General features: G+C 72.2%; 52 protein-coding genes and 1 pseudogene (1 of these 53 cut by a window edge). 25 read left to right on the top strand and 28 right to left on the bottom strand.

Annotated features, from left to right (window positions below):
• Positions 1-326 precede the first annotated feature (326 nt).
• On the top strand, positions 327-1736 hold the full coding sequence (gene radA, locus ACFV9J_RS23535) for a DNA repair protein RadA (protein WP_385356868.1): 1410 nt from the start codon (positions 327-329) through the stop codon (positions 1734-1736).
• 81 nt (positions 1737-1817) lie between these two features.
• Entirely contained in the window at positions 1818-2942 is a 1125-nt protein-coding gene (disA, locus tag ACFV9J_RS23540; protein WP_271319621.1) for a DNA integrity scanning diadenylate cyclase DisA, read from the top strand.
• A gap of 42 nt (positions 2943-2984) precedes the next feature.
• Here the strand turns inward: disA and ACFV9J_RS23545 are convergent, their stop codons facing one another.
• On the bottom strand, positions 2985-3842 hold the full coding sequence (locus tag ACFV9J_RS23545) for a hypothetical protein (RefSeq protein ID WP_385356869.1): 858 nt from the start codon (positions 3840-3842) through the stop codon (positions 2985-2987).
• Between the two features lie 198 nt (positions 3843-4040).
• Here ACFV9J_RS23545 and ACFV9J_RS23550 point away from each other — a divergent pair, with 198 nt between their 5' ends.
• The 6 genes from ACFV9J_RS23550 to ACFV9J_RS23575 all read left to right on the top strand — a co-directional run bounded on the left by ACFV9J_RS23550 (position 4041) and on the right by ACFV9J_RS23575 (position 9823).
• Entirely contained in the window at positions 4041-4967 is a 927-nt protein-coding gene (locus tag ACFV9J_RS23550; RefSeq protein ID WP_385356870.1) for an A/G-specific adenine glycosylase, read from the top strand.
• Between the two features lie 305 nt (positions 4968-5272).
• On the top strand, positions 5273-5806 hold the full coding sequence (locus ACFV9J_RS23555) for a SigE family RNA polymerase sigma factor (protein ID WP_003975479.1): 534 nt from the start codon (positions 5273-5275) through the stop codon (positions 5804-5806).
• Positions 5794-6471, top strand: coding sequence for a hypothetical protein (locus ACFV9J_RS23560; protein WP_385356871.1), 678 nt, complete (start codon positions 5794-5796; stop codon positions 6469-6471). The genes ACFV9J_RS23555 and ACFV9J_RS23560 overlap by 13 nt, the downstream gene beginning before the upstream one ends.
• A gap of 145 nt (positions 6472-6616) precedes the next feature.
• Positions 6617-7321, top strand: a complete 705-nt coding sequence (gene cseB / locus ACFV9J_RS23565) for a two-component system response regulator CseB (protein ID WP_003975477.1) — start codon at positions 6617-6619, stop codon at positions 7319-7321.
• Positions 7322-7337: 16 nt separating this feature from the next.
• Positions 7338-8867, top strand: coding sequence for a two-component system sensor histidine kinase CseC (gene cseC / locus ACFV9J_RS23570; protein ID WP_385356872.1), 1530 nt, complete (start codon positions 7338-7340; stop codon positions 8865-8867).
• Between the two features lie 122 nt (positions 8868-8989).
• Positions 8990-9823 (top strand): phosphotransferase, encoded by an 834-nt coding sequence (locus ACFV9J_RS23575; RefSeq protein WP_385356873.1) that lies wholly within the window; start codon positions 8990-8992, stop codon positions 9821-9823.
• A 156-nt stretch (positions 9824-9979) separates the two neighbouring features.
• Here the strand turns inward: ACFV9J_RS23575 and ACFV9J_RS23580 are convergent, their stop codons facing one another.
• The 4 genes from ACFV9J_RS23580 to ACFV9J_RS23595 form a co-directional block, all read right to left on the bottom strand.
• Entirely contained in the window at positions 9980-11062 is a 1083-nt protein-coding gene (locus ACFV9J_RS23580; RefSeq protein ID WP_385356874.1) for a tartrate dehydrogenase, read from the bottom strand.
• Between the two features lie 145 nt (positions 11063-11207).
• Positions 11208-12110, bottom strand: a complete 903-nt coding sequence (locus ACFV9J_RS23585; RefSeq protein ID WP_385356875.1) for a LysR family transcriptional regulator — start codon at positions 12108-12110, stop codon at positions 11208-11210.
• 41 nt (positions 12111-12151) lie between these two features.
• A complete protein-coding gene (dctA, locus tag ACFV9J_RS23590; protein WP_385356876.1) occupies positions 12152-13594 on the bottom strand; it encodes a C4-dicarboxylate transporter DctA in 1443 nt (480 codons plus the stop codon).
• A 167-nt stretch (positions 13595-13761) separates the two neighbouring features.
• Entirely contained in the window at positions 13762-14214 is a 453-nt protein-coding gene (locus ACFV9J_RS23595; RefSeq protein ID WP_385356878.1) for an Lrp/AsnC family transcriptional regulator, read from the bottom strand.
• A 141-nt stretch (positions 14215-14355) separates the two neighbouring features.
• On the opposite strand from ACFV9J_RS23595, the gene ACFV9J_RS23600 reads away from it, so the two are divergent.
• Positions 14356-14994 (top strand): LysE family translocator, encoded by a 639-nt coding sequence (locus ACFV9J_RS23600; RefSeq protein ID WP_385356880.1) that lies wholly within the window; start codon positions 14356-14358, stop codon positions 14992-14994.
• Between the two features lie 196 nt (positions 14995-15190).
• On the opposite strand, the gene ACFV9J_RS23605 is transcribed toward ACFV9J_RS23600, so the two are convergent.
• Both ACFV9J_RS23605 and ACFV9J_RS23610 read right to left on the bottom strand, forming a co-directional pair.
• Positions 15191-15967 carry a 1,4-alpha-glucan branching protein gene (locus ACFV9J_RS23605; RefSeq protein WP_385356881.1) on the bottom strand — a complete coding sequence of 259 codons (777 nt, stop codon included), beginning with the start codon at positions 15965-15967 and terminating at the stop codon, positions 15191-15193.
• 144 nt (positions 15968-16111) lie between these two features.
• Positions 16112-16714, bottom strand: a complete 603-nt coding sequence (locus ACFV9J_RS23610) for a TetR/AcrR family transcriptional regulator (protein WP_385356882.1) — start codon at positions 16712-16714, stop codon at positions 16112-16114.
• Positions 16715-16836: 122 nt separating this feature from the next.
• On the opposite strand from ACFV9J_RS23610, the gene ACFV9J_RS23615 reads away from it, so the two are divergent.
• The 5 genes from ACFV9J_RS23615 to ACFV9J_RS23635 all read left to right on the top strand — a co-directional run bounded on the left by ACFV9J_RS23615 (position 16837) and on the right by ACFV9J_RS23635 (position 20504).
• Complete coding sequence (locus ACFV9J_RS23615; RefSeq protein WP_385356883.1) at positions 16837-17850, top strand: ATP-binding cassette domain-containing protein; 1014 nt, start codon at positions 16837-16839, stop codon at positions 17848-17850.
• Positions 17847-18725 carry an ABC transporter permease gene (locus ACFV9J_RS23620; protein ID WP_385356884.1) on the top strand — a complete coding sequence of 293 codons (879 nt, stop codon included), beginning with the start codon at positions 17847-17849 and terminating at the stop codon, positions 18723-18725. Before ACFV9J_RS23615 ends, ACFV9J_RS23620 begins: the two co-directional genes overlap by 4 nt.
• A gap of 21 nt (positions 18726-18746) precedes the next feature.
• Entirely contained in the window at positions 18747-19511 is a 765-nt protein-coding gene (locus ACFV9J_RS23625; protein ID WP_385356885.1) for a siderophore-interacting protein, read from the top strand.
• 90 nt (positions 19512-19601) lie between these two features.
• The gene (locus ACFV9J_RS23630) at positions 19602-20045 is read left to right on the top strand and encodes a GNAT family N-acetyltransferase (protein ID WP_385356886.1); all 444 of its coding nucleotides are present in this window, start codon (positions 19602-19604) and stop codon (positions 20043-20045) included.
• Positions 20046-20051: 6 nt separating this feature from the next.
• Positions 20052-20504, top strand: a complete 453-nt coding sequence (locus ACFV9J_RS23635; RefSeq protein ID WP_385356888.1) for a hypothetical protein — start codon at positions 20052-20054, stop codon at positions 20502-20504.
• 11 nt (positions 20505-20515) lie between these two features.
• Here the strand turns inward: ACFV9J_RS23635 and ACFV9J_RS23640 are convergent, their stop codons facing one another.
• Complete coding sequence (locus ACFV9J_RS23640) at positions 20516-20779, bottom strand: DUF397 domain-containing protein (RefSeq protein WP_385356889.1); 264 nt, start codon at positions 20777-20779, stop codon at positions 20516-20518.
• A complete protein-coding gene (locus ACFV9J_RS23645) occupies positions 20745-21587 on the bottom strand; it encodes a helix-turn-helix domain-containing protein (protein ID WP_385356890.1) in 843 nt (280 codons plus the stop codon). The genes ACFV9J_RS23640 and ACFV9J_RS23645 overlap by 35 nt, the downstream gene beginning before the upstream one ends.
• A gap of 95 nt (positions 21588-21682) precedes the next feature.
• Here ACFV9J_RS23645 and ACFV9J_RS23650 point away from each other — a divergent pair, with 95 nt between their 5' ends.
• Positions 21683-22123, top strand: a complete 441-nt coding sequence (locus tag ACFV9J_RS23650; RefSeq protein WP_385356892.1) for an ATP-binding protein — start codon at positions 21683-21685, stop codon at positions 22121-22123.
• A gap of 36 nt (positions 22124-22159) precedes the next feature.
• On the opposite strand, the gene ACFV9J_RS23655 is transcribed toward ACFV9J_RS23650, so the two are convergent.
• Positions 22160-22492, bottom strand: coding sequence for a glyoxalase superfamily protein (locus ACFV9J_RS23655; RefSeq protein ID WP_385356893.1), 333 nt, complete (start codon positions 22490-22492; stop codon positions 22160-22162).
• Between the two features lie 99 nt (positions 22493-22591).
• Between ACFV9J_RS23655 and ACFV9J_RS23660 the strand changes: the two genes are divergently transcribed.
• Positions 22592-23377: an SAM-dependent methyltransferase gene (locus ACFV9J_RS23660; RefSeq protein ID WP_385356894.1), complete on the top strand. Its 786-nt coding sequence runs from the start codon at positions 22592-22594 to the stop codon at positions 23375-23377.
• Between the two features lie 79 nt (positions 23378-23456).
• Here the strand turns inward: ACFV9J_RS23660 and ACFV9J_RS23665 are convergent, their stop codons facing one another.
• Complete coding sequence (locus ACFV9J_RS23665; protein WP_385356895.1) at positions 23457-25058, bottom strand: MDR family MFS transporter; 1602 nt, start codon at positions 25056-25058, stop codon at positions 23457-23459.
• A gap of 159 nt (positions 25059-25217) precedes the next feature.
• On the opposite strand from ACFV9J_RS23665, the gene ACFV9J_RS23670 reads away from it, so the two are divergent.
• Positions 25218-25805 (top strand): TetR/AcrR family transcriptional regulator, encoded by a 588-nt coding sequence (locus ACFV9J_RS23670; RefSeq protein ID WP_385356897.1) that lies wholly within the window; start codon positions 25218-25220, stop codon positions 25803-25805.
• Between the two features lie 9 nt (positions 25806-25814).
• On the opposite strand, the gene ACFV9J_RS23675 is transcribed toward ACFV9J_RS23670, so the two are convergent.
• Positions 25815-26501, bottom strand: a complete 687-nt coding sequence (locus ACFV9J_RS23675; RefSeq protein ID WP_385356898.1) for a M23 family metallopeptidase — start codon at positions 26499-26501, stop codon at positions 25815-25817.
• A gap of 398 nt (positions 26502-26899) precedes the next feature.
• On the opposite strand from ACFV9J_RS23675, the gene ACFV9J_RS23680 reads away from it, so the two are divergent.
• From ACFV9J_RS23680 to ACFV9J_RS23695, 4 genes are all read left to right on the top strand, one after another.
• Positions 26900-29482 (top strand): NACHT domain-containing protein, encoded by a 2583-nt coding sequence (locus ACFV9J_RS23680; RefSeq protein WP_385356899.1) that lies wholly within the window; start codon positions 26900-26902, stop codon positions 29480-29482.
• Positions 29483-29491: 9 nt separating this feature from the next.
• Positions 29492-32077 carry an NACHT domain-containing protein gene (locus ACFV9J_RS23685; protein WP_385356900.1) on the top strand — a complete coding sequence of 862 codons (2586 nt, stop codon included), beginning with the start codon at positions 29492-29494 and terminating at the stop codon, positions 32075-32077.
• Positions 32078-32224: 147 nt separating this feature from the next.
• On the top strand, positions 32225-32884 hold the full coding sequence (locus ACFV9J_RS23690) for an HAD family acid phosphatase (RefSeq protein WP_385356901.1): 660 nt from the start codon (positions 32225-32227) through the stop codon (positions 32882-32884).
• A gap of 46 nt (positions 32885-32930) precedes the next feature.
• A complete protein-coding gene (locus ACFV9J_RS23695) occupies positions 32931-35990 on the top strand; it encodes an NACHT domain-containing protein (RefSeq protein ID WP_385356903.1) in 3060 nt (1019 codons plus the stop codon).
• A 71-nt stretch (positions 35991-36061) separates the two neighbouring features.
• On the opposite strand, the gene ACFV9J_RS23700 is transcribed toward ACFV9J_RS23695, so the two are convergent.
• Entirely contained in the window at positions 36062-38590 is a 2529-nt protein-coding gene (locus ACFV9J_RS23700) for an ATP-dependent Clp protease ATP-binding subunit (RefSeq protein ID WP_385356904.1), read from the bottom strand.
• A 441-nt stretch (positions 38591-39031) separates the two neighbouring features.
• On the opposite strand from ACFV9J_RS23700, the gene ACFV9J_RS23705 reads away from it, so the two are divergent.
• Positions 39032-39709, top strand: coding sequence for an SCO3374 family protein (locus tag ACFV9J_RS23705; protein WP_385356905.1), 678 nt, complete (start codon positions 39032-39034; stop codon positions 39707-39709).
• On the opposite strand, the gene ACFV9J_RS23710 is transcribed toward ACFV9J_RS23705, so the two are convergent.
• The 10 genes and pseudogenes from ACFV9J_RS23710 to ACFV9J_RS23755 form a co-directional block, all read right to left on the bottom strand.
• The gene (locus ACFV9J_RS23710) at positions 39710-40045 is read right to left on the bottom strand and encodes an Lsr2 family protein (RefSeq protein ID WP_003975458.1); all 336 of its coding nucleotides are present in this window, start codon (positions 40043-40045) and stop codon (positions 39710-39712) included. It abuts the gene before it with no gap.
• Between the two features lie 285 nt (positions 40046-40330).
• Positions 40331-40840 (bottom strand): amino-acid N-acetyltransferase, encoded by a 510-nt coding sequence (locus tag ACFV9J_RS23715; protein WP_385356907.1) that lies wholly within the window; start codon positions 40838-40840, stop codon positions 40331-40333.
• A gap of 9 nt (positions 40841-40849) precedes the next feature.
• On the bottom strand, positions 40850-41248 hold the full coding sequence (locus ACFV9J_RS23720; RefSeq protein WP_385357044.1) for a BlaI/MecI/CopY family transcriptional regulator: 399 nt from the start codon (positions 41246-41248) through the stop codon (positions 40850-40852).
• A gap of 147 nt (positions 41249-41395) precedes the next feature.
• The gene (locus ACFV9J_RS23725) at positions 41396-41575 is read right to left on the bottom strand and encodes a membrane protein (RefSeq protein WP_011028944.1); all 180 of its coding nucleotides are present in this window, start codon (positions 41573-41575) and stop codon (positions 41396-41398) included.
• A 23-nt stretch (positions 41576-41598) separates the two neighbouring features.
• Positions 41599-42237, bottom strand: a complete 639-nt coding sequence (locus ACFV9J_RS23730) for a hypothetical protein (protein WP_385356909.1) — start codon at positions 42235-42237, stop codon at positions 41599-41601.
• 397 nt (positions 42238-42634) lie between these two features.
• Complete coding sequence (locus ACFV9J_RS23735; RefSeq protein ID WP_003975453.1) at positions 42635-43432, bottom strand: type III pantothenate kinase; 798 nt, start codon at positions 43430-43432, stop codon at positions 42635-42637.
• A 5-nt stretch (positions 43433-43437) separates the two neighbouring features.
• A complete protein-coding gene (nadC, locus tag ACFV9J_RS23740; RefSeq protein ID WP_385357045.1) occupies positions 43438-44427 on the bottom strand; it encodes a carboxylating nicotinate-nucleotide diphosphorylase in 990 nt (329 codons plus the stop codon).
• 5 nt (positions 44428-44432) lie between these two features.
• Positions 44433-46175: an L-aspartate oxidase gene (locus ACFV9J_RS23745; RefSeq protein WP_385356910.1), complete on the bottom strand. Its 1743-nt coding sequence runs from the start codon at positions 46173-46175 to the stop codon at positions 44433-44435.
• Positions 46172-47188 carry a pantoate--beta-alanine ligase gene (gene panC, locus ACFV9J_RS23750; RefSeq protein WP_385356911.1) on the bottom strand — a complete coding sequence of 339 codons (1017 nt, stop codon included), beginning with the start codon at positions 47186-47188 and terminating at the stop codon, positions 46172-46174. Before panC ends, ACFV9J_RS23745 begins: the two co-directional genes overlap by 4 nt.
• 506 nt (positions 47189-47694) lie before the next feature.
• Positions 47695-48603, bottom strand: a pseudogene (locus ACFV9J_RS23755) (Rossmann-like and DUF2520 domain-containing protein); the annotation flags it as partial.
• Positions 48604-48803: 200 nt separating this feature from the next.
• Between ACFV9J_RS23755 and ACFV9J_RS23760 the strand changes: the two are divergent.
• The gene (locus ACFV9J_RS23760) at positions 48804-50015 is read left to right on the top strand and encodes a threonine aldolase family protein (RefSeq protein ID WP_385356912.1); all 1212 of its coding nucleotides are present in this window, start codon (positions 48804-48806) and stop codon (positions 50013-50015) included.
• 41 nt (positions 50016-50056) lie between these two features.
• Here ACFV9J_RS23760 and ACFV9J_RS23765 read toward each other — a convergent pair whose 3' ends face one another.
• The gene (locus ACFV9J_RS23765; RefSeq protein WP_385356913.1) at positions 50057-50272 is read right to left on the bottom strand and encodes a hypothetical protein; all 216 of its coding nucleotides are present in this window, start codon (positions 50270-50272) and stop codon (positions 50057-50059) included.
• A 158-nt stretch (positions 50273-50430) separates the two neighbouring features.
• Between ACFV9J_RS23765 and ACFV9J_RS23770 the strand changes: the two genes are divergently transcribed.
• Positions 50431-51537, top strand: coding sequence for a DUF5937 family protein (locus ACFV9J_RS23770; protein WP_385356915.1), 1107 nt, complete (start codon positions 50431-50433; stop codon positions 51535-51537).
• A 21-nt stretch (positions 51538-51558) separates the two neighbouring features.
• Here ACFV9J_RS23770 and ACFV9J_RS23775 read toward each other — a convergent pair whose 3' ends face one another.
• Genes ACFV9J_RS23775 through ACFV9J_RS23785 form a run of 3 tightly spaced genes read right to left on the bottom strand, consistent with a single transcriptional unit; the run spans position 51559 to position 54186 of the window.
• On the bottom strand, positions 51559-52197 hold the full coding sequence (locus tag ACFV9J_RS23775; RefSeq protein WP_385356917.1) for an AAA family ATPase: 639 nt from the start codon (positions 52195-52197) through the stop codon (positions 51559-51561).
• Positions 52198-52249: 52 nt separating this feature from the next.
• On the bottom strand, positions 52250-52924 hold the full coding sequence (locus ACFV9J_RS23780) for a response regulator transcription factor (RefSeq protein WP_003975444.1): 675 nt from the start codon (positions 52922-52924) through the stop codon (positions 52250-52252).
• Positions 52925-52980: 56 nt separating this feature from the next.
• The gene (locus ACFV9J_RS23785) at positions 52981-54186 is read right to left on the bottom strand and encodes a sensor histidine kinase (RefSeq protein WP_385356918.1); all 1206 of its coding nucleotides are present in this window, start codon (positions 54184-54186) and stop codon (positions 52981-52983) included.
• A 118-nt stretch (positions 54187-54304) separates the two neighbouring features.
• Here ACFV9J_RS23785 and ACFV9J_RS23790 point away from each other — a divergent pair, with 118 nt between their 5' ends.
• Positions 54305-55393, top strand: coding sequence for an SAM-dependent methyltransferase (locus ACFV9J_RS23790; RefSeq protein ID WP_385356919.1), 1089 nt, complete (start codon positions 54305-54307; stop codon positions 55391-55393).
• Here the strand turns inward: ACFV9J_RS23790 and ACFV9J_RS23795 are convergent.
• On the bottom strand, positions 55358-55843 hold the 3' end of the coding sequence (locus tag ACFV9J_RS23795) for an NADH-quinone oxidoreductase subunit D (RefSeq protein WP_385356920.1). 666 nt of this gene lie beyond the right edge of the window; only the last 486 of its 1152 coding nucleotides appear in the window; its start codon lies beyond the right edge, outside the window; it ends in the stop codon at positions 55358-55360. The two genes, ACFV9J_RS23790 and ACFV9J_RS23795, sit on opposite strands and share 36 nt — an antisense overlap.

Consider the following 55843-nt stretch of genomic DNA (forward strand, 5'->3'; position numbering starts at 1 on the left):
TCCGTCCTCGGAACGGCGCGGAATCGGTTGGCTACGGGGGTGCGGGGCGTTGACGCGCCAACCGCTGCGGGCGGACACCCCCCGACACGCCCCCTTCGCGCCGTACGCGGCTGACCGCCCGTCCCGCCCCCCTAGCTGCGGGCAGTCGTGCCGCTGGGGCGGCACGGGTGGGCGCAGCGGCACCCCGCTACGCCGGGCCGCGTCCCCCCCTCGCGCCCGCACCCGCCCCGGGTGCACCGGTAACGCCGGGCCGCGTGACCCACAGCCCCGGTGCCGGAGAACGGTCCGTGAGGTCGGCTGTCAGTGGGGGCGGTTACGGTTCGTGCATGGCTGCCCGTACGAAGTCCGCCAAGGAACGGCCGTCCTACCGCTGCACCGAGTGCGGCTGGCAGACGGCCAAGTGGCTCGGCCGCTGTCCCGAATGCCAGGCCTGGGGCACGGTCGAGGAGTACGGCGCGCCCGCCGTGCGTACGACCACGCCGGGGCGCGTGACCACGTCCGCGGTGCCGATCGGGCAGGTCGACGGTCGGCAGGCGACCGCCCGCTCCACCGGCGTACCCGAGCTGGACCGGGTGCTGGGGGGCGGGCTGGTGCCCGGGGCCGTGGTGCTGGTCGCCGGTGAGCCGGGCGTCGGGAAGTCCACGCTGCTGCTGGACGTCGCGGCCAAGTCGGCGAGCGACGAGCACCGGACGCTGTACGTCACCGGTGAGGAGTCGGCCAGCCAGGTGCGGCTGCGGGCCGACCGGATCCATGCCATCGACGACCATCTGTATCTCGCCGCCGAGACGGACCTCGCGGCGGTGCTCGGGCACCTCGACGCCGTCAAGCCGTCGCTGCTGATCCTGGACTCCGTGCAGACCGTCGCCTCGCCCGAGATCGACGGCGCCCCGGGCGGCATGGCGCAGGTGCGGGAGGTGGCGGGGGCGCTGATCCGGGCCTCCAAGGAACGCGGCATGTCCACGCTCCTGGTGGGCCATGTCACCAAGGACGGGGCCATCGCGGGCCCGCGGCTGCTGGAGCACCTCGTGGACGTCGTGCTGCACTTCGAGGGCGACCGGCATGCGCGGCTGAGGCTCGTGCGGGGGGTGAAGAACCGGTACGGGACGACCGATGAGGTCGGGTGCTTCGAATTGCACGATGAAGGGATCACGGGGCTTGCCGATCCCAGTGGGCTGTTTCTCACGCGGCGGGCCGAGCCGGTGCCCGGGACCTGTCTGACCGTCACCCTGGAAGGGCGCCGGCCGCTGGTCGCCGAGGTGCAGGCGCTGACCGTGGACTCGCAGATCCCGTCGCCGCGGCGTACGACCTCGGGGCTCGAGACCTCGCGGGTGTCGATGATGCTGGCCGTGCTGGAGCAGCGCGGGCGCATCAGTGCCCTGGGGAAGAGGGACATCTACAGTGCGACGGTGGGCGGGGTGAAGCTCTCCGAGCCGGCCGCCGATCTCGCCGTCGCGCTGGCGTTGGCGAGCGCGGCCAGTGACACCCCGCTGCCCAAGAACCTCGTCGCGATCGGCGAAGTCGGGCTCGCGGGAGAGGTGAGACGGGTCACGGGGGTGCAGCGCAGGCTCTCCGAAGCGCATCGGCTGGGCTTCACGCACGCCCTGGTCCCGGCCGATCCGGGCCGGGTCCCCGACGGCATGAAGGTGCTGGAAGTCGCGGACATGGGAGACGCCCTGCGGGTGCTTCCGCGCTCGCGTCGGCGAGAGGCCACACGGGAGGAGGACGACCGCCGGTAGACTTTGCCCTGGTCTCGCCCGTCCATACGACCGAGTGTGCGACACGGGAGCGCCAGAAGAACCTGCGACCGGAGGAGTGCAGTGGCAGCCAACGACCGGGCAGCAGCTCCCGGAAAGTCCGGTGGGAGTGCCGGTGCCGATGGCCTGATGCGCGCCTCACTGAGCGCCGTGGCGCCCGGCACCTCCCTGCGCGACGGCCTGGAGCGGGTCCTGCGCGGCAACACCGGCGGTCTGATGGTGCTGGGTTCCGACAAGACCGTCGAGTCGATGTGCACGGGCGGTTTCGTACTGGATGTCGAGTTCACCGCGACCCGGCTGCGCGAGCTGTGCAAGCTCGACGGCGGCATCGTGCTGTCCTCGGACCTGTCGAAGATCCTGCGGGCGGGGGTGCAGCTGCTGCCCGATCCGACCATTCCGACGGAGGAGACCGGCACCCGGCACCGGACGGCCGACCGGGTCAGCAAGCAGGTCGGGTTCCCCGTCGTGTCCGTCTCGCAGTCGATGCGGCTGATCGCCCTGTACGTGGACGGGCAGCGGCGGGTGCTGGAGGATTCGGCCGCGATTCTGTCGCGGGCCAATCAGGCGCTGGCGACCCTGGAGCGGTACAAGCTGCGCCTCGACGAGGTCGCGGGCACGCTGTCGGCCCTGGAGATCGAGGACCTGGTGACGGTGCGGGACGTCTCGGCGGTCGCGCAGCGGCTTGAGATGGTGCGCCGGATCGCCACCGAGATCGCCGAGTACGTGGTGGAGCTGGGGACGGACGGGCGGCTGCTGGCGCTGCAGTTGGACGAGTTGATCGCGGGTGTGGAGCCGGAGCGCGAGCTGGTCGTGCGGGACTACGTGCCCGAGCCGACCGCCAAGCGGTCCCGTACGGTCGACGAGGCGCTCGCCGAGCTGGACAAGCTCAGCCATGCCGAGCTGTTGGAACTGTCCACGGTGGCGCGGGCCCTGGGGTACACCGGGTCGCCCGAGACGCTGGACTCCGCGGTGTCGCCGCGCGGGTTCCGGCTGCTGGCCAAGGTGCCGCGGCTGCCGGGCGCGATCATCGACCGGCTGGTGGAGCACTTCGGTGGTCTGCAGAAGCTGCTCGCGGCGAGTGTGGACGACCTCCAGACGGTGGACGGTGTCGGCGAGGCGCGGGCGCGCAGCGTGCGGGAGGGGCTGTCGCGGCTGGCGGAGTCGTCGATCCTGGAGCGCTACGTCTGACGCCCGCGGCGGGCCCCGGGGGCGCGTCCGCGGGGCCTCTTGTCAGTCGTTCTTCAGGACGAAGGACGTCTGGACCTTTTCGAAGCCGGGCGCCTTTGCCTCCACCAGGTAGGTGCCCGCCTTGGCCGAACCCGCCGGCGGCGTACCGCACTCGGGGGCGCTGGGCTTGCGGTCCCACTTGGTGGTGTAGGTGATGCCGCTGCCTGCGGCGACCCGGTAGCGCAGGCTGCCCGTGCCCTCGACGCAGTCGTCGGAGGCCCAGTAGGCGTCGTCGCCGTCGGCCGGGGTGATGGTGAACACCGCGTTCTTCGGGCCGAGATCGACCTTGCAGTCGCTGCCGGACGTGTTCCGCGCGGTCAGTTCGAACGCGGGGGTCTGTCCGGGCGAGTAGCTGTTGCGGACGCTGCGCAGGCTGAACTTCACCGCGCCGGGCGTGCAGTTGGGCAGGCCCGACCCGGCCGGGAGCGCGTCGCCCGCGCCGACGCCGGTCACCGCGCCGCCCCCGCCGCCTCCGGCGCTTCCCGACCCGGCCGATCCGCCGTCGCCGGACGCGTCGTCGCCGGACGCGTCGTCGCCGGACCCGGCACCGTTGCCGGAGCCGTCGCCGCCGGAACCCGACCCGGAGCCCGAGCCGTTGGAGTCGCCGCTCTCCGACTCGTCGCGTCCGCCCGGCGCCTGGCTGATCGCCGGGCCGGAGCCCGAGGGGCCCGGAGTGATCGACGGTGCCGGGTTCTTGCCGTTGGCCCCGTCCTCGCGGCCCTTGCCGCCGTCCCCGCCGCCGGAGACCACGATCCACGTGATCAATAGCGCCAACAGGGCGAAAAGAGACAGCAGTACGGCCCTCCGTCGCCAGTAGATGGTGGAGGGAAGCGGCCCGACCGGATTGCGCAGAGATCCCACGGCGCAAACTGTACGAGAGATCGGCGCGTTCCCTTGTCCCACCCGCCGTTTGGGCCCGCAACTTTTACGGATCATCATTCCGGAGACCGTTCCGGAGACCCTGCCGGCGGGGCGGGGAGGGGCCTGACGACGTCCGCGACGGTCTCCGGGTGGCGGTGTTCCCGTGCGGCGGTCCTCCCGTGGCAGGATCGGAGCGACATGACTGCGCCCACGAAGCCCTCGCCAGGCGGACCCTCCGACCCCGCCGCGTCCGGTGTGCCGCTGCACGCCCCCGTCATCGACTGGTTCGACGAGCACGCCCGCGATCTTCCGTGGCGGCGCCCCGAGGCCGGCGCCTGGGGCGTGATGGTCAGCGAGTTCATGCTCCAGCAGACGCCGGTCAGCCGCGTCCAGCCCGTCTACGAGCAGTGGCTGGCCCGCTGGCCGCGCCCCGCCGACCTCGCCGCCCAGGCGCCCGGCGAGGCCGTGCGCGCCTGGGGGCGGCTCGGCTACCCGCGCCGCGCCCTGCGCCTGCACGGCGCCGCGGCGGCCATAACGGAACGGCACGGCGGCGACGTACCCGCCGACCACGCCCAGCTGCTGGCACTGCCCGGCATCGGCGAGTACACGGCCGCGGCGGTCGCCTCCTTCGCCTACGGCCAGCGGCACGCCGTGCTGGACACCAACGTCCGCCGGGTCCTCGCCCGCGCGGTCACCGGTGTGCAGTACCCGCCGAACGCCACCACCGCCGCCGAGCGGAAGCTGGCGCGGGCGCTGCTGCCCGAGGAGCAGGCGAGTGCCGCCCGCTGGGCCGCCGCCTCGATGGAGCTGGGCGCGCTGGTCTGCACGGCGAAGAACGAGTCGTGCCACCGCTGCCCGATCGCGGCCCAGTGCGCCTGGCGGCTGGCCGGCAAGCCCGCCCACGACGGTCCGCCGCGGCGCGGCCAGACATACGCGGGCACCGACCGGCAGGTGCGCGGGCGGCTGCTCGCGGTGCTGCGCGACGCGGCCGGACCGGTGCCGCAGGCGGCCCTCGACCAGGTGTGGCAGGAGCCGGTCCAGCGCGCCCGCGCCCTGGACGGCCTGGTGGCCGACGGTCTGGTGGAGCCGCTGGCGGACGGTCTGTACCGGCTGCCGCTGAGCTGACGCACAGCCGCCTGCCTCTGTGACGGCTCCCGCGGCGTCTCCGTGTTCGTGTTCTCTGTGACAGCCTCCGTGGCGGACAAATCGCCTGATGTCGCTATCAAGTGGGCTGCCGATTTACCCGGTTCCTACTTCCGTTACACAACCGACGGACAGCCGAGGGATTGCCGCAGGCTGCATCGCACAGCGCCGTGACAACGCTTCCCTACCTTCGTTTGTGTGCCCCCCGGGCACAGCACGACTACGGACCACAGGCAGTGGGCCGGCGGTGACCACCGTCGGAGTACGGGGATCGGAAGGCGGTTGACATGGGCGAGGTGCTCGAGTTCGAGGAGTACGTCCGCACCCGGCAGGACGCGCTGCTGCGCAGCGCCAGGCGCCTGGTCCCCGACCCCGTCGACGCCCAGGACCTGTTGCAGACCGCGCTGGCGCGGACGTACGGGCGCTGGGAGACCATCGAGGACAAGCGGCTCGCGGACGCCTACCTGCGCCGGGTGATGATCAACACCCGGACCGAGTGGTGGCGGGCGCGGAAGCTGGAGGAGGTGCCGACCGAGCAGCTCCCCGAGTCCCCCATGGACGACGCCACCGAGCAGCACGCGGACCGCGCCCTGCTGATGGACGTCCTCAAGGTGCTCGCCCCGAAGCAGCGCAGCGTCGTCGTGCTGCGACACTGGGAGCAGATGTCAACGGAGGAGACCGCCGCCGCCCTCGGCATGTCGGCGGGAACGGTCAAGAGCACGCTGCACCGGGCGCTCGCCCGGCTCCGCGAGGAGCTGGTCGCCCGCGATCTGGACGCACGGGCGCTGGAGCGTGAGGAGCGGGAGCGTTGCGCGGCCTGACCGACGGTCGGACACCCGGGGGGACCCGGAGAACCACGCAGGCGGCGAGTACGGCGGTGGCCGTGTTCGTCGCCCTCGGCGTTTCCCTGGCCGGCTGCGGGACCGGGGGCACCGGCGCCCGGGACGAGGGGCCGGCCCACGCGGACGCGGTGGGCGGCGCGGGCTCCGCGTCCCCGGCGCCCGCGGCGAAGGCGTCCCCCTCGAAGGCCTCCGACCGCGTCGACGCGGTGCGGCTCGTCAAGGCCGATCCCAAGGTGTCCCCGGAGGTCAAGCGCGAGCTGAAGCCCTGCGTCGCCGACGAGTACCCGATCGACGTGTCGTACGGGAAGGTGACGGACGGCTCGGCGGACGACGTCGTCGTCAACGTGCTGACGTGCGGTGACGCGGTGGGTGTGGGCAGTTACGTGTACCGCGAGGAGGACGGCGCGTACCAGAATGTGTTCAAGGCCGAGGAGCCTCCGGTCTACGCGGAGATCGACCGCGGGGACCTGGTGGTGACCAAGCAGGTGTACGACAAGGGCGACCCGGTGTCGAGTCCGTCCGGCGAGAACGTGATCACGTACCGCTGGGCGTCGGACCGGTTCACCGAGGAGTACCGCACCCACAACGACTACAGCAAGGCCGCGGGCAACGCGCCCACCCCGGCGCCGGAGCCGGACAGCTGAACCGTCGGCCGCCCCGACCGGCGTGAACCGACGGGCGTGAACCGACTGGGCCGCTCGCACCGATGTCCCAGTGAGCGCGGTACGCGTACCGGCGGCCCGTTCGACCGTTCGACCCGACCACACCCTGAGGACTGAGAGCACCGGGATGGCAGATCAGACCCACGTCCTGTTCGTCGAGGACGACGATGTCATCCGCGAGGCCACCCAGCTCGCCCTCGAGCGGGACGGCTTCGCGGTCACCGCGATGCCCGACGGACTCTCCGGCCTGGAGTCCTTCCGGGCCGACCGTCCCGACATCGCCCTCCTCGACGTCATGCTCCCCGGCCTCGACGGCGTCAGCCTGTGCCGCCGGATCCGGGACGAGTCCACAGTGCCGGTGATCATGCTGTCGGCGCGGGCGGACTCCATCGACGTCGTCCTGGGCCTGGAGGCGGGCGCCGACGACTACGTCACCAAGCCGTTCGACGGGGCCGTGCTGGTCGCCCGGATCCGGGCGGTGCTGCGGCGCTTCGGGCATGCCGGGGGCGGCGACCGGACGGAGGGCGCCGGTGCGGCGGAGACCGGGGGCGTGCTCACCTTCGGCGACCTGGAGGTGGACACGGACGGCATGGAGGTGCGCCGGGCCGGGCGGCCGGTGGGGCTCACGCCGACCGAGATGCGGCTGCTGCTGGAGTTCTCCTCCGCGCCGGGCACCGTCCTCTCGCGCGACAAGCTGTTGGAGCGGGTGTGGGACTACGGCTGGGGCGGGGACACCCGGGTCGTCGACGTGCACGTGCAGCGGCTGCGCACCAAGATCGGCCAGGACCGGATCGAGACGGTCCGCGGCTTCGGCTACAAGTTGAAGGCCTGAGCGGGGATACAGGGATATGCGGGGGTTCTTCCGACAACGACGGAGCGTCTCGCCGCCGGGGCACCCGTACGACCGCACGGGGCCGGGCGAGCACGCGGGGTCCGGCGAGCAGGCCGGGCCGGGCGAGCACACGGAACCGGGCGGGCGTACGCGGGTCCTCGGTGCGCGCGGGCTGCGTGCCCGCGGTATCCGCACCGGGCTGCGCTGGAAGCTGAGCGCGGCCATCGCGCTGGTCGGCGCGCTGGTGGCCGTCGCGCTGAGCCTGGTCGTGCACAATGCCGCCCGGGTGTCGATGCTCGACAACGCCCGTGACCTCGCCGACGACCGGGTCCTGATCGCCCAGCGCAACTACGAGCTGTCGGGGCGGCAGAACTTCCCCAACGCCCAGATCGACGACCCCGCCCTGCCGCCGGAGCTGCGCCGCAAGATCGATGCGGGGCGGCGGGCCACCTATGTCTCCGAGCGGCCGGACGGTGTGACGGACATCTGGGCGGCCGTGCCGCTCAAGGACGGGCACGTGATGTCCCTGCACTCCGGTTTCACCGACCGCAGCGCGGACATCCTCAGCGACCTGGACCAGGCCCTGGTCATCGGTTCCATCGCGGTCGTCCTCGGCGGCAGCGCGCTGGGCGTGCTCATCGGCGGCCAGCTCTCGCGCCGGCTGCGCGAGGCCGCCGCCGCCGCGAACCGGGTCGCGAGCGGTGAGGCGGACGTCCGGGTGCGGGACGCCATCGGCGGCGTCGTGCGGGACGAGACGGACGACGTCGCGCGCGCCGTGGACGCGATGGCGGACGCCCTGCAGCAGCGCATCGAGGCCGAGCGCCGGGTCACCGCGGACATCGCGCACGAGCTGCGCACCCCGGTCACCGGTCTGCTCACGGCCGCCGAGCTGCTGCCGCCGGGACGGCCGACCGAGCTGGTCCTGGACCGGGCGAAGGCGATGCGGACCCTCGTCGAGGACGTCCTGGAGGTGGCCCGGCTCGACGGGGCCTCGGAGCGGGCCGAGCTGCAGGACATCATGCTGGGCGACTTCGTGTCCCGGCGGGTCGCCGCCAAGGACCCCGCCGTCGAGGTGCGGGTGATCCACGAGTCGGAGGTCACCACCGACCCGCGCCGCCTGGAGCGCGTGCTGTTCAACCTGCTCGCCAATGCCGCCCGGCACGGCCGTTCCCCCGTCGAGGTCAGCGTCGAGGGCCGGGTGATCCGGGTCCGCGACCACGGGCCCGGCTTCCCCGAGGACCTGCTGGCCGAGGGCCCGAGCCGGTTCCGCACCGGCAGCACGGACCGGGCGGGCCGCGGACACGGCCTCGGCCTGACCATCGCGGCCGGTCAGGCCCGCGTCCTGGGCGCCCGGCTCACCTTCCGCAACGTACGCCCGGCCGGCGCCCCCGCGCACATACCGGCCGAGGGCGCGGTCGCCGTCCTGTGGCTCCCGGAACACGCGCCGACCAACACGGGGAGCTACCCGATGCTGCCGGACCGGTCGAAGGGCGGGGCGTCGACGGCGGCCCGGGACGTGTCCCGGGAGGCGTTCCCGAACCGCTGACGTCGGGGGCGGGAGGGGCCGGACGCGGTTGGCGGCCCGAAAACCAAGGGCCGGTTCGGGTCCCGTCGTGAAATGCTTCCCGCCGGGTCGGGAGTGCCCGCGCCGACACTGAGGAGGGGCCCGTGGAGCCTTCGGAACTCCGCCGCGCGATCGAGGCGGGCCGGGTGACCGCTGCGGAGCTGGGTCTCGAGGTCACCGACGTGGCCGTCGTCCACGACTCGGACCGGGTCGCGCTGCGTCTGCTCCCCTGCGACGTCCTGACGCGGGTCGCGCCCGTGGGTCATCTGGCCGACTCCGAGTTCGAGGTCGAGGTGGCCCGCCGACTCGCCGAGGTCGGCGCTCCGGTGGCCGAGCTCGACCCCAGGGCCGCTTCCCGGGTCTATGTGCGGGACGCCTTCGCCGTCTCGCTCTGGACCTACTACGAGCCGTTGCCCTCGGAGATCGCGCCGACCGCCTACGCGGACGCCTTCCGGCGCCACCATGCCGCCCTGCGCCGGATCGATCTGGCCGCGCCGCACTTCACCGATCGAGTCACCGCGGCGCTGAGAGAGGTGGGTGACCGGGAGCGGTCCCCCGAGCTGCCCGACGCAGACCGGGAATTCCTCGGCGGCACCCTCGACGGACTGGGCACCGCGATCGGCACCGACCGGGCCGGCGACCAGTTGCTGCACGGCGAACCGCATCCGGGCAACCTCCTCAACACGAGGAGGGGGCCGCTCTTCGTGGACCTCGCCACCTGCTGCCGCGGGCCGGTCGAGTTCGACCTCGCCCACGCCCCCGAAGAAGTGGGAGAGCACTACGCGGGGGCCGACCAGGGTCTGATCGACCGGTGCCGTGCCCTGAACTGGGCGCTGTTCTCGGCCTGGCGCTGGCGCCGGAACGACCAGATGCCCGACCGTGACCACTGGAGGGCGGAGGGGCTCCGCCGGGTCCGGACGGCACTCGCCCGCTGCTGACCGAGCCGCACGTGCGCACGTGCCGGGACCGGAGCGGCGAGCGCTCGCGGCCCCGGCACGGGAGGGCGGCCCTTCCTTTCGGGCGACCCCGTCCCGGCCCTCCGGCGCGACGTGAGGGTGACCGGGACGCTTCGGTTCCCCCAAATTCCCCTGGGGTCAGGCGCCGAGGGCGTCGACGAGCGCCTTGGTGACGTCCTCCGTGGAGGCGGTGCCGCCGACGTCACGGGTGAGGACGCCGGAGGCCGTGGTGGCGCGGATCGCACGGTTCAGCCGGGCGGCCTCCCCGGGGAGCCCGAAGTGCTCCAGCATCAGGGCGGCGCTGCCCACCGCGCCGATCGGGTTGGCGAGTCCTTGCCCCGCGATGTCCGGGGCCGATCCGTGGACCGGCTCGAACATGCTGGGGAAGCGGCGCTCGGGGTTGAGGTTGGCGCTCGCGGCCAGGCCGAGGCTGCCGGCCAGGGCGCTGCCGAGGTCGGAGAGGATGTCGGCGTTGAGGTTGGAGGCGACGACGACCGACAGGTCCTCCGGGTGCAGTACGAACTTGGCCGACATCGCGTCGACCAGGACGCTCTCGGTCTCCACGTCCGGGTAGTCGGCGGCGACGCGCTTGAAGACGTCGTCCCACAGGACCATGCCGTACTGCTGCGCGTTGCTCTTGGTGACGGAGGAGACCTTGCGGCGGGTGCGGGTGCGGGCCAGGTCGAAGGCGAAGCGCATGATCCGTTCGCAGCCCACCTCGGTGAACAGCGCGGACTGGACGGCGACCTCGCCTCCCGGTCCCCGGCCGGAGAGGTTGCGGCCGCCCAGGCCCGCGTACTCGCCCTCGCTGTTCTCCCGGACGACGACCCAGTCCAGTTCGGTGTGGTCGGCCTTGCGCAGCGGGCTCTGGACGCCGGGCAGGAAGTGCACCGGCCGGACGTTGGCCCACTGGTCGAAGCTCTGGCAGATCTTCAGCCTGAGGCCCCACAGGCTGATGTGGTCCGGGACGGTCGGCCAGCCGACGGCGCCGAAGTAGAGGGCGTCGAAGTCCTTCAGCTGCTCCAGCCCGTCGTCGTCCATCATCTTCCCGGTCCGCTCGTAGAACTCGCAGCCCCACGGGAACTCCTGCCAGTCGAAGGCGAAAGCCCCGCCGGAGTCGGCGGCGAGCGCGTCCAGTACGGCGCGGCCCACGGCGACGACCTCGGCGCCGACACCGTCGGCGGGGATGGCGGCGATGCGGAACGTGCGGGGTGCGGTCATGAGGAGCCTCCGGTGAGCCGGGGAAGTTGACGTCTGCTGCGACGACTTGAGTCAACCCAGCGGGCGCCCGCCCGTCCAAGACCTGCTTCCGATACGACCCATAGGCGCGGCCGATGGGTTCAGCCGATGGGTTGAGCCGACGGGTTCAGCCGCTGTGAGCGTCCCGTTGCCTGGCGTACGAACGCGTCAGTTCCAGGAAGGAGCGGGCGCCGGGCGTCAGGTGGGCCGGCAGGCTGATCATGGCGACGTGAAGGTGCGCGGTCGGCTCGATGGCCGCCACGGCGGCACCGCAGCGGCGGGCCAAGCGGGTCCAGGAGGCGGGCAGGACAGCCATACCGACACCGGTCAGGACGAGTGGCAGGACGGACGTGCGGTGGTCGACGACCGCGACGATGTCCGTGCCCTCGGTGTGCGCCATGACGTCGTCCACGATCGTGCGCATCAGGCTCCCGCCCCGGGAGGCGATCAGCTTGCGTCCGCCGAGGTCCTCCGGCCGCAGGGTCGCCCCGTCCGCCAGGCCCGCGCCCGGCGCGGCGACCACGACGAACGGCTGCTCCTCCACGGCCAGGACGTCGACCCCGGAGGCGGCGAACGGCCGCTCCGCGCCGAGCAGGCCCAACTCGCAGGCGCCGCTGCGGACGAGGTCCACGACGCCCTCGGGGGTGAAGGCCGCCCGGCTGCTGACGGTGACGGACGGGTGCAGTTCGGTGAAACGGTGGATCAGGCCGGTCAGCGGCTCGATGCCGGGCGAGGGCATCGCCGCCACCTCGACCGTCCCCCCGTGCAGCCCGGACAGCGACGCCGCCCGGTCCCGTACGGCGATCAGGTCGCGCAGCACGCGTCGGCTCGGTTCGAGGAGTTCTCGTCCGGCCTCGCTGAGCGCCACGCCGCGGCCCATCCGGTGGAAGAGGGAGACGCCCAGGTCGGCCTCCAGGTTGGCCATCGCCTGGGACAGTGACGGCTGCGCCACGTGAAGCGCGGCGGCCGCCTTGCTGAATCCGCCGTGCTCCACGATGGCGAGGAAGTACTCCAGCTGCCGGGCGTCCACCGTGCCTCCCAGTGCCACGAACCTCGGGCGACAGGTGGACCCTATCGGTTGGCGGGCACCGCCCCGTCGCCCTCGGCGAGCCTCGCGCCGGGCACGTCGGCACCCGTGACGGCCTGCTCGTCGGCGCCCTGAGCGGGGTCGCTCTGAGCGGGGACGCTCTGAGCGACGGCCTCCGCTTCCCGTATCTCACCGGACAGCACCCGCCGGGCCCGTTCCAGGTCGAGGCCGCTCTCCCAGCGGGCGACGAACAGGGTGGCGACCGCGTTGCCGCAGAAGTTGACCAGGGCACGGCATTCCGACATGAACTTGTCGATGCCGAAGACCAGCATGATGCCGGCGGCCGGCACGTGGCCCACGGTCGACAGGGTCGCGGTCAGCGCGATGAAGCCCCCGCCGGCGACCCCTGCCGCCCCCTTGGACGTCAGCAGCATCACCGCGAGCAGACCCAGCTGCTGTCCGCCGGAGAGGGAGGTGTCGGTGGCCTGGGCGATGTAGAGCGTGGCCAGGGAGAGGTAGATCGCGGCGCCGTCGAGGTTGAAGCTGTAGCCCGTCGGCACGACCAGGCGGACGGTGGACTTCTCGGCGCCCATGAACTCCAGCTTGCGCATCAGTCCCGGCAGCGCCGGCTCGGCCGTGGACGTGCCGAGGACCAGCAGGAGTTCCTCCTTGAAATAGCGCAGGAGCTGGAAGATGTTCAGCCGCACATAGGCCGCGAGCACCGCGCCCAGCACCACCACGACGAAGAGGATGGAGGTCACGTAGAAGAGCAGGATCAGCGAGCCCAGGCTGGTCAGCGTCGACAGCCCGAACTTCCCGATGGCGTACGCCATGGCGCCGAAGGCGCCCAGCGGGGCCACCTTCATCACGAACGACAGGACCTTGAAGACCACCTCGGTCAGGCGGTTCACACCGGCGATGATCGGCTCGCCGACCTGGCCCACGGCCCGGAGCGCGATGCCGAAGATCACCGCGAGGAAGATCACCTGGAGGATGTCGCCCTCGACGAACGCGCCGAAGACACTGTCCGGCACGATGTGGGTCAGGAACTCCCACCAGTGCTGGTGCTCACCCGTCTCCACGTAGGAACCGGCCTCGCCCGAGACCTCGATCCGCGAGGCGTCGGCGTGCACCCCGTCACCGAGCCGGAACAGGTTGATCGCGACGAGGCCCGCGGCCATGGCGACGATCGTGCCCACCTGGAAGTAGGCCAGCGCCTTGACGCCGGTCCGGCCCACCTGCTTCAGGTCGGCGACCCCGGTGACGCCCCCGATGATGGTCAGGAAGACGATCGGGCCGATGAGCATCTTCATCGCGGTGATGAAGGTGGTGCCGATCGGCTCCATCGAGGTGGCGAGATCCGGCCACCGCCACCCGAGCACGATCCCGATCACGATCGCGACCAGCACCTGCACGTAGAGCTGTCGGTACCAGGGCTTCTTGCGCACCACGGCGTCGCCTGCGGCTTCCTTCGGGGCATGCGTCATTGCAACCTCCATCCAGGCACGAGCAGAACCCGTCGGCACCGGGTCCCGAGCGGTCGTCGCGCCATCGCCGAGGTCAGTGAAGCGGGTCACAGTCGAGGAGGTCCACGACCAAAAATCGATGCCCCGCATAGGCAGTGCCTATACGGGGCGCGGCCGGATGCCGGATGTCACAGGGGCAGGGGGCGGATGTCGACGAGGTTCGCCATGACGAGGGTGGAGCTGAGGCGCTGGACGCCGGGGAGGGAGGCGAGGCGTTCGTCGTAGAGGCGCCGGTACGCCTCCAGGTCGCGAGTGACGACGCGCAGGAGGTAGTCGGGGTCACCGAACAGCCGCTGGGCCTGCACGACATGGGGATTTTCGGCGACGGCCTGTTCGAAGGCGGCGACGGTCTGGCGGTCCTCGTAGCGCATGGTGACGAAGACCAGCGCCTCGAAGCCCAGGCCGAGCGCGGGCGCGTTCAGTGACGCGTGGTAGCCGGTGATCGCCCCGGAGCGTTCCAGGGCGCGCAGGCGCCGGTGGCAGGGGGAGACGCTGAGGCGGACCCGCTCGGCGAGTTCGGTCAGGGTCAGCCGACCGTCCTGTTGCAGCTCCGCAAGAATCTGCCGGTCCACGTCGTCCATGGGGAAGATTCTTCCACGAGAGCGACCGTGCTGGGGAACAATCGCAAGCACCTTTCGCGCAATCTTTCCTAATCTGCCCTGGAGGCCCTGGATGCCTTGGACCCGAAGGCCCTGGCAAGTGTGAGGTGTGGAGACGTGGAGATGGCTGGCATCGCGGCGTTCTGGACGGTGTCCTTCCTGTTGGTGCTCGTCCCGGGAGCGGACTGGGCCTACGCGATCACGGCGGGGCTGCGCCATCGGTCGGTCCTGCCCGCGGTCGGCGGGCTGCTGAGCGGATACGTTCTGCTGACCGCCGTCGTCGCCGCGGGCCTGGCCACCGTGATCGCCGGTTCGCCGACGGTGCTGACCGCGCTGACGGCCGCCGGAGCGGCGTACCTGATCTGGCTCGGCGCCACGACCCTGGCCCGCCCGGCGGCGCCCCGGGTCGAGGGTGGCGAAGAGGGCGCCGGCGCCGGCTCATGGGTGGGCCGTGCGGCCAGAGGGGCGGGCATCAGCGGCCTCAATCCCAAGGCACTGCTGCTGTTCCTCGCCCTCCTGCCGCAGTTCACCGCCCGGGACGCCGACTGGCCCTTCGCCGCGCAGATCGTCGCGCTGGGCCTGGTGCACACGGCCAACTGCGCCGTGGTCTACACGGGGGTCGGCACCACCGCACGGCGGATCCTGAGCGCCCGCCCGGCCGTCGCCACGGCGGTGTCCCGCTTCTCGGGCGCGGCGATGATCCTGGTCGGCGCCCTGCTCCTGGCGGAGCGGCTGCTGGCCCAGGGGTCGGCGGCGCAGTAGCCCGACGATCATGGCGGACTGGGGAATCCGGCGGGCGGGTTCATGATGCGTGAGCGTCTTCCTGCACGCGAACGCAACGGAGTGCGGCTTCCCCGGTGGTCTCCGGATTGGCCGTCATGTGGCCGGAGACGAGGTCCTCCGACGGGACGTCGTCGCCGTCCCGGATGCCTCCCCGAAACGGTGACGCCGGGGGCGCTCAGACGCCGGTGTCCGACCCGGGGGCGGTCCTGCCGGAGGGAGCGGGGCGGGTGCCCGGATACAGAGCGGCGAACAGGCCCCGGGCCGGGGTGCTGCCCGGCCCCCGCCATGCGCCGGAGACCTGGCCGATGGCTCCCTGCGGGAGGGGCGTCGGGCCGTCCGGTGAGGCCCGCAGGATCCTGTGCAGTCGGAGAACCACGCCGTGCGGGAAGGCCAGCGCGGTGCCCTCCCCGTCGTCGGTGACAGCGGCGTGGGCGGGTGACGCCGCAGAGGCGCCAGAGGCGGCAGAGGCGGCAGAGGCGGCAGAGGCGGCAGAGGCGGCAGAGGCGGCGGGGATCGAACCGTCACCGGTGCAGGAGCGGGTGACGTCCCGGTCGGGGGTGTCGCTGATGTTCTGGTCCTGCGCCTCGACTCGGCCCTCCACGAGAGCGAGGAACGCGGCGACCAGCACCGGGTCGTGGCAGCCGTCGTAGGCCCAGCGCCGCCCCAGTACCCCGTGCTCCATGGTGCCGACGAGGGCGTGCTCCATCCCGTCGAGCGGGGCGCCGCGGTAGCTGAGCGGCACCAGGTAGGTGGCGGGATGTGGTGCTCCGGCGTCGGTGACCACGAGGAACTCGATCCCTACCGCACCCCGTGGGTCGTCCAGCCGGAAGCCGCCGGCCTTGGCCAACTCCGGCTCCCCCGCGCCGCCGTGGAACCACGGGCGGGTGGGAAGCCAGGAGGTGAGCAGCTCCAGCTTGGACGGTTCGAGCGCGGTGCGGTGAATGACGGCCATGCCGAAGGATCTCACCCGCTCGCGGAACGGTTGGGAGAGCGGTATGGAGCCGTCGGTCCGCCGCGCGGATGTGTCTGCGCCCGAACGTGATGCCCGAGGTGTGAACCGGCCGAGGTCAGGGGCGCGGGAATGCTGGTAGTCGGGCTACTCGGCCCGTTCGTTCACGTCCTGGAGGAGCACGGCGACGGCCTCGTTGAGGTGGTGGCGTAGCTGGTCGCCGGGGACGTCTTGGTAGTGGTCGGAGAGGAACGTGAGCGGGCCGAACACGGCGCCGAGGACGCAGCCGAGGCGGACCCGGACGGCGGGATCGACACCGGGGTCGGCGAGGAGCCCGGCGAGAGGGGCGCCCTCGTCCTTGAGGAGGGGGCCGATGGCCGGGTCGTCGGCGAAGAGCGCACGGTAGGTGTCCTCGTCGCGTTCGAGGGCGTAGAGCAGCCGGCGTTGGCCGAGGGCGATGTCGATGACCCGGGGGAGGGCCCGCTGCCATGCGGCGGGGTCGGTGCCGGCCACGAGCAGGCGGTCGGCCATGCCCCCTTGGGCATCGAGGGCCCGGCCGACGACAACGCGGGCAATGTCGTCTTTGGTGTGGAAGTGGTGGTAAACGGCGGCCTTGGTGATCCCGAGGGCCTCGGCGATGTGGCGCAGCGAGGTACCCCCGTAGCCCTGGCGGGAGAAGAGGTCGATGGCGGCCTCGACGACCCGCTCCCGCGTCGAAGCCGGGGTCGCTGCCGCTTGGGTCGAGGTCACGGTCACAGCATGTCACATCTCATTCGTTGCCTAGCCGATCGGCAAGTGTTAGCTTGTCGATCGGCTAGCAAATGCTTGTCGATCGGATCGTACGTTTCGAATGTAAGCGAGAGGGAGCCGCCGTGGCGAGCACAGATGAGCCGATCGTCGACGTCAGGGGACTGGTCAAGCGATTCGGGTCGACCGTCGCCCTCGACGGGCTGGACCTGGCGGTGCCGGCGGGCAGCGTGTTCGGGCTTCTCGGGCCGAACGGTGCGGGCAAGACGACCGCGGTGCGGGTGCTGGCCACGCTGGTCCGCCCCGACGCCGGCCAGGTGCGCGTCGCCGGCCACGACGCTCTGGCCCAGCCGGAGCGGGTGCGGGAGGTGATCGGCCTGACCGGCCAGTACGCCGCGATCGACGGGTTCCAGAGCGGGCGGGCCAACCTGGTCATGCTCGGCCGGCTCAGCGGCCTCTCCCACCGCCGGGCCAAGACCCGAGCCGCCGACCTGCTCCACCGCTTCGACCTGGCCGACGCGGCCGATCGGGCCGCCGGCGGCTACTCCGGCGGAATGCGACGACGCCTCGACCTGGCCGCCAGCCTGGTCACCACCCCACGGGTGCTGTTCCTCGACGAGCCCACCACCGGTCTCGACCCCGCCAGTCGCCTCGGGCTGTGGGAGACGGTGACCGATGTCGTCGCCCAAGGGACGACGGTGCTGCTCACCACCCAATACCTCGAAGAGGCCGACCATCTGGCCCACAAGATCGCGGTGATCGACCACGGCCGGGTCGTCGCCGAGGGCACGCCGAGCGAGCTCAAAACCGCGGTCGGAGCCACCGAACTGGTGGTCACCATCGCCCCCGACAGCGATCTGTCCGCCGCCGCCGACCTGCTCGACGCGACCGGGTTCGCCACCCGCCCCATCCAGGTCGACACCGACGGCCGCCGGCTCCGGCTGCTGGCCGGCGAGCGGGCACACATCGCCAGCGACCTGATCGGCGCACTGTCAGGGGCGGGCATCCACGTCGACCTGCTCAGCGCACAAGAGCCCAGCCTCGACCAGGTCTTCTTGATCCTCACCGGTCACGCCGCCACCACCGGACCCGCAACCGACACGGCCACTGCGCCGGCTTCCCGAAGGGTGTCGGCATGACCTCCGCCGCGGCCCTCGCCGACCCGTCTCCGGTCCTGGTCGAACCCCGCCGGCGTAGCGGTGCCCGCCGCCTGCTGGTCGACACCGCCGTCATCGCCCGGCGCAACATCTCCAAGACGCTGCGCGAACCCGAGTCCCTGCTCGACGTGACCGTCATGCCCATCATGTTCATCCTGCTCTTCGGCTATGTGATCGGCCCCGGCATCAGCCTCGCCACCGGGAGCACTCACACCACGACCGAGGAGTTCCACTCCTACCTCATCCCCGGCATGCTCGGCTTCACCATGGTCAACGCCGCCGGCGGCAGCGCGGTGGCCATCGCCGCCGACATGGGCGAAGGCATCATCGACCGGTTCCGGTCCCTGCCCATGTCGCGCGCCGGGGTCCTGCTCGGCCGCAGCATCGCCGACCTCGCCACCTCGGTTCTGGCCATCGCCGTGGTCGCCGTCACCGGCGTGATCATCGGGTGGCGTCCCCACCACGGCGTTGGCGACACCATCGCCGCCTTCGCCCTCGTGCTCCTCTTCGCCTACGCCATCGACTGGCTCATGCTCTGCCTCGGCCTGGTCATCCGCAACGTCGAAGGCGCGGATCAGACCCGCCTCCTGCTGCTGTTCCTCCTCGGCATGGTCTCCACCGCCCTCGTCCCGGTGAACCACCTGGCCGGCTGGCTCCAAGCCTTCGCCTACTGGAACCCCGTCAGCGTCATCGCCGCCGCCACCCGCCACCTGTTCGGCAACCCCGACCCCGCCGCCGCCTCCAGCGCCTGGACCATGCAGCACCCCGTCGCGGCCAGCCTCATCTGGTCCGTCGGCATCACCGCCGTCTTCGCCGCCGCCGCCGTCCGCCTCTACCGCACCCGCGCCGGCCACTAGGTATCGAGGATCGGAGTATCCATGGGCACATCCGCCACCACCCCCGGCACCCTCGGCGATCGGCTTGCCGGCCGGTTGTTCGTCCGAGCCGCCGTCACCGAGGTAGAACCGGTCGCAGCCCGGATGCGCCGCATCCGTCTCAGCGACCCCCGCCTCGCTTCCCTGAGCTTCACCCCCGGCCAGCACCTGAGGGTCCTCGTCAGTGACCTGCTCTCCCTCCAGGCGCTGCGAGAAGGGTTCCGGGACGCGCTGCGGACCTACTCGGTGTGGCACCACGACCCGGCCACCCAGAGCATCGACCTGTGCGTCCTCGACCACGGTGACGGGCCCGGCGCCCGCTGGTCCCGTCAGGTCGCCGTCGGCGACGACGTGTACTTCAAAGGTCCCGAGGGCAAGTTCGTGCTCCGCCCGGCCGCCTATCACCTCTTCGTCGGCGAGGAAACGGCACAAGTCGCCTTCGGGGGCATGCTCCGATCCCTCAGCCCCGACACGCCGGCCCACGGCGTCATCGAAGTCGACGACGAGGCCCACCGCCTTCCTCTGCCCCACGCCGAACAGGTCACCTGGCTGTCCCGTCACGGCGCCGGCGCCGAACGCTCCGCCCCACTCATCCAGGCCCTCCGCTCCCTCCAACTCCCGGACGAACCCGGCCACGCCTACATCGCCGGCGAAGCCAAGACCTGCTCCGCTGCCCGTCAGCACCTGGTCCAGGACCGCGGCTGGCCAGCCCGGTCCACCATCTCGGTCAAACCGTTCTGGACGCCAGGAAAACGAGGCCTCGAATAGACCGACGCAGCCACCTGCACAGGTCGGGCGCGGCGATGATCCTGGCGGAGCGGCTGCTCGCTCAGGGCTCAGCCCCGTAGTGTGACGATCATGGCGGACTGGGGAATCCGGCGGGCTTCGGCGGCGGACGTCGAGGCGGTGGCCGAGTTGCGGGCCCTGGTGCTGCGGGCGGATCTGGAGCGGCTCGGGCGGTACGACGCGCAGCGGGTGCGGCAGCGGTTGCGGGACGGGTTCGTCCCGGCACACACCAATGTGATCGAGGTGCACGGAGCGTTCGCCGGGTGCGTGGCGCTGCGCCCGGCTGAGGGCGCCCACTGGCTGGAGCACTTCTATCTCGCGCCGCGAGTGCAGGGCGGCGGCATCGGCGGCGCCGTGCTGCGCGAGTTGCTGGAGCGGTGCGACCGCGAGGGCACCGTGGTCCGGCTGAACGTGCTGCGGGGCAGTCCGGCCCGGCGGCTCTACGAACGGCACGGTTTCGTAGTGGAGAGCGAGGATCCGGTGGACGTGTTCATGATGCGGGCGCCCGTAGTCTGAGGCGTCATGGGCATACGCATCGAGGCAGAGGTCAGTTACCCGGTCAACGACGAGGTGGAGCGGGTACTGGAGTTGACCGAGGCGGTCGGTGAGCCGGTCACGGTCACGTTCGTGTGGGAGGGGGGTCGGCCCCTGCTGCACGGGGTGCTGGTCCCCGCGGCGACGCTCGCGCTCTGGGAGCACTGGGCGCCCACCGCCTACCCGGCGGGCGACCGGGCGGAGGGGCCCGAGTTGGCGCACCCCGAGGAGTTCGGCCCCTTCACGCTCTTCCGCCGTCGCGTCGGCGGACGTACGGCGGTGGCCCGCGACGGCGCGGTGGTGGCGGAGCTGCTCGACCCCGCGGAGGCGCACTGGCTGGAGGAGCAGGCCCGCAATGTCCGCCAGGGCTTCATGGACCCCAAGCAGAAGGCGGCGTTCGAGGATTTCCTCGCCCGGCAGGCCGCGCGGGGTGAGCAGTAGCGGTCGGCCGGCTACCGCAGACCGTCGACGAACGCCTGCCAGGCACCGGCCCCGACGGTAACGACCGGTCCGGACAGGTTCTTGCTGTCCCTGACCGGGACGGCGCCGGTGGGGCATCCATCGGCAACTTCGACGCAGTCGCCTCCATTGGGGCCGCTGTACGAGGAGGTGCGCCAGGCGGCGCCGTCAGTGACCGTGCACTCGACGCATTCGCCGCCGTTGGGGCCGCTGTAGCTGGACTTACGCCACTGTGTCTCGCTTGGTCCGATCTTCATAGCGCTCCTCCATCACGCGGGCGATCAGCGCCGCCGAGTCCTTCACGGAGAGGGCGGCCGCTTGCAAGTGAGCGTAATTGAGGTTGGCCTCTTTGATGGTGTCTGGGTTGGCCGTCAAGTGGCCGGACATCATGTCCTCCGTATAGAAGACGTCCGGGTGGTCATCAAAGCGGAAGATGGTGAACGCCCCTTCCAAACCGGGGTGTTCACCGACAGACAGCGGCAGCACCTGAATGCGCATCCAGCGATGGTGAGTGAACTCCAACAGATGGGCCAGTTGGCGCCTCATCACGTGGTCGCCTCCGATGGGCCTGTGCAGCACGGCCTCGTCCAGGATCACCAGGGCCACAGGCGGCTTCTCCCAGGCGAGGATGCGCTGTCGTTCCATCCGAGCGGCCAGCAAACTGTCGAGCTGCTCCGGCTTGCCCGTGGCCAACACCGCCCGCGCATACTCCTCCGTCTGCAGCAGCCCGTACACCAACTGCGCCTGGTACGTCGAGATGTACGCCGCCTTCGCCTCCATCTCCGCGTACGGCTGGAACCACGTGGGGAGTTGGCTGCGCAGCACCAGGCCGATCAGGCGGGAGAACAGGCCGTCCGTGCCCAGCGCGGCGTCCACCCGCTCGGAGAAGTCCCGTGTCGGGACCTTCTTGGTCGTCTCGATCTGGCCGACCAGGGAGCCGGTGCAGAAGATGATGTCGCCGAGCTGGCCCTGCTTGAGGCCGTGGGCCTCGCGCTGGCGGCGCAGCTCCCAGCCGTAGTAGTCGAGCGGGGACGCGGTCGGGTCGAGGGACTGGATGTTGGCCACTGCGGCACCTCACTTCGGGACTGCGGACGGCAACGCCTAGCGGCGTTCGTTTCTGTGCGTAGTCGATCGTACGCACCGCGTCGCAGGGTTGTGGCGTGAATCACGTAACCGGTCCGCGGGCGGCGGACGTTGAGAGCCAGTACCACGCCGAGTTCGCCCTGGGCGCGCACTCGGCCCGCCATCTGCGCCGCGTGCTGCGGCTGTACCTCGTCCGCTCGAGCCTCTCGGACGTGGCCGACGCCGCCGAGCTGGCGCTCACGGAGCTGGTCGCCAACGTCGTACGGCACGTGCCCGGACGGCGTGGCCGCGTGTGCTTCCTGCTGCGGCCAGGCGGGGTGCGGGTGGAGGTCGCCGACGGGTGCCCGGAGCTGCCGGTCCCGGCGGCGGCCGACGCGCTGGGCGAGGGCGGGCGGGGGTTGGTGATCGTCGCGGCGGTGACCGACCGGTGGGGTGTCACGCCGTACGCGCGGGGGCGGGGCAAGACGGTGTGGTTCGAGTGCATGGGCAAGGGGGCTCCGTCGTCGCCGCGGCTCTGAACGCCGTAGGTGTACGGAGCGCGCCCCGGCCCGGCGTCACGGCGTCGGTGTGCCGATCCGCAGGCGATTGCCGTCGGGGTCGTGCAGCTCGGTCTCGCGCGCCCACGGGGCGTCCTCCACCCGTACGCCGAACTCGGCGGCGACGGCGTCGACGTCGCGCATGCGGAGGTAGACCAGCGTGTCGGGGCGGGCGTCGCCCTCGTGCTCCGACAGGAACAACCGCATCCGGCCCCGGGCGACCTCCACGAACGCCGGGAATCCCGGTTCGAAGCGGTGTTCCCACTGCCGCGCGAAGCCCAGTCGCTCGTACCAGGCGACCGACGCCGCGGCGTCGGCGACGCGGAGAATGGGGATGACTTCCTCGTCCATGACGCCATCCTCGCACCGGGGCCCGAGCGGACAGTCCCGTCCAGCGACCTGGCGAAACCCGGTTGTGCCCGGCAGGGCGATCGGCTTGGGTTCGTGGGCGTGACCGACTTGAGCGATCTCGTACGTCCCGACCGCTATCCGCGCTCCTCCCGCTACGACCCCGCCTGGCTGCTCGACCTCGACATGGGGCCGAACCCGCTGTGGCTGCTGGAGGATCTCGCCCGGGACCTGGAGCTGCGGCCGGGGATGCGGATTCTCGACCTCGGGTCCGGGAAGGGCGCGTCGTCGGTGTTCCTGGCCCGTGAGTACGGCGCCGAGGTCGTCGCGGCCGACTGGTGGATCGCGCCCGAGGAGGCGGCGGCCGTGTTCGCCGGGGCGGGGGTCGGTGACCGGGTGGAGGCCGTACGGGCCGAGGCGCACGCCCTGCCGTTCGAGAAGGCGAGCTTCGACGCCGTCGTCAGCGTCGACGCGTTCGAGTACTTCGGGACGGCGGACGGCTATCTGCCGTATCTCGTCCGGTTCCTGCGGTCCGGTGGGCAGTTGGGCGTGGCGACTCCCGCCATGACGCGGGAGGTGCGTGAGCTGGGGGCGATCCCGCCGCACATCAGGGACGTGGTCGGCTGGGAGGCGTTGGCCTGGCACACCGCCGAGTGGTGGCGCTTCCAGTGGGAGATCACCGAGCTGGTGGACGTCACCTCCGCGCGCCTGCAACCGGACGCCTGGCGGGACTGGCTGCTGTGGACCCGTACCGGAGCCGCGTACCGGGCGGACGCCCGGGGCACGGACGGCGCAGGCGCGGACGGCGACCGGGCCGTCGTCGACATGCTCACCGCCGACCGCGGCGAGTACCTCTCCTTCGCCCTGCTCACCGCGCGCAAGCGGTGACCGATGAAACGACGAGGCCTCCGGGTGGCCGAAGCCGCCCGGAGGCCTGGTGAGGGGGAGGCGAGGTCCCGCCGCGAGGTCAGACCGCCTCGGTCACCGGTGCCTTCGCCGAGGCCGTGGCGTCGTCGCCGTCGGCCGGGCCGTCGGCCGCCTTCGGGCCCGCGCCCTTGAGCGGGACCTCCTTCACGAAGAACGCCGCGAGCAGCGCGAGGACGGCCACCGCGGAGCCGAGCAGGAACGCGGTGTGGGTGCCGGCGGACACCGCGTGCTGGTAGGCGTCGCGGATCGCCGCCGGCAGCGCGTTCAGCGCGTCCGCCGTCAGCGTCGCCGACTGCTCCGTCGCCTTGGCGCCCGAGCCCGCGGCCCGCTCGGCCATGACGTCCTGGACGCGGTTGTTGAACAGCGCGCCCATGATCGCGACGCCGAAGGAGGAGCCGAGGGTGCGGAAGAGGGTGGTGGAGGAGGACGCGACGCCCATGTCCTTCATCTCCACGCTGTTCTGCGCCACCAGCATGGTGATCTGCATCAGGCAGCCCATGCCGAGACCGACGACGGCCATGTACAGGCCGGAGGTGAAGCGGGTGGTGTCGGTGTCCATGGTGGACAGGAGGTACAGGCCGACCGTCATCAGTGCGCCGCCCGCGACCGGGAAGATCTTGTAGCGGCCGGTGTTGGTGGTGACGCGTCCGGCGACCATCGACGTGACGAGCATCGCACCCAGCATGGGCAGGAGCAGCAGCCCGGAGTTGGTGGCGGACGCGCCCTGCACCGCCTGCTGGTACAGCGGCAGGAAGAGGGTGGCGCCGAACATCACGAAGCCGACGATGAAGCCGATGATCGACATGAGGGTGAAGTTGCGGCTGCGGAAGATGTGCAGCGGCATGATCGGCTCGGCGGCCTTCGTCTGCCAGAACACGAACCCGACCAGCGCGGCGACGCCGATGCCGATCAGCTCCATGATCCGCGCCGAGGTCCAGGCGTACTCGGTGCCGCCCCAGGTGGTGACGAGCACGATGGCCGTGATGCCGATGGTCAGCAGTGCGGCGCCCGGATAGTCGATCCGCGCCTTGCTGCGCTTCTTCGGCAGGTGCAGTACGGCGCTGATGGCGATCAGCGCGATCACGCCGAGCGGGATGTTGATGTAGAAGGACCAGCGCCAGCCCCAGTTGTCGGTGATGGTGCCGCCGACCAGCGGTCCGCCGATCATCGAGAGCGCCATGACACCGGCGATCATGCCCTGGTACTTGCCGCGCTCCCTGGGCGGTATCAGGTCGCCGATGATGGCCATGACGCCGACCATCAGACCGCCGGCGCCCAGGCCCTGGACGGCGCGGAAGCCGATGAGCTGGCCCATGTCCTGGGCCATGCCGCTGAGCGCCGAGCCGATCAGGAAGATGACGATCGACGTCATGAAGACGCCCTTGCGCCCGTACATGTCGCCGAGCTTGCCCCACAGCGGGGTGGAGGCCGCGGTGGCCAGGGTGTAGGCGGTGACGACCCAGGAGAGGTGCTCCAGGCCGCCCAGCTCGCCCACGATCGTCGGCATCGCGGTGCCGATGATCATGTTGTCGAGCATCGCGAGCATCATCGCGATCATGAGGGCGAGCAGGACGACCCGCACGCTCCTCGGCTGCTTTCCGGCGCCGGCCCCGCCGGTCGCCTCCTCCGTTTTCTGCGCCATGTCTCCTACTCCCCCAGCTACCGCTGTGCCACTCGCCACTTACTTGCCGCCCGGCAAGCTGTCTACACTGGGGAAGGTAGTCGCGTAACTAGCCGGGCGTCAAGTAAGTTTTTCGGAAAGTGCGCGGGGCAGGAGGTGCGTAGGAGGATGGGCGGCACAATGAACGGCACCAAGCAGCAGCGACGCCGCGGGGACACCCGCCAGCGCATCCAGGACGTGGCACTCGGACTCTTCGCGGAGCAGGGGTACGAGAAGACCTCCCTGCGGGAGATCGCCGAGCGCTTGGACGTGACCAAGGCCGCGCTCTACTACCACTTCAAGACCAAGGAAGAGATCCTCGTCAGCATCTTCGAGGACCTCTCCCGGCCGCTGGAGGACCTGATCGAGTGGGGGCGGGAGCAGCCGCACACCCTGGAGACGAAGCAGGAGATCATCCGGCGCTACAGCGGGGCGCTGGCCGGCGCGGCGCCGTTGTTCCGCTTCATGCAGGAGAACCAGGCGACGGTGCGGGACCTGCGCATCGGCGAGCTGTTCAAGACGCGGATGTTCGGCCTGCGCGACATCCTCATGGATCCCGAGGCGGACATGGTCGACCAGGTCCGCTGCATCACCGCGCTGTTCACGCTGCACGCCGGGATGTTCGTGCTCCGGGACCTCGAAGGCGACCCCGAGGAACAGCGTGCTGCCGTTCTCGAGGTCGCCATCGATCTGGTGACCCAGGCCCACCGGGGAGCGGCGGGCGAGTAGCCCCGTCCGTCAGACGGTCACGCCCTTGGACTTCAGGAAGGCGACCGGGTCCACGGCCGAGCCGTAGTTCGGGGTGGTCCGGATCTCGAAGTGCAGGTGCGGACCGCTGGAGTTGCCGGTGTTGCCGGACTTCGCGATCGACTGGCCGGTCTTCACGATCTGGCCGATCTTCACGTTGATCTTGGACAGGTGCGCGTACTGGGAGTACGTGCCGTTGCCGTGCTTGATGACGATCGCGTTGCCGTAGGCGGGGCCGTCACCGGCGCCGTTGCCGCCGGCCTTGACCACGGTGCCGCCGTGGGCGGCGACGACGTTGGCGCCGATCGGCACGGCGAAGTCCTGGCCGCTGTGCTTGTGCGCCCACATGCCGCCGTTCTGGGCGAAGCTGGCGCTCAGCGAGTACTTCTTGACCGGGTCGACCCAGGAGGCGGCCTTCTTCTTGGTGGCCGTCTTCTTGGCGGTGGTGGACTTCTTGGCGCTCGCGGCGGCCTTCTCGGCCTTCGCCGCCTTGGCCTGCGCCGCGGCCTGGGCCTCTACGGCGCTCGCGGCGGCGGTGGTGCTGGAGGCCGCCGTGGTGCCGGTGGCGGCCGCGACCCCGGCTCCCAGTGCGACCGAGGCTCCGAGGCCTGCGGCCATCACCGCGGCGCGGGTGCGGATGGTCGTACGGGAAGAACGGGACGTGACACGCGGAAACATTCGAACCTCATGGGGACGGGTGCAGAGGAATGCCCACCGGCGGGACGCACAAGGCGCTCACCGGGCGGGCTCAACCTTGGTAACCCGGCGACCCCGAACCGCACAAAGGTGTGACCTACGACCTTATTTAGTACTTCAGAGGGAAACTTCATGACTCGCGCCAGAGCGGCCATTTTGGACAAAACCAGCTCAGAGCCCCGCGAAGCCCTCCCTCGCCCCCTCCGATATGTCCGTTTTCATGGTTCTTGCGACTGCCACTATTCCCCGTAGTACACCGCAATCGGCCTGTGCGGCACGTCACCGGCGATCATGATCGAAAGACCGGTGAATGTGACCGGGGCTACTCCCGTCCCGGTTAACCCGCCCCCCGTACAAGGGCGTTCACCTAGGCTCGGAGCATGGTCGACGTCACAGCACTCGGGGCCCGTGTCGCGTCCAGCGCGGTCGTACCGCTCGTCAAGCGGCTCTTCGTCCGGGACGGGCCGGGAGCGGGGCTGGTGGACCGGCCGGTGCGGATATCGGCGCTGGTGTCCTTCCGGGGCGAGAAGCGGGACGTCACGCCCAAGGACGTCGACAAGATCGCCGCAGAGCTGGTCCGCAGGGCGCTGGCCTCGGCCGGGCCGGGTGAGGAGCCCGTGGACGCCGCGGAGGCGGCGGCCGTCAAGGACGCCCTCGCCCGCACGCTCGCCCGGCTCGGCGAGATCACCGTCGAGGACTACGAGGCCGTCGGGCTCGGCCCCGAGCGCTTCGCCCGCGAGCTGGGCGCCGGCGTGCCCCTGGCCCCGTACGGGCTCGGCGAGGTCGGCACGCTGCTGTACGAGCGGCTGCTGCACACCGCCTCGCTGCACATCCTGAACTTCCTCACCCAGCGCTCCACCTACGTCGCCCGCCAGCAGACCGTCCAGACGCAGCAGCTGGCCCGGCTGGTCCAGGCCGTCGACGTCCTGCTGGAACGGCTGCCGTCCCAGTCGGCCGAGGACGCCGGGTTCGAGGAGCGCTACGCGGACCACGTCGCCGCCCGGCACGGCACGCTCACCATCTACGGGCTGGACGCCGGGACCCGGGAGTGGCCGCTGGACACGGCCTACCTGAGCCTGGAGGCGACCCGGCCGCAGGCGGCACGGGACGGGCGCCGGAGCCCGGAGTACCCGACGCTGGCCGCCGAGCAGGTACTCGCCGGTCACGACCAGGTGTTCCTGCGCGGCGTCGCCGGTTCCGGCAAGACCACCCTGGTGCAGTGGCTGGCGGTCACCGCCGCCGGCCGCGTCTACGACCACGGGATGCCCCACCTGATCGGGCGGGTGCCGTTCGTGCTGCCGATGCGCCGGATCGTGCGGCCGGATGCCGAGCTGCCGCTGCCCGGGGACTTCCTGCGGGCGGTCGGCGCGCCCGTCGCGGGCGAGCAGCCGCCCGGCTGGGCCGAGCGCGTCCTGCGGGCCCGGCGCGGGGTCCTGCTGGTCGACGGCATCGACGAGATCGCGGACGACCGCCGGGCCGCGGTCCGCCGCTGGCTGCGCGAGCTGGTCCGGGCCTTCCCGGGGAACCTGTGGCTGGTCACCTCGCGCCCCTCGGCCGTACCGCAGGACTGGCTGGCCGCCGAGGGCTTCCACGAACTGGACCTCGCCCGGATGGGCCGCACGGAGGTCGACACGTTCGTACGGCGCTGGCACCGCGCGGCCGGGGCCGAGGAATCGGTCGGCGAGTCCCTGCTGGCGTCCGTGCGCAGCACCTCGGAGCTGAACGAGCTGGCCACCAACCCGCTCATGTGCGGCATGCTGTGCGCCCTGCACCGCGACCGGCGCGGTTTCCTCCCGCAGGACCGCAGGTCGCTCTACGAGGCCGCGCTGACCATGCTCCTGGAACGCCGGGACCGGGAACGGGAGCTGCACGGCTCCGACGGGGTGCGCCTCGCCTACGCCACGCAGGTGCAGCTGCTGCAGAAGCTGGCGTGGTGGCTGATCCGCAACAGCCGGCACGAGATGGACCGCGACGAGGCGCTCGGCATCGTGAACCGGGCGCTGCCCGCGCTGAACCTGGACGGCGCGGGTGACGAGGAGGTCTACCGCGCGCTGCTACTGCGCTCCGGGCTGCTGCGCGAGCCCGCCGAGGGCCGGGTCGACTTCCTGCACCGCACCTTCCAGGACTACCTGGGGGCCCGGCTGGCCGTACAGGAGATGGACCTCGACCTGCTGGTCAACCACGCGGGCACGGACCAGTGGGAGGACGTGATCCTGCTCGCCCTCGCCCATGCCCGGCCCAAGGAGGCGGAGCACATGCTGCTCCGGCTCACGGGCCTGGGCACCCCGCGCGGGACACTGCTGGCGGCGGCCGGGCTGCGGTACGCGGCCGAGGTGGAGCCGGGGGTCCGCAGGCGGGTGGAGGCGGGGCTGGCGACCCATGTGCCGCCGCCCACCTTCGAAGCGGCGGAGGAAGTGGCACGGGCCGGCGGCGATCTGGTGCTGGGCCTGCTGCCGGGGCCGGAGGAGACCGACGGCCAAGACGCGGCCCTCGTGGTGATGACCGCGTTCCACGTGGGCAGCGAGGCGGCACTGCACTTCCTGGCCCGGTTCCGGGAGCACTCCGACGCCGACGTGCAGCGGCTCCTCGCCGCGTCCTGGCCCAAGTTCGACCGCGACCAGTACGCCCAGGAGATCCTCGCCCACCTGCCCGAACAGTGGGCCGTCGAGGTCGCCACGACCGACGACCTCCACACGCTGCGTTCGCTCGGCGGCTGGCGGCACATCTTCGTCAGCGGTGCCTACCGGGTGGACGACCTGACGGAACTGATCGTCCCGGAGCGCCTCGCGCACCTCACGCTGGAGGCCCCGCACCCCGTCGAGGGGCTGGCCTGGCTCACGGCCTTCCCCGGTCTGCGCACGGTGTCCGTGCTCACGGACCTGGACGAGGCCGTGATCCGGCAGGTGCCGGACGGTGTGGAGCTGCACCCGTCCGCCTCTTTGTCCTCCCAACCCCAGGGGTAACCCACCTTCATGGATGCCGTCGTCCGCACGCCCTCCCGTCTCGCCGCCCCCCTCGTCCACCGGCTCTTCCGCGACCCCGCCCGCCCACCGGTGTTCTCCGAACCGGTCCCCGGCCTCGTCTCCTGGCGCGGCGCCAGGGCCACGGCCACCCCGGACGAGGTCCACCGCACCGCCGCCGACCTGGTGCACCTCGCCGCCGAGCGGCATGCCGCGCCCACCGCCGAACTGGCCCCGGTCGTGGACGTCCTGGCCCGCACCCTGCTCGCCATCGCCGAGGTCGACGTCACCGACGCCCACGCCGTACGGCTGGGTCCGCAGGACTACGCGCGGCGGCTGCGGGGCGCGGTGCAGGGCGCCGACCGGGAGCTGTCGCCGGACGCGGCCTGGTTCCACGACGCGCTGCTGGTGTCGGTGTGCCTGCACGTCCTGCACCACCTGGTGCGGCGCTCCGCCTACCTCCAGCGGCAACTGCCGGGACGGGCCAGCCGGATCGCCCAGCTGGTCGACCTGGGCGACGCGGAGGCGGCGGCCCGGCATGCCGAGCGACCGGAGGAAGACGTGGCGTTCGAGGCCGAGTACGCCGAGTGGGTGGCCCGGCGGCACGGCTGGCTGACCATCGTCGGCGTGGACTTCCCCAACGCGCCAGACCGTTGGCCGCTGGAGGAGACCTACCTGAGCCTGGAGGCGGAGGAGCGCAGCGGCGGAGTGGGCGGCACCGAGGACGAGCAGCGCACCGTGCTGCTCGCGGACCGCGCCCTGGAGGACCACGACCGGGTGCTGCTGCGCGGCGGGGCGGGTTCGGGCAAGACGACCCTGGTGCAGTGGCTGGCCGTGGCCGCCGCCCGGGAGGGCTCCCGGGTCCCCTTCGTGCTGCCCGTGCGGCGTTTCGCCCGCGAGGGCTTCCCGGCCCCGGACGACTTCCTGCACGCGGTCCGGCACCCGCTCGCCGACCGGGCTCCGGAGGGGTGGGTGGTGCGCACCCTGCTCGCGGGCCGGGCCCTGCTGCTGGTCGACGGCATCGACGAGGCGCCGGAGAAGACCCGCGGCGAGCTGCGCGACCGGCTCCGCCGGCTGCTGCGCGTCTTCTCCGGCAACGGCTGCCTGGTCACCTCCCGGCCCTCCGCCGTCTCCGACGGCTGGCTCTCGGGCGGCGGGCTGGCCGAGGAGGACTTCGTCGAGCTGTCGCTGGCGCCCATGTCCCGGGACCGGGTGACCCGGTTCATCCGGGACTGGCACTCGGCGGCCCGCCTGGACGAGCAGAGCCGCTCCCCCGGACCGCGCGAACGCGAGCGGGAGCGCAGCACGCTGGACGAGTACGAGCAGCGGCTGCTGCACTCCGTACGGATCTACCGCGAACTGCGCCAGCTCGCCACCAACCCCCTGATGTGCGGCCTGATATGCGCCCTCAACCGGGACCGGGCGGGCTCCCTGCCCAGCGGCCGCAAGGAGCTGTACGACGCCGCCCTGGAGATGCTGCTCCAGCGCCGCGACCCCGAACGGGACGTGCTGTACGCCGACGACGTGCGGCTCCAGCAGAGCACCCGGGAACGGCTGCTGCAGAAGCTGGCCCACGCCATGCTGGAGGAGGACGCCTCCGAGCTGCCCCGGGAGCGGGCGGTGGGCATCCTGGACGCCGCGCTGCCCGCGATGCCCGCCGCCCGCGCGCAGGGGGACGGCGCGAAGATCTTCCGGCATCTGCTGCACCGCACGGGCCTGTTGCGCGAACGGTCGGGCGAGTCCGTCGACTTCGTCCACCGCACCTTCCAGGACTACCTGGCCGCCAAGGAGATCGTGGCCCGCGGCCGCTTCCCCACGCTGGTGGACCACGCCCACCAGTCCGAGTGGGAGGAGGTCATCCGGATGGCCGCCGCCCACGCCCGCCCCGAGGAGTGCGCCCAGTTCCTGGACCGGCTGCTGGCGCCCGCGCCGGGACTGCGCCGCCCGCAGATCAACCACCGCAGGCTGATGGCCGCGGCCTGCCTGGACCACGTCACCGAACTCGACCCGGCCGTCCAGCGGCTCGTCCACGACCGCACGAAGAACCTGGTACGCCCGACGACCGAGCTGGCCGCCCGGGGGCTCGGCTGGGTCGGCCCCATCGTGCTCGAGCTGCTGCCCGACCCGGGCCAGGTGCCCGACGACCGGCAGGCCCTGCTGCTCGCCTACACCGCGACCCGCGTCCAGGACGACGCGGCCATCGACTACCTGGTCCGGCTGCGCTCCCGCGCCGCCCTGCCGGTGCGCACCGAACTGGCCCGGGGCTGGCGGCACTTCGACACCGAACGGTACGCGCAGGAGATCATCGCCCACCTGGACCCGGACGGCCTCTACTTCCCGGTCGCCGACACCGCCGAACTGACGGCCCTGCGCGAACTCGGCGGGCGGCCGCGCATCCAGGTGGCCGGGGTGATGCGGGCCGAGGAACTCCTCGCGGGACTGCTCCCCGACCAGCTGACCCACCTGTGGCTCAACGCGGAGCTGCCCGACACGGACGTCTCGTGGCTCTCCGGCTTCCCCCGGCTGCGGGTGCTGCGGGTCAATCCCCGGCTGCCGCGGGTGCGGAACGTGCCGGACGGGGTGGAGATCACGGCGTAGGCGCAGGCGCGGGCGCGCAGGTCGGAAGGCTGACTACTGCTCAGTAACCCAATCGTTGCCGTCCGGCCACTTGCTGGGGCAAGCATGCACGCGACAACTTTGCCGTCAGGCATCCGCGCAGGCAGGCATGAGAGGACCCCACCCCCCATGACCGTTCAGAACGGACAGACCAGGCAGAACCGGCGCCGCACCTGGACGCGGGTCGCCGGCACGGCCGCCGTGGTCGCGGCGGCGCTCACCGCGACCGTCACGCCGTCCGTCGCCGCCCCGGCCGAGAACCCGTCGGCGTCGGTGCCGGCGGCCGCCGCCGCCGACGTCGACTACGACACCTGGCAGCGGGACTGCCGGGCCGTCATGGACGCGGCGCTGCCGTACCTGAAGGAGCGGATCGCCGACTCCGCCCCCGGCGAGAAGCAGGCCGTCGTCCTGGACATCGACAACACCTCCCTGGAGACCGACTTCGGCTTCAGCTATCCCCAACCCGCCAACCGGCCGGTCCTGGAGGTCGCCGAGTACGCCCAGGAGCACGGCGTCGCCCTGTTCTTCGTGACCGCCCGCCCCGGCATCATCGAGGCACCCACCGAGTGGAACCTCGCCCACGCCGGGTACGAGTCCTCGGGGCTGTACGTCCGGGGCTTCCTGGACCTGTTCAAGGACGTCGCCGAGTACAAGACCGAACAGCGCGCCGAGATCGAGTCGGACGGCTACACGATCATCGCGAACATCGGCAACAGCGCCACCGACCTGTCGGGCGGCCACGCCGAGCGGACCTTCAAGCTCCCGGACTACGACGGTCAGCTGTCCTGACGCCCGTTAGGCTCCCCTGGTCGACCGACGATCACGGGGGTGGCGCATGGAACCGGCGGTACTCGGCGGGAAGTTGGCGTCCACTCTGGTCGCCCCGCTGGTGAAGAAGCTGTTCGTGACGGGCGGCCCCGGCGCCGGACTGGTCGACCGACCGGTCCGGCTGGACCGTCTGGTGTCCTTCCGGGGCGAGCGGCGCACGCTGGGCGAGAGGGAGGTGCGGCTGCTCGCCGGGAAGCTGGTCGGGGCCGCCCTGGACTCTCCCGGCGAGCCGCCCTTCCCGCGCGACGAGACCGAGGCCGTGTCCGACGCCCTGGCCGCGCGGCTCCTCGCCCTCGGCGACCTGGACATGGACGACGTGCAAGCGGTGCGCCTCGGACACGGTGAGCTGGCCGCCAGGCTGCGGCGGCAGGCGGCCGGTTCCGCAGCCGGGCTCTCCACCGACGCCCGCCACTTCCTCGACTCGGCCACCGAATGGGCCTGCCTGCACGTCCTGGAGTTCTTCACCCGGCGGTCGACGTTCGTCGCGCGCACGCTGGTCGCGCAGACACGGGGCCAGGCCGAGCTGATCGCCAAGGTCGACGAGCTGATCGCCCGCGTTCCCAGGCCCGACGCCCGGGACACGGCGTTCGAGCGCCGCTACCTGCCCTACGTCGCGGACCAGCACAACCGCATCACCATCTACGGCATCGACCTGCGCGACTCGCCGGACCGGTGGCCGTTGGAGGTCGCCTACCTGAGCCTGGAGGCGACCGCGGAGGAGGAGCACACCGCGCTCCCCGGGGAGGGCCCCGAGCCGGAACGCACCGTCCGCCTTCCCGCCGAGGCGGCGCTGACCACCCACGACCGCGTACTGCTGCGCGGCGACGCGGGCTCCGGCAAGACGACGCTGGTGCAGTGGCTGGCGGTGACCGCCGCGCGGGACGGGGACCGGATCCCGTACGTACTGCCGCTGCGCACGCTGACCCGTGCGGGTGTCCTGCCCTCCCCCGCGGCCTTCCTCACCGCCGTGGGCTGCCCGCTCACCCCTCCGGAGGGCTGGGCGGAACGAGTGCTGGGCGCCGGTCGCGGCCTGGTCCTCGTCGACGGCCTGGACGAGCTCCCCGCCGCCGAACGGCACCGCACGCGCGACTGGCTCCTCGCCCTGATCCGCGCCTTCCCCGGCAACCGCTGGCTGCTCACCTCACGCCCCACCGCCGTACGCACCGACTGGCTGGCCGCCGAGGGCTTCCGGGAGCTTGCCCTCACCGCGATGCGGGAGCCCGACGTCGTGACCTTCGTACGGCGCTGGCACGCGGCCGCCGAGGCACCCGAGTTCGAGACGCGGCTGCTGGACTCCCTGCGCACCAAGCGCGACCTGGCCCGGCTCGCCACCAACCCCCTGATGTGCGGCCTGATCTGCGCCCTGCACCGGGAACGCCGGGGCTACCTCCCCACGGGCCGCAAGGAGTTGTACGACGCCGCCCTGACGATGCTGCTCGCCCGCCGGGACCGGGAGCGGGGCATGGAGGCGGTGGAGCTGAGCGAGGAGGCCCAACTGCAGCTGCTGCAGCGGCTGGCGTACGCGCTGGTGCTGAGCGGGCGCACGGAGATGGCGGTGGAGACCGCGGAGGGCATCGTGGAGCGCGCCCTGCCGTCGGTGGCCTCGGCGGCGGGGCAGGGCGACGCGGCGACGGTCCTGCGGGCGCTGGTCCTGCGCAGCGGGCTCCTCCGGCAGCCCGGCGAGGGTTCACTGGATTTCGTCCACCGCACCTTCCAGGACTACCTGGGCGCGCGGTACGCGGTCGAGGAGGGCCACCTCGACGTCCTCGCGGGCCGTGCGGGCGACACCCAGTGGGAGGACGTCATCCGCATGGCCGTCGCCCACGCCCGTCCCGGGGAGCGGGCGGTGCTGCTGCGGCGACTGCTCGCGGAGGGCACCCCGCGGCTGGCGCTGCTCGCGCTCGCCTGTCTGGAGCACGCGACCGCGCTGGACCCGGCCGTACGGGCGCAGGTGGAGGCACGAGCGGGGGCGCTGATCCCGCCGGGGTCGACGCAGGACGCGAGGGCGCTGGGAGAGGCCGGGCCGCTGGTGCTGGAGCTGCTGCCGAGTCCGGAGGGGCTGACGGACACCGAGGCGCACGGGGTGACGGTGACGGCTTCGCTGCTCGCGGAGCAGGAACCGAGCGGTGCGCTCGCCGTGCTGCGCCGGTTCAGGGAACATCGCTCCCTGGACGTGCGACGACAACTGGCCGGCACCTGGGGCCGCTTCGACACCGCGGAGTACGCCGCCGAGGTGCTGGACCACCTGCACCGGCACGACCTGCTGGTCGCCTGCGAAACGGCCGAGCAGCGCGCCGCCCTGGCGACCATGCGGCCCTGGCACGGGCTGTCCCTCCGAGGCGGCCGCGCCGTCGCGGACGTCCTGGCCGCCGTTCCGTCGCCCGAGGCCGTGACCCTGATCGACATACGGGACGATCCAGCCCTGGACGATCTCGGGGACCTGCTGCCGTTCAGCTCGCTCGGCGGCCTGTGGGTCCAGGGTTGCGACGCGGCTCGGGGTCTGGACAAGCTGGCGGGACTGCCACTCGTCGATCTCGCCTGCGGCCGGATCTCGGACCTCACCGGCCTGAGTGCACTCGGTGCGCTGCGGCGCGTCTCCCTCGATCAGGAGCTGCCCGGCGACTGCCTCACCGATGTGCTGCCGACCACTGCCGAGCTGGAGTACCTCTTCCTGGGCCGGCACACCACGGACCGGACGGGCCTCAGGGGACTGGAGCACTGGGCCCGGCTCTCCGAGCTCAGCATCGGTCCGCTGACCTCCCCGTTGACGGCTGCCGACTGGAATTCCGTGGCCGCGCTCCCCCAACTGACCCACCTGCATGTCAACCGTGCGGTCCTCGCCGACTTCCCGCAGTCCGTCGAGGCCATGCCCGAGCTTGCGGGGGTCACGTTCCTGCGCGTCACCGCCCTGCACGGAGCGGAGGACCTTGCCGCGCTCGCCCCGCTCGCCTCGCGCCTGCGGGGCCTGCGCCGGGTGATCCTGCAGACCTACCCCGGCAAGCGGTTCGCCACGGAACGGTTCGCTTCCCTCTTCGGTGACGCCGAGGTGACCGTGGACGAACGCTGACGCGGCACGGCGAAGGGGGCTGCCCGGGACCGGAGTCCCGGGCAGCCCCCTTGCAGGCTCACCCCGGAGGGCTACGCCTCCTTGCTCAGGTTCGGACCCGCGCCGCCGCCGGCCGCCTGCTCGATCGGCGGGACGTCGGGGAGGGTCGACTTCTCCTCACCCCGGAAGGTGAAGGTCGCCGTGTCGCCCTCGCCCTCGGTGTCCACGACCACGATGTGACCGGGACGCAGCTCGCCGAAGAGGATCTTCTCCGACAGCGAGTCCTCGACCTCGCGCTGGATCGTGCGGCGCAGCGGACGCGCGCCCAGCACCGGGTCGTAGCCCCGCTTGGACAGCAGCTCCTTGGCGGACTGGGAGAGCTCGATGCCCATGTCCCGGTCCTTGAGGCGCTCGTCGACCTTCTGGATCATCAGGTCGACGATCTTCAGGATGTCGTCCTGGCTGAGCTGCGGGAAGACGACCACGTCGTCGACACGGTTGAGGAACTCGGGCCGGAAGTGCTGCTTCAGCTCGTCCTGGACCTTGTTCTTCATGCGCTCGTAGTTGGACTTCGTGTCGCCCGCGGCGGCGAAGCCGAGGTTGAAGCCCTTGGAGATGTCCCGGGTGCCGAGGTTGGTCGTCATGATGATGACCGTGTTCTTGAAGTCCACGACCCGGCCCTGGGAGTCGGTCAGGCGACCGTCCTCCAGGATCTGGAGCAGGCTGTTGAAGATGTCCGGGTGGGCCTTCTCGACCTCGTCGAAGAGGACGACCGAGAACGGCTTGCGGCGGACCTTCTCCGTCAGCTGGCCGCCCTCCTCGTAACCCACGTAGCCGGGGGGCGAACCGAAGAGGCGCGAGACCGTGTGCTTCTCGCTGAACTCCGACATGTCGAGGGAGATCAGCGCGTCCTCGTCACCGAAGAGAAACTCGGCGAGGGCCTTGGACAGCTCGGTCTTACCGACACCGGACGGGCCGGCGAAGATGAACGAGCCACCGGGACGCTTCGGGTCCTTCAGACCGGCACGGGTACGGCGGATCGCCTTGGAGAGCGCCTTGACGGCGTCCTTCTGGCCGATGACCCGCTTGTGGAGCTCGTCCTCCATGCGCAGCAGGCGGGACGACTCCTCCTCCGTGAGCTTGAAGACCGGGATGCCGGTCGCCGTGGCGAGGACCTCGGCGATCAGCTCGCCGTCGACCTCGGCGACGACGTCCATGTCGCCGGCCTTCCACTCCTTCTCCCGCTTGGCCTTGGCGGCCAGGAGCTGCTTCTCCTTGTCGCGGAGGGAGGCGGCCTTCTCGAAGTCCTGCGAGTCGATCGCGGACTCCTTGTCGCGGCGGACGCCGGCGATCTTCTCGTCGAACTCGCGCAGGTCCGGCGGCGCGGTCATCCGGCGGATGCGCATCCGGGATCCGGCCTCGTCGATCAGGTCGATCGCCTTGTCCGGCAGGAAGCGGTCCGAGATGTAGCGGTCGGCGAGCGTCGCCGCCTGGACCAGGGCCTCGTCCGTGATGGAGACGCGGTGGTGGGCCTCGTAGCGGTCGCGCAGGCCCTTGAGGATCTCGATCGTGTGCGGCAGCGACGGCTCCGCGACCTGGATCGGCTGGAAGCGGCGCTCCAGGGCCGCGTCCTTCTCCAGGTGCTTGCGGTACTCGTCCAGCGTGGTCGCACCGATGGTCTGCAGCTCACCGCGGGCCAGCATCGGCTTGAGGATCGACGCGGCGTCGATGGCGCCCTCGGCGGCACCCGCACCGACCAGCGTGTGCAGCTCGTCGATGAACAGGATGATGTCGCCGCGGGTGCGGATCTCCTTGAGCACCTTCTTCAGGCGCTCCTCGAAGTCACCGCGGTAGCGGGAGCCGGCGACCAGGGCGCCGAGGTCCAGGGTGTAGAGGTGCTTGTCCTTGAGGGTCTCGGGCACCTCGCCCTTGACGATGGCCTGCGCGAGGCCCTCGACGACGGCGGTCTTGCCGACGCCGGGCTCACCGATCAGCACCGGGTTGTTCTTGGTACGGCGGGACAGCACCTGCATGACCCGCTCGATCTCCTTCTCGCGCCCGATGACCGGGTCGAGCTTGGACTCACGAGCGGCCTGGGTGAGGTTCCGGCCGAACTGGTCGAGGACCAGGGACGTGGAGGGGGTGCCCTCCGCAGGACCGCCGGCGGTGGCGGTCTCCTTGCCCTGGTAACCGGAGAGCAGCTGGATGACCTGCTGCCGCACCCGGTTCAGATCTGCGCCCAGCTTGACCAGGACCTGGGCGGCGACGCCCTCGCCCTCGCGGATCAGGCCGAGCAGGATGTGCTCCGTGCCGATGTAGTTGTGGCCCAGCTGGAGGGCCTCGCGGAGCGACAGCTCCAGAACCTTCTTGGCACGGGGGGTGAAGGGGATGTGGCCGGACGGGGCCTGCTGGCCCTGGCCGATGATCTCCTCCACCTGCTGGCGGACCGCCTCGAGCGAAATCCCGAGGCTCTCAAGGGCCTTGGCGGCGACACCCTCACCCTCGTGGATCAGGCCCAGGAGGATGTGCTCGGTGCCGATGTAGTTGTGGTTGAGCATCCGGGCTTCTTCCTGAGCCAGGACGACAACCCGCCGCGCGCGGTCGGTGAACCTCTCGAACATCGTTAATCGCTCCTCAGAGCGGTCAGGCAGTAAGGGGAACTTCCCCTCCCTGTCCTTCCGCAGCTTAGTCCCGCAAGCGGGGACCGCTCATTCCAACTGCCGACACCGTCGATGGCCTCCTGACCCCTGACGCCGACATCTGCCACAACCCGATGGTGCGAGACGATGTTCCCGCAGGCCAGGCACTTACCCCACTCGCCAGTACGCCGATGGCGAACGCGAGACGGCCCGATCTGCATGTCGCCCCCTCCCACTAGGGATGTCTTACCCGCGGGGACTGACACTCCATGCCGCGCGCACCGGTTCCCTCCGCTACGGGCGAACAACCTTGCGCCTCCCCGCACCCCCGCACGCCCCCTCTTGACGCCTCGTTTCAGCACTCTGTGCACTCTTGTCGCCACCCAGCGTAACCCGAGCGCTCTTTCGACTGTTGCACTTGGCATGGTTGGCGCCTCGCACTCGGTCCCCGTCGCTCCCGCGTCCCCCGTCGTGCCGTCGCCCCGCCGGCCCACCGGGAACGGCGGCTCGGCCCGGGAGCGGACACGGTGGTGGTACGAGAGCGTGCTCGGGTGGCCGACGGCACCCGGGAAGCCGGTGCGGCTGCGCACGGGCGTCCGCTTCGACGTCCTGGACGTGCCGGCCGCCGCGGGGCACGCGACGCTGGAGCGGCTCGGGTGGTCCGGCCGGGGCCCGCAGGGGTTCCCGGTGGCCGTCCGGGGCGAGCGGATGCTGCTGCTCGTGGCGGCGGGCGGCGCGGAGGAGGTGCCCGGGCTGCTGGAGTGGCTGGAGTGGGGCTCGCTGGCGCTCGACCTGACGGCGGTCGGAGCGGACGGCCTCGTGGAGGCGCCCCTTGTCCCGGTCGTCCCGGAGCCCCGCCCGGCCGGGCCGCCGCCGCGTCCCCCGGAGCGCGACGGCATGCGGGGGGCCGCCGTCTGGCTGCGGCCCCCGGAGCCGGGGTGCGAGGCGGGGTCCTCGCTGCCGGCGCTGTCGGCCCTCGGCCGCGCCGGAAGCGACCTGGATCTCGTCCGGCTGGTCCGCACACTGGCCACGCAGTGCCACCGGGTCCGGCTCACCGCCGACCGCCCGCCGCGGGCGCGGCCGGTGACGCGGGTCGAGTGATCAGCCGTTGGCCTGCTCGTACGCCTCGCGGACCTTCGCGGGGACGCGGCCGCGGTCGTTGACGTCCCAGCCGTTCTCCTTGGCCCAGGCGCGGATCGCCGCGGTGTCCTGGCTGCCCCCGGAAGCGGCGCGCGCCTTGCCGCGGCCGCCCGAGGCGCGGCCCCCGGTACGACGGCCACCCTTCAGGTACGGATCGAGAAGACCGCGGAGCTTGTCCGCGTTGGCGGTGGTGAGGTCGATCTCGTAGGTCTTGCCGTCCAGTGCGAACGTCACGGTCTCGTCTGCCTCGCCGCCGTCGAGGTCGTCGACAAGAAGGACCTGAACCTTCTGTGCCACCGGATTTCCTTTCATCGATAACTTGAGGGCCGGAGGTCCGTCGGCGTCCGCCGTATCGCCGTCCCTTGTTATATGCAGTACTGCAGTACGCCGGAAAGCAAACCGCTTTTGCCGGAAAAACACAAACCCCCGGCAGAGACCGGTAGCTCGACTCCGGGCCGGAAACATGCGCGTTTCGGACATAGGGAACCCATGAAGGGCACGTCGGTGGAATAAACCTCGAACGACTGCGAAGGACTCGCGAAGGGCTGCCCGGGGCCGCGGATGCCTAGCGTCGGGCGGCGATCACAGATGCAGAAGCATCCGGCTGTTGCCCAAGGTGTTCGGTTTCACTCGTTCGAGCCCCAGGAACTCCGCAACGCCCTCGTCATAGGAACGCAGCAGCTCCGCGTACACATCGGCGTCGACCGGCGTCTCCCCGATCTCCACGAAGCCGTGCTTGACGAAGAAGTCCACTTCGAAGGTCAGACAGAAAACGCGGCGAACACCGAGCAGGCGGGCCGTGTCCAGCAACTTCTCCAGCAGCTTGTGGCCGACGCCCGCGCCCTTCAGACCGGGCTTCACCGCGAGAGTCCGTACTTCCGCGAGGTCTTCCCACATCACGTGCAGCGCGCCGCAGCCGACCACCTCGGCGTTGTCGTCCCGTTCCGCGACCCAGAACTCCTGGATGCTCTCGTAAAGCGTCACCATCGCTTTGTCGAGCAGGATGCGGTCACCGACGTACGTGTCGAGGAGCCGGCGTACGTCCGGGACATCCCTGGTGCGGGCCCGCCGGACGCTGATGGCATTTGACATGTGGGGACGCTATCGCTCGCCGCCGTCCACTACCGCGCCGGGTCCCGGCGCGGGGGTTTCCGGTCCCTGCACGATGCGGATGGCGTCTCCGAGCGCCTGGCGCTGTTCCTCGCTCATCATGCCGAAGAAGGCGACGAGGGCGGCGGCGGGGTTGTCGCTCTGGGACCAGGCGTCGTTCATGAGGGCGGCGGCGTAGGCGGCGCGAGTGGAGACCGCCTCATATCGATAGGCCCGGCCTTCGGACTCGCGGCGCACCCAGCCCTTCTGATGGAGATTGTCCAAAACGGTCATCACGGTGGTGTACGCGATGGACCGTTCCTGTTGCAGGTCTTCCAGGACTTCTCGAACGGTCACGGGGCGGTTCCACTTCCACACCCTCGTCATGACCGCGTCTTCGAGTTCTCCCAATGGGCGAGGCACGCTTCGAACGATAGTGGGAGATCGGAGCGATCGCGTGCGGGACGTGCGGCTTCGCCGGAAAACGGGCACAAAAGGGGCGTACGGCTCCTCGGGAGAGGGAGCCGTACGCGAGTGCCGTGCCGGGTCTGCCGGGGGTCAGGCCTCGGGGTGGGGGGACTGCTGTCGGGCGCCCTCCGCCCGTGCGAGGGCGGCGTCGACGACCGCGTCCTCCTTGGCCTTGTTGGCGCCGCCCTGGGTCTTCACGATCACCCGGATCAAGCCGATGAAGAAGACGGCCATGACGGCCGGGGGCAGGAGCGCGGAGACGTAGTCCATGGGACCAGGGTAGCCAGGCGCCGTCAGCCGGCGGCCAGGTGGTGCCGGGAGTCCGGGGCGGGCGGGGCCGGCGGGGCGGGCTTGCGGGGCGGGAAGACCTCGCCGGGGGTGGGGACGGGGCGCTTGGGGGGCGCGGGGGCGGGGGCGGGGCGGGAGGGCGGTTTCGCGGCGGGCTTCTGCGGGGGCTCCTTGCCGGACTGGCGGCCGCCGGGGACGGCGTGGAGGCGGGTGCGGGCGGCGGGGAGGGTGACGGTGGGCGCGGTGGGTGCCGTGGTTGCCGTGGGCGTGGTGGCCTTCTCGGGGCCGCAGCGGGCCAGGAGGGCGGCTGCGGCCGGGTTGCCGCGCAGGGCGCCCAGGGCGGCCAGGTCGTCCGCGCCGGGGCGGTGGCCGGCGCCCAGCGCCTCGTCCAGGAGCGCGAGGTAGCCGGTGGCGGTGCCGGGGAGGGCGGCGCGGTACCGGGCCAGGTCGGCCAGCAGGAAGGCGCGCAGCCTGGCGCCCTCCCGCATCGCCTCGTCGAGCGAGTCTGCGAGGTGGAGGCAGTCCTGGGCCTCCTGGGCCGAGACCGGGCTGGGGTTCAGGGCGAGGGCGAGGGCTCGCCGGAGCACGCGCAGCTCCTGAGCACCGAACGCCATGCCGCCGCGGGGTCCGTAGGGCGTGGGCATGCGGCGACGATACGCGCTAATCAGACAAACCCCGCATAGGGTGCGCGGGTGTGGCGCACAGCCCCACCCGGATGCGGGTGCCTGCGGCGGCCTGTGGGGGTTGGGTGGGGGTGCGCGTAGCGCCGTTTGTCCGGTGGTGGGTCGGGGGCGCGCCGGGGGGTGTCCGTCCTCGGAACGGCGCGGAATCGGTTGGCTACGGGGGTGCGGGGCGTTGACGCGCCAACCGCTGCGGGCGGACACCCCCCGACACGCCCCCTTCGCGCCGTACGCGGCTGACCGCCCGTCCCGCCCCCCTAGCTGCGGGCAGTCGTGCCGCTGGGGCGGCACGGGTGGGCGCAGCGGCACCCCGCAACGCCGGGCCGCGTCCCCCCTCGCGCCCGCACCCACGACGGGGCGTCTACATGCGCGACACGTTGCGCTCGTACACCAGCCGCAGACCCATCAGCGTCAGCCACGGCTCGTGCTCGTCGATGACCGAGGACTCGCCCAGCACCATCGGCGCCAGCCCGCCCGTCGCGATGACCGTCACGTCGTCCGGGTCGTCGGCCAGCTCCCGCGCCATGCGGTTGACGACGCCGTCGACCTGGCCGGCGAAGCCGTACACGATGCCGGACTGCATCGCCTCGACCGTGTTCTTGCCGATCACGCTGCGGGGGCGTGCCACCTCGATCTTGCGGAGCTGGGCGCCCTTGACGCCGAGCGCCTCGACCGAGATCTCGATGCCGGGGGCGATGACGCCGCCGATGTACTCCCCGCGCGCGCTGACCGCGTCGAACGTCGTCGCCGTGCCGAAGTCCACGACGATCGCCGGGCCGCCGTACAGCTCGACCGCCGCGACCGCGTTGATGATGCGGTCGGCGCCGACCTCCTTGGGGTGGTCGGTGAGGATCGGGACGCCGGTCTTGACGCCCGGTTCGACGAGGACCGCGGGGACGTCGCCGTAGTAGCGGCGGGTGACCTCGCGGAGTTCGTGCAGGACGGAGGGGACCGTCGCGCAGATGGCGATGCCGTCGATGCCGTCGCCCAGCTCGTCGCCGAGGAGGGGGTGCATGCCCATGAGGCCCTGGAGGAGCACCGCCAGTTCGTCGGCCGTGCGGCGCGAGTCCGTGGAGATGCGCCAGTGCTCGACGATGTCCTCGCCGTCGAAGAGGCCGAGGACGGTGTGCGTGTTGCCTACGTCGATCGTCAGCAGCATGGCGTCTACTCCGCCGCTCGCAGGTCCAGGCCGATGTCCAGGATCGGGGAGCTGTGGGTGAGGGCGCCCACGGCCAGGTAGTCGACGCCCGTGGCCGCGTACGCCTTGGCGTTGGTGAGGGTCAGGCGGCCCGAGGCCTCCAGGGCGGCCCGGCCGGCGACCAGGGCGACCGCTTCCTCGCACTCGTCCGGGGTGAAGTTGTCCAGGAGGATCAGGTCGGCGCCCGCGTCCACCACCTCGCGCAGCTGGTGCAGGGTGTCGACCTCGACCTCGATGGGCACCTCGGGGAAGCTCTCGCGCACGGCGTTGAAGGCCTCGGCGACGCCGCCCGCGGCGACCACGTGGTTGTCCTTGACCAGGGCCGCGTCCGAGAGGGACATGCGGTGGTTGACGCCGCCGCCGCAGCGGACCGCGAACTTCTCCAGGCCGCGCAGGCCCGGCGTCGTCTTGCGGGTGTCGCGGACCTTGGCCTTCGTGCCGTCCAGGGCGTCCGCCCACGCACGCGTGGCCGACGCGATGCCCGACATGCGGCACAGGAGGTTCAGCGCGCTGCGTTCGGCGGTCAGGATGTCGCGGGTGCGGGTGGTGACGGAGAGGAGCTTCTGGCCCTCCTCCACGCGGTCGCCGTCCTCGACGTGGCGCTCCACCTCGAACTCGTCGGTGCAGACGACCGACAGCACCGCCTCGGCGACCCTGAGGCCCGCCACGACGCCCGCTTCGCGGGCGGTGAAGTCGGCCGTGGCCACGGCGTCCTCGGGGATGGTCGCCACCGTCGTCACGTCCACGCCGTCGGCCAGGTCCTCCTGGATGGCGACGTTCGCGATGTCCTCGACCTCGACGGGGTCGAGTCCGGAGTCCAGCAGGAGTGCCGCGAGAGCGGGGTCGAGGCCGCATTCCATGAAGGCTTCTTCTTCGGTCTCCGCGCCGCAGGCGCAGCCGTCGCCGCAGCCTCCGCCGGAGGCGAGGGGGAGTTCGGTGGGGTCGGAGGGGTTCACTGCTGTCACTGCTCCTGGGGACGGTGCGTCGGCTGGGCGCCGTGGACGGTCGGGGGGAATTCTGGTGTGTCCGTGGTGTGCACGGCGAGGGTGCGATCAGGGTTCAGCCGTACGACGACGTGGCGGCGCCACGTGGTGTCGTCGCGGTCCGCGTGGTCCTCGCGCCAGTGGCAGCCGCGGGTCTCCTCGCGCCGTGCCGCCGCGGCGACCAGGACGCGGGCCACGCACAGGAGGTTGGTGGCCTCCCAGGTGTCGACACCGGGTTCGGAGGTCTTGCCGTGCTCGTGCAGGGCCTCTCGGGCCTCGGCGTGGAGGCGGTGCAGCCGGTCGGCCGCGCGCGTGAGGGAGTCCGCCGAGCGCAGGACCCCGGCGCCCTCCGTCATGATCCGCTGGATGGTGAGGCGCGTCTCGGGAGGGAGGAGGGGGTGCTGCGGGTGTCGCGGGTGGTCCGGGTGCGGGAGGGGGGTCGGTACGCGCGCGTGCAGGATGCCGGCCGTGTGGGCGGCCGCTATGTCGGCCGCGATGCGTTCGGCGTAGACCAGGCCCTCCAGGAGGGAGTTGGAGGCCAGGCGGTTGGCGCCGTGCACGCCCGTGCAGGCGACCTCGCCGCAGGCGTACAGGCCGGGGACCGTCGTACGGCCGTGGGCGTCGGTGCGGACGCCGCCCGAGGCGTAGTGGGCGGCCGGGGCGACCGGGACCGGTTCGGTGACCGGGTCGATGCCGTGGGCGCGGCAGGCGGCGAGGATCGTGGGGAAGCGGTTTTCCCACATCGTCCTGCCGAACTGGCGGGCGTCCAGGTACATGTGGTCGGCGCCGTGCTCCTGCATGCGGCGTGTGATGGCCTTCGCGACGATGTCCCGCGGGGCGAGTTCCGCCAGTTCGTGCTGCCCCTGCATGAAGCGCGCGCCGTCCGCGTCCACCAGGTGGGCGCCCTCGCCGCGTACCGCCTCGGAGACCAGGGGCTGCTGGCCCTCGGCGTCCGCGCCCAGGAAGAGGACGGTGGGGTGGAACTGGACGAATTCGAGGTCGCTCACCTCGGCGCCCGCGCGCAGGGCGAGGGCCACTCCGTCGCCCGTGGAGACGGACGGGTTCGTCGTCGCCGAGAAGACCTGGCCCATGCCGCCGGTGGCGAGGACGACCGCGGGGGCGTGGACCGCCCCGACGCCGTCGTGCTGGCCCTCGCCCATCACGTGCAGGGTGACGCCCGCCGTGCGGCCCTCGGCGTCCGTGAGGAGGTCCAGGACGAGCGCGTTCTCCACCGTGCGCAGCCCTCGCGCGCGTACCGCCTCGACCAGGGCGCGGGAGATCTCGGCGCCCGTGGCGTCGCCGCCCGCGTGGGCGATGCGGCGGCGGTGGTGGCCGCCCTCGCGGGTGAGGGCCAGGCCGCCCTCGGTGGACTCGTCGAAGTGCGCGCCGGTCGCGATGAGCCGGCGTACGGCGTCGGGGCCCTCGGTGACCAGGATGCGGACCGCTTCCTCGTCGCACAGGCCGGCGCCGGCGACCAGGGTGTCGTCCAGGTGCTGCTCGGGGGTGTCGCCCTCGCCGAGGGCCGCGGCGACGCCGCCCTGGGCCCAGCGGGTGGAGCCGTCGTCCAGGCGGGCCTTGGTGACGACGACGGTCCGCAGACCGGCGGACTCGCAGCGCAGGGCCGCGGTGAGGCCCGCGACGCCGGAGCCGACGACCACCACGTCCGCGGCGATCGCCCAGCCGGGCGCGGGGGCGTGCAGTCGTATGCCTGTGCTGGTCACGAGGCGGCTCCGAGGGGTCCGAAGGTGAGGTGGACGTTGTCGATCAGGCGGGTCGCGCCGACCCGGGCGGCGACGGCCAGGACGGCCTCGCCGGTGTGGTCGTCGCCGATCTCGGTGAAGTCGGACGGGTCGACCAGGGCGAGGTAGTCCAGCTCCAGGGGTGGAGTGGCCCGGGCGGCGTCGTCCAGCACCAGGCGGGCGGCGTCCCGCACGGCCGTGGCGCTGCCGGGGGCGGAGGTGGCGACGGCGTGGGCGTCGGCCGCCGCGCGGGACTCGCCCAGGGCGCTGAGCGCCTCGGCGCGGGCCTGGGTGGCGGGCACCTCGCGGGCCCTCGCGCACAGCGCCTCCTGCGCGGCGTGCCGGTCCAGGCCCGCGAAGAGGGCCTGCGAGAGCGCGAGGGCGGTGCGGCGTTCCGCCGTCGAGAGGTAGCGGTTGCGGCTGGACAGGGCGAGGCCGTCCTCCTCGCGCACGGTGGGGACGCCGACGATCTCCATGCCGAAGTTCAGGTCGCGGACCATGCGGCGGATCAGCGCGAGCTGCTGGGCGTCCTTCTGGCCGTAGAGGGCGAGGTCGGGGCGGGTGAGGTGGAGCAGCTTGGCGACGACGGTGAGCATGCCGTCGAAGTGGCCGGGGCGTGAGGCGCCCTCCAGGCGTTCGCCCATGGGGCCCGCGGTGACGCGCACCTGGGGTTCGCCGCCCGGGTAGACCTCGTCGACGGCCGGGGCGAAGACGGCGTCGGCACCCGCCCGTCCGGCGATCTCCAGGTCGGCGTCCAGGGTGCGCGGGTAGCGGTCGAGATCCTCGCCGGCGCCGAACTGGAGCGGGTTCACGAAGACCGTGACGACGACCTCGCCGTCCGGTCCGGCGATGTCGCGCGCCGTGCGGATCAGGGTGGCGTGGCCCTCGTGCAGCGCGCCCATGGTCATCACTACGGCCCGGCGCCCGCACCGCACACGCGCGTGCAGCTCGCCGGCGGTGCGGAGGAGGACGGGAGGGGTGGGGCTCGTCGTCATCACACGCCTCCGTCGTCGGTGCCGGTGGGGCCGGTCGGGCCTTCAGGGCCGGTGGGGCCTTCAGCGGCGGTCGGGCCGTCGGGGTCCGGGGTGGGGGTGCCCTTGAGGCAGCCGTCGTTGCCGCCGGGGCCGGTGGGACCGGTGAGGCCATCCGGGCCGGTGGGGCTGTCGGGGCTCGGGGTGCCATCCAGGCCGGTGAGGCCGTCAGGGTCGGTGGGGCCGTCGGGGCTCGGGGTGCCATCCGGGCCCGGGGTGCCTTCCACGCCGTGGGTGCCCTCGGAGCTCGTGTTGGCGTCGGGCGTGTGTTCCCGGCCGGGGGGGCCGTCCGGGACCGGACGGTCCGTGGCCGGGCCTCGTGTGGTGTCGGTGAGGTCGTCAGGGTCGGTGCTTTCGTCCGGGCCCGGGATGCCCTCGGGGTCAGGGGTGCGCTCGGGGTCCGTGTTGGCGTCGGGGGTGCGTTCTGGGCCGGTGGAGGCGTCCGCAGGCGGGGTTCCGGTGGGGCTCGTGCCTGGGGAGTTCTCGGCGAGTACGCCGAGCAGGTCCTCGGCGAGTTCGGGCTTCAGCAGGCCGTGGTCCAGGGCGCGGTCGGCGGTCGCGCGGGCCATCGCCAGGTAGCCGGCGACGGCCTGGGGGGCGTGTTCGCGCAGCTCCACGATGTGGGCGGCGACCGTGCCCGCGTCCCCGCGCGCGACGGGGCCGGTGAGGGCCGCGTCGCCGGAGCGCAGCGCGTTGTCGAGGGAGGCGCCGAGCAGCGGGCCGAGCATCCGGTCGGGGGCCGCCACGCCCGCCGTGCGCAGCAGCTCCATGGACTGGGCGACGAGGGTGATCAGGTGGTTGGAACCCAGCGCCAGCGCCGCGTGGTACAGCGGGCGCCTGTCCTCGGCGATCCACTCCGGCTCGCCGCCCATCTCGATGACCAGGGCCTCGGCGGCCAGCCGCAGTTCCTCGGGCGCGGTGACGCCGAAGGAGCAGCCGGCCAGGCGCTGGACGTCCACCGGGGTGCCGGTGAAGGTCATCGCCGGGTGCAGGGCCAGCGGCAGGGCGCCGGCGCGCAGCGCGGGGTCCAGGACCCTGGCTCCGTACCGCCCGGAGGTGTGCACCAGCAGCTGGCCCGGACGCACCGCTCCCGTCTCGGCGAGCCCGGTCACCAGGCCGGGCAGGGCGTCGTCGGGGACGGTCAGCAGGGCCAGCTCGGCGTGCTGGAGGACCTCCGCGGGCGTCATGAGCGGCACGTCGGGGAGGAGTGCGGCGGCACGCCTTCTGGAGGCGTCGGAGACCCCGGAGACGGCCACCGGACGGTGCCCGGCGAGCTGGAGGGACGCGGCCAGCGCGGGGCCCACCCGTCCGGCGCCGACAACGCCTACGGTGAGCCGCGCGGGGCGGTCCTTGGGGTCTGCCTGTGGGGTTGTGTTCACGCGACGGCGGCCTTCCCGTTCCAGTCCGCTCGGGGTACCGGACGATTTCTCGTCATGTTAACGCGATCGGTCCGGGCGACGTCCGGTTGTCCACAGGCTGTGGGTTTCCGTGCGGCGCCGGAGCACACATCACGCGCGCGTGTCGGAACGTGTGCGGAAACCGGGTGCCCGGCGCGCGGTCCGCGCGACATGATCCCTGCATGAGCGACACGGCAGAACAGGAAGAGCGGGCGGCACCGGCCGGACCGGAAGCGCCGCCGGCACAGGACGAGCCGGAGCAGCGGCGCAACAGGCGCAGCCGGGAGCGGCGCGTGGCCGCCCTCCGCGGCGCGCGGCGCGTACTCGCCCGCCCGGGCTTCGTCACGACCCTGCGCGAGCGCATCGCCCTGCTCGACGGGGCCGAGGAGCTGTACGACCTCGACGAGCCCTCCGACATGTACGGCAACGGCGTCGTCGAGGCGCTGGAGGAGCGGACCGCCGCCCTGCTCGGCACGGAGGCCGCCGCCTTCTTCCCGACCGGGACCATGGCCCAGCAGGTGGCCCTGCGCTGCTGGGCGGGCCGCACCGGCAACCCGGTCGTCGCCCTGCACGGACTCGGCCATCCCGAGCGGCACGAGCGCAACGCCTTCAGCCGGGTCGGCGGCCTGCACCCGGTACGGCTGACCGACGCGCCCAGGCCGCCGACCGCCGAGGAGGTGCGCGGCTTCGAGGAGCCGTTCGGGGCGCTGATGCTGGAACTGCCGCTCAGGGAGGCCGGATACCTGCTGCCCACCTGGGAGGAGCTCACCGAGGTCGTCGAGGCCGCCCGGGAGCGCGACGCGGTGGTCCATTTCGACGGGGCCCGCCTGTGGGAGTGCACCGTCCACTTCGGCCGCCCCCTGACCGAGATCGCGGGCCTGGCGGACAGCGTGTACGTCTCGTTCTACAAGTCCCTCAAGGGCTACGGCGGCGGCGCCCTGGCCGGTCCCCGGACGCTGGTCGAGGAGGCCAAGGCCTGGCGGCACCGGTACGGCGGGCAGGTGTTCCAGCAGTTCCCCACGGCGCTGTCCGCCCTGGCCGGACTGGAGCGCGAGCTGCCCCGGCTGCCCTCGTACGTGGCTCACGCGCGCGTGGTGGCGGCCGCGCTGCGCGAGTCACTCGCGGCGGCGGGGCTGCCGTGGGCGCGGGTGCACCCCGCGGTGCCGCACACGCACGAGTTCCAGGTCTGGCTGCCCTGCGACCCCGACGCGGCCAGTGAGGCCGCGCTCCGGCAGGCCGAGGAGACCGGGACGATGCTGTTCTCCCAGCCCTGGGACGCGGGCGGCCCCGGGATCGCCCTCACCGAGGTCGGGGTGGGCGAGTCGGGACTGGAGTGGACGGCCGACGAGGTGCGGGCGGCGGTCGCCGACTTCGCCGCCCGGCTGACGGCCTGACGCGGGACGCCCGGCCGGTCGGACGCGGGACGCCCGGCCGGTCAGCCCAGGGTGCGGGGCCACCGGGACCGCCACCGGCGCAGGGCCCGCCGTACCCGCCCGCGCGCCGGGCGGCCGGTGAGCACGGCCTGGAACCGGCGGCGGTCGCGCCACTCGCGCACGACCCGCCGGTCGTGGGTGCCGGGCGCGGGCGGCGCGGGCTCACCGAGCTGCCGGGCCCGGTAGGTGTCCAGGAGGTACTGCTGCGTGATGCTCATGGCGGATCACCCTCTTAGGGAGACGTAGAGGTGGGTACGGGCTCCGCGGCTGCCCCGGTGACCCCAGACTGCGCCGGTCCCCGCCCCGCGGTCGCGCCGATTGACGGCGGCGGTCAATCGGCGGCGGCGTTGTCGGTGGCGGCGTGCACCATGGGGGCATGAGCGTGCGCATCGACATCACGGGGCTGCGGCCGGAGCGGGTCGCCGTCGTGCCCTCTCCGCTGGCCGAGCTGGGTATGGCGCTGCACGCGCTGTCCGAGCCGGGGCACCACCCCGGGCTGCAGGCCTGGGTGACGGGCGTGACCGCCCGGCTCGACTCGCACCTCGCGGACCGGATGTGCGAGGCCGACTTCCTGTGGCGGACGACGTTCTCGGACCTGTTCATGCCGTTCGCCGGGGTGCCGGGCCGCAGCACCCTGCCCGGTGCCACCCTCGCCGACGACCTGGACCTGCTCGACAAGCTGTCCGACGAGCAGTTCGTCGACGCGGCCCTGGAGTTCACCTGCGCGCTGCCGTACAGCACCGGCGGGTTCTCGGCGCTCGACGACTCCGAGGTGCGCCGGCGCGCGCTGGACCTGGCCGCCGCGCGGGGGCCGCAGCAGCTGCGCTTCAGCGAGCGGCTGCTGGCCGATCCGCCGCGGATCCGGGACTGGCTGCGGCAGTTCGCCCGGGACTGCGACGAGGTGTTCTTCGCCGAGGCCTGGTCCCGGCTGCGCCACCAGCTCGCGGCCGACGCCCGCCGCAAGACGGACCTGCTGCGCCACAAGGGCCTCGCCGAGGCCCTGGCCGCCGTGTCCCCGGCGGTGGCCCTGGACGAGGGCGCCGCCCGGATCACCGTCGACAAGCTGGGCGACGGCCGTTCCGCGACGGCGGACGGCGGCCTGCTGCTGGTCCCGACCAGCCTGGGCTGGCCGCACCTGATGGTCCTGCACCGGCACGACTGGCAGCCGGTGCTGCACTACCCGGTCGGCTCCCCCGAGCTGGCCGCACCGCCCTCGGTCGAGCAGCTCACGATGCGGATGACGGCGCTGTCCCACCCCGTCCGGATGCGGATCTGCCGGTACCTGGCCCGCAGTGCGTACACCACGGGCGAGCTGGCGCAGGTGCACGGGATGACGGCGCCCGAGATATCCCGGCACCTGGGTGTGCTGAAGAAGGCCGGGCTGGTCACCACCCGCCGCCGCGGCCGGTACGTCCTGCACCAGCTGGACGTCACGGCGGTGGCCCGGCTGGGCAGCGACTTCCTGGAGGGGATACTGCGCTAGGGCCGGTCCCCGGGGCCGGTGTCAGTCGACCCGGATGTGCCGGATCCCGACCCCCGCCTGCCGCATCCGGGTGCGCAGGGCGCCCTCGTTGTTGGGCTTCAGGGTGAGTCCCGCGAGGACGGCGATCCGGTCGGCGGTCTTCGGGACGCTCGTGTGGTCCGTCCACAGGTGCTCGGCGAACTCCGGCTCGGCCAGCCGCTCCAGGCAGTGGTCGAGCTGTCGCACGGCCCAGCTGTCCCGGCGCGGCCCGCTCGCCCTGCCTTTCCCCGTCACGTACCGCAGGGCGTGGCCGAGGCCGCGCTCGCGCAGCCGCCGCAGGACGGTCTCGCGTTCGGCGAGGAGGGTGAAGTGGTGGACGTCGTGGCCCAGTTCGCGCAGCCGGCCGACGGTCTCGGCGAAGTACCCCGGGTCGGTGACGGTCATCGGCGCGATCACCACGCCGTCGTGCTTGGTCAGGGCCAGGTCCAGCACCTCCACGACGCCCTGCCGCCAGGAGACCAGGTCCTGGAAGTTGTCCCGCAGTTCGGGCGGCAGCATGCGGCGCAGCCCGAAGCCCGCGTGCTCGGGGTCGCAGACGACACTGCCGGGGAGTCTGCGCCGTATCTCGTGCGCGGTCTGTGTTTTTCCGCCCCCGAAGGGCCCGTTGATCCACAGGAGCATGCGCAGACCCTACCGACGAGCGGCCCGACGCGGAGCCCCCCGCACCGGCCCGTCAGCCCTGTCCGCCGCCGGCTCGCACCAGCCCGGTCTCGTAGGCGAGGACCACCACCTGCACGCGGTCGCGCAGGCCCAGCTTGGTCAGGATGCGGCCCACATGGGTCTTCACGGTCGCCTCGGACAGCACGAGCCGCGCCGCGATCTCGCCGTTGGACATGCCCTGCGCCACCAGCACCATCACCTCGCGCTCCCGCTCGGTGAGCCGCTGCAGCTCCTTCTGCCGGGGTTCCTGCCCGGTGGCGGGCAGCATCGGCGCGAACCGGTCCAGGAGCCGCCGGGTGGTGGAGGGGGCCACCACCGCGTCGCCGCTGTGCACGGAGCGGATCGCGGCGAGCAGCTCGCCGGGCGGCACGTCCTTGAGCATGAAGCCGGAGGCGCCCGCCTTCAGCGCCGAGAACGCGTACTCGTCGAGGTCGAAGGTGGTCAGGATCAGCACCTTCGGCGCGTTCGGGTCCACGCAGATGCGGCTGGTGGTCTCCACGCCGTCGAGCTTGGGCATGCGGACGTCCATCAGGACGACGTCCACGGCGGTCGAGCGCAGCACCTGGAGCGCCTCGACGCCGTCGCCCGCCTCCGCGACGACCTCCATGTCCGGCTGGGCCGCCAGCACCATCCGGAACCCGGTGCGCAGCAGCACCTGGTCGTCGACGAGCATCACGCGGATCGCCATCGGGGCCTCTTCTTCCTTACAGGTGTCAATGCGGTACGTGCGTGGTGGCGCGGTGGTCAGGGCGCCGGTTTCAGCGGCAGCAGCGCACTGATGCGGAATCCTCCGCCCGGACGCGGGCCCGCGTCCAGGGTTCCGCCGACCATGCCGATCCGCTCGCGCATGCCGATCAGCCCGTGGCCCTGGCCGTCGAAGCCGCCCTCCTCGTACAGCTCGTGCGGGGCGCCCTTGCCGTCGTCCTCGATGAGCAGCCCGAGCCCGTCGTCGAAGTAGACCAGGCGCACGCTCGCGCCCGCGTTCTCGCCGCCGTGCTTGCGCGTGTTGGTCAGCGCCTCCTGCACGATGCGGTACGCGGTGAGCTCCACGCCGCTGGGCAGCTGCCGGGGGGTGCCCTCGACCTTGAAGTCGACCGGCAGCCCGGAGGTGCGGCACTGCTCGACAAGGTCCTCGATCTGCTCGACGTCGGGCTGCGGCACGTACTCCCCGGCCTCCTTGTGCTCGCCGGTGCGCAGCACGCCCAGCAGGCGGCGCATCTCCGCGAGCGCCTGCCGGCCGGTGGAGGAGATGGTCTCCAGGGCCTTCTTCGCCTGGTCGGGCGCCGCGTCCAGGACGTAGGCGGCGCCGTCGGCCTGCACCACCATGACGGAGACGTTGTGCGCGACGACGTCGTGCAGCTCGCGCGCGATCCGGGCGCGCTCGGCGGCGACCGCGACCTTGGCCTGTGCCTCGCGCTCCTTCTCCAGCCGGGTCGCGCGCTCCTCCAGCTGCGCGAAGTAGGCGCGCCGGGTGCGGATGGAGTCGCCGAGCACCCAGGCGAGGGCGAAGGGGACCGCCTGGAAGACCGTCACGGCGATGGTGGTGCCCATGCCCAGCTCGCTGTCGGACCAGCGCAGCTGGGCCAGGGGCGCCGCGCACAGGCCGGTGGCCAGCGCGGTCCGGGAGGCCCAGCGGGCGCCGGTCGCGGCCACGGTGTAGATGATCACCAGGAAGGCGAAGTCGGCGGGCATCGTCGCCACGTCGAAGACCAACTGCCCCACGCCGAGCACGACGGCGAGCAGCAGCATCCGCTCCGGTGCCCGCTGGCGCAGCGCGATCACGACGCCGAGCAGCACCACGAAGGGGGTGATCAGCGCCAGGTTGTCCGTCCCGTCCGCCCGCGTCCCCGGCGTCGCCGCGGAGACCAGGGAGATTCCGAGCACGACGAAGGCCCAGAACGAGTCGACACCGGTCGGGTGTCGGCGGAGGAAGTCGTAGAGGCGCTGCACGTAACCCAGCGTAGGGAAGCGGAATAGGTGCAGGGGTCAACCGGAGGGCCGATCCGCATCGCCCGCGCATACTCCGCAAGGTGGAGGGACCGCTCTGCTGTGCCCCTAGCCTGGGCTTGTGACACCAGGAACGGCAGGGGCCAGAGGGGCTCCCGAGACGCACGGGAAATGGCGGGGCTGGCGGGAGGCCACGCAGGAGGCGCTCTACGGACCGGAGGGCTTCTACCGCGCGGGACCCGAGGGCCCGGCCGGGCACTTCCGTACGTCCGTGCACGCGTCGCCGCTGTTCGCGGGGGCCGTGGCACGGCTGCTGTGCCGGGTCGACGAGGCGCTGGGCCGGCCCGCGGTGCTGGACTTCGTGGACATGGCGGCCGGCCGGGGCGAGCTGGTCGCCGGGGTGCTGGCGGCCCTGCCCGCCGACGTGGCCGCCCGCACGCGCGCGTACGCCGTCGAGGTCGCCGCCCGCCCGGAAGGGCTCGACCGGCGGGTCCAGTGGCTGCCTCGGCCGCCGGACGGCGTCACGGGGCTGCTGTTCGCCAACGAGTGGCTGGACAACGTGCCGGTGGACGTGGCGGAGGTGGACGCCGCGGGCGTGGCGCGCCGGGTGCTCGTACGGGGCGACGGGGCCGAGCGGCTCGGGGAGCCGGTGGCCGGGGCGGAGGCCGAGTGGCTGGCCCGGTGGTGGCCGCTGGACGCCGAGGAGGGGCGGCGCGCGGAGATCGGGCTCCCCCGCGACGAGGCCTGGGCGTCGGCCGTGGCGGCGCTGGACGCCGGGCTGGCGGCGGCCGCCGACTACGCGCACACCGCGGCCGCCCGCCCGCCGTTCGGGACGCTCACGGGCTTCTGGGCGGGCCGGGAGACGGAGCCGGTGCCGGACGGGTCGTGCGACATCACCGCACACGTGGCACTGGACGCGTGCGCGGCCGCCCACACCACGAGGTGCACTCCGGAGTACGCGCCCCCGAATGCGCTCACACGCCCCCAGCGCGACATCCTGCGCGCGCTCGGTGTCACCGGCGCACGCCCCCCGCTCGCGCTGGCCTCCACCGATCCGGCGGCGTACGTGCGCGCCCTCGCGAGCGCCTCCCAGGCCGCCGAGCTGACCGCGCGCGGCGGCCTGGGCGATTTCCGGTGGCTGCTCCAGCCGGTGGGGCCGGTCGACGCCGAGGCGCTACTTGTCGATGTCGCCGACCACGAAGAACAGTGACCCCAGGATCGCCACCATGTCCGCGACCAGCGTCCCGGGCAGCAGCTCGGCGAGCGCCTGGATGTTGTTGTACGACGCCGAGCGCAGCTTCAGCCGGTACGGGGTCTTCTCACCCTTGCTGACCAGGTAGTACCCGTTGATGCCGAGCGGGTTCTCGGTCCAGGCGTACGTGTGGCCCTCGGGCGCCTTCAGCACCTTCGGGAGCCGCTGGTTCACCGGCCCCGGCGCCAGCTCGGCCAGACGGTCCAGGCAGGCGTCGGCGAGGTCGAGGGCGTTGTGCGTCTGCGCCAGCAGGACCTCGAAGCGGGCCAGGCAGTCCCCGTCGGTCCGGGTGACGACCTTCAGCGTGTCCTGGAGCTCGCCGTAGGCGAGGTACGGCTCGTCGCGGCGCAGGTCGAAGTCGACGCCGGACGCGCGCGCGATGGGCCCGCTGACGCCGTAGGCGTGCAC

It is taken from the genome of Streptomyces sp. NPDC059906 (genome assembly GCF_042730645.1).
Taxonomy (GTDB): domain Bacteria; phylum Actinomycetota; class Actinomycetes; order Streptomycetales; family Streptomycetaceae; genus Streptomyces; species Streptomyces rubrogriseus.

Coding starts and splice junctions, on each gene's coding strand:
- ACFV9J_RS23705 (WP_385356905.1), top strand. CDS start 39,032: ATGGTTGGCGCCTCGCACTCGGTCCCCGTCGCTCCCGCGTCCCCCGTC.
- ACFV9J_RS23765 (WP_385356913.1), bottom strand. CDS start 50,272: ATGAGCATCACGCAGCAGTACCTCCTGGACACCTACCGGGCCCGGCAG.
- dctA (WP_385356876.1), bottom strand. CDS start 13,594: ATGACGCATGCCCCGAAGGAAGCCGCAGGCGACGCCGTGGTGCGCAAG.
- ACFV9J_RS23735 (WP_003975453.1), bottom strand. CDS start 43,432: ATGCTGCTGACGATCGACGTAGGCAACACGCACACCGTCCTCGGCCTC.
- ACFV9J_RS23675 (WP_385356898.1), bottom strand. CDS start 26,501: ATGTTTCCGCGTGTCACGTCCCGTTCTTCCCGTACGACCATCCGCACC.
- ACFV9J_RS23625 (WP_385356885.1), top strand. CDS start 18,747: ATGGGCACATCCGCCACCACCCCCGGCACCCTCGGCGATCGGCTTGCC.
- ACFV9J_RS23635 (WP_385356888.1), top strand. CDS start 20,052: ATGGGCATACGCATCGAGGCAGAGGTCAGTTACCCGGTCAACGACGAG.
- ACFV9J_RS23620 (WP_385356884.1), top strand. CDS start 17,847: ATGACCTCCGCCGCGGCCCTCGCCGACCCGTCTCCGGTCCTGGTCGAA.
- ACFV9J_RS23640 (WP_385356889.1), bottom strand. CDS start 20,779: ATGAAGATCGGACCAAGCGAGACACAGTGGCGTAAGTCCAGCTACAGC.
- radA (WP_385356868.1), top strand. CDS start 327: ATGGCTGCCCGTACGAAGTCCGCCAAGGAACGGCCGTCCTACCGCTGC.
- ACFV9J_RS23555 (WP_003975479.1), top strand. CDS start 5,273: ATGGGCGAGGTGCTCGAGTTCGAGGAGTACGTCCGCACCCGGCAGGAC.
- ACFV9J_RS23600 (WP_385356880.1), top strand. CDS start 14,356: ATGGCTGGCATCGCGGCGTTCTGGACGGTGTCCTTCCTGTTGGTGCTC.
- ACFV9J_RS23630 (WP_385356886.1), top strand. CDS start 19,602: ATGGCGGACTGGGGAATCCGGCGGGCTTCGGCGGCGGACGTCGAGGCG.
- ACFV9J_RS23725 (WP_011028944.1), bottom strand. CDS start 41,575: ATGGACTACGTCTCCGCGCTCCTGCCCCCGGCCGTCATGGCCGTCTTC.
- ACFV9J_RS23715 (WP_385356907.1), bottom strand. CDS start 40,840: ATGTCAAATGCCATCAGCGTCCGGCGGGCCCGCACCAGGGATGTCCCG.
- ACFV9J_RS23770 (WP_385356915.1), top strand. CDS start 50,431: ATGAGCGTGCGCATCGACATCACGGGGCTGCGGCCGGAGCGGGTCGCC.
- ACFV9J_RS23680 (WP_385356899.1), top strand. CDS start 26,900: ATGGTCGACGTCACAGCACTCGGGGCCCGTGTCGCGTCCAGCGCGGTC.
- ACFV9J_RS23760 (WP_385356912.1), top strand. CDS start 48,804: ATGAGCGACACGGCAGAACAGGAAGAGCGGGCGGCACCGGCCGGACCG.
- ACFV9J_RS23730 (WP_385356909.1), bottom strand. CDS start 42,237: ATGCCCACGCCCTACGGACCCCGCGGCGGCATGGCGTTCGGTGCTCAG.
- ACFV9J_RS23700 (WP_385356904.1), bottom strand. CDS start 38,590: ATGTTCGAGAGGTTCACCGACCGCGCGCGGCGGGTTGTCGTCCTGGCT.
- ACFV9J_RS23655 (WP_385356893.1), bottom strand. CDS start 22,492: ATGGACGAGGAAGTCATCCCCATTCTCCGCGTCGCCGACGCCGCGGCG.
- ACFV9J_RS23690 (WP_385356901.1), top strand. CDS start 32,225: ATGACCGTTCAGAACGGACAGACCAGGCAGAACCGGCGCCGCACCTGG.
- ACFV9J_RS23550 (WP_385356870.1), top strand. CDS start 4,041: ATGACTGCGCCCACGAAGCCCTCGCCAGGCGGACCCTCCGACCCCGCC.
- panC (WP_385356911.1), bottom strand. CDS start 47,188: ATGACGACGAGCCCCACCCCTCCCGTCCTCCTCCGCACCGCCGGCGAG.
- ACFV9J_RS23595 (WP_385356878.1), bottom strand. CDS start 14,214: ATGGACGACGTGGACCGGCAGATTCTTGCGGAGCTGCAACAGGACGGT.
- ACFV9J_RS23580 (WP_385356874.1), bottom strand. CDS start 11,062: ATGACCGCACCCCGCACGTTCCGCATCGCCGCCATCCCCGCCGACGGT.
- cseB (WP_003975477.1), top strand. CDS start 6,617: ATGGCAGATCAGACCCACGTCCTGTTCGTCGAGGACGACGATGTCATC.
- cseC (WP_385356872.1), top strand. CDS start 7,338: ATGCGGGGGTTCTTCCGACAACGACGGAGCGTCTCGCCGCCGGGGCAC.
- ACFV9J_RS23665 (WP_385356895.1), bottom strand. CDS start 25,058: ATGGCGCAGAAAACGGAGGAGGCGACCGGCGGGGCCGGCGCCGGAAAG.
- ACFV9J_RS23685 (WP_385356900.1), top strand. CDS start 29,492: ATGGATGCCGTCGTCCGCACGCCCTCCCGTCTCGCCGCCCCCCTCGTC.
- ACFV9J_RS23670 (WP_385356897.1), top strand. CDS start 25,218: ATGAACGGCACCAAGCAGCAGCGACGCCGCGGGGACACCCGCCAGCGC.
- ACFV9J_RS23695 (WP_385356903.1), top strand. CDS start 32,931: ATGGAACCGGCGGTACTCGGCGGGAAGTTGGCGTCCACTCTGGTCGCC.
- ACFV9J_RS23780 (WP_003975444.1), bottom strand. CDS start 52,924: ATGGCGATCCGCGTGATGCTCGTCGACGACCAGGTGCTGCTGCGCACC.
- ACFV9J_RS23605 (WP_385356881.1), bottom strand. CDS start 15,967: ATGGCCGTCATTCACCGCACCGCGCTCGAACCGTCCAAGCTGGAGCTG.
- ACFV9J_RS23775 (WP_385356917.1), bottom strand. CDS start 52,197: ATGCTCCTGTGGATCAACGGGCCCTTCGGGGGCGGAAAAACACAGACC.